Source organism: Flavobacterium oncorhynchi, assembly GCF_002217355.1.
GTDB classification, from domain to species: Bacteria; Bacteroidota; Bacteroidia; order Flavobacteriales; family Flavobacteriaceae; genus Flavobacterium; species Flavobacterium oncorhynchi.
Genome location: NZ_MUHA01000007.1, coordinates 461,373 through 519,043, shown reverse-complemented (window position 1 = coordinate 519,043; position 57,671 = coordinate 461,373). Strand labels below are relative to the sequence as shown.

Below are 57,671 nucleotides of genomic sequence, written 5' to 3'. Positions count from 1 at the left end.
ATAATAAGGTCATTGGAATTAAGGTAAAATAAAAAGCTTTTTCAGGGCCTTCATTTTTAAACAGCCAGCCTGTTATTCTGGAACCCAAAGTCCCGCCAAGAGCAGAAAAAATTACAATTAATCCAGTCATAGAACTTTGCAGATTTTTTGGCAGGGCACTCAACACTATAGAATTTAATAACGGATAAATGGGCGCAATAAACAATCCTATTAAAGGAAATGCAAAACCAATTAACGGAATATCTGAAAGTGTATTGATGCTTTTTACTTCTAATCTTACTGTTTTTGGCAATACAAATGTCACGAGAAGCATGGCAGAAATAATACAGAAACTCAACACCCAAATCCAGTTTACTTTTTTGGTTACAATACCAGCAATCATTCTTCCAATAGCTAATGAAATAGCCAAAATACTAGCCATCATAATGCTGATGTTTTCCGGAAGATGAAGCACTTTTGTGTTGAATGTGGGTAACCAGGAAAGAATTCCCTGTTCAATCATTACAAATAAAAAAACGCTGATTACAAAAATAACTGTCAGCAATTTTGCCATTAATTTAAACATCTGCAAGAAATCATCTTTGAGGTTTGCTCCTGCTGCAACTTCGGTCTCTTCAAATTTTACAAAGCGTAAAAACAGAAAAGACACAAACGATAATCCTGCCAATAACCAATAAACATTTAACCATGAATTGGGATCATTTTCGTTATTAAAAGCTGGAAATAAAAAATAAGCCAGTGCAATTCCTACCATAAAAAAACCTTCAATACTGCTCATTAAAGCGTTGTGTTCTTTTTTGGTTTCGGTTACGGTTCCTATTAATGAATAAACGGAAACTTTTATCAAGGCAAACGAAACTCCAACGGTAGCAAAAAGAATTTTTGCATTGTCGAATGAGTTTCCAAAATACATAGAAATACAGGCTAAAGTAACCAAACCTAATCCTATTAACATCGCTTTTCTATAGCCTATTCTTGGTAAAAAAGAGGCTATAAAAAAGGATACAATTGCAATTGGCATGTCTTTAAAAGCTTCTAAAATACTCGCCTGAACTTCATCGACTCCGTAATTTTTCTGCGATTTTAAAATCACAATTCCTACACTGTTTAATAAAATAGCGAAGACAAAATAATTAAGATAGAGCGAGATTTTAATTCCTATGTTTTTCATTTTTTATTTGTTTGTCTGTGCTTTACTGTTACTGTGCAGAGACGCACTACTCTGCGCGCCTCTACAGTAACTCTATGTTGACTTATAAATTTAGAAATTAATCGCTACCGAAAATCTAAAAGCACGTCCTAAAATAGGTCTTGCCATAAACACATCGCTTGCTGCAGATGTTGTTTGTCTTGGATCTCCTTCTGTTAAACCAATTTCATTGAATAAATTCGAAGCATCGACTGCAAAACGAAGATTGTTATACTTGTAACTTAATCCTGCTCCCACTTCTTTGTAAGCCGGTAAAACTTGTTTGTTATCCTGATTCGTGAATTTTTTATCGAAATAAGAAAACTGAACATACGCTGTAAAATCTTTTGTAATATCGACTTCTGGTCTTAGGTTACAGAAAAACTTAGGGATTCTTCTTGCTGTATTTCCGTTAAAATCAAAAGTAGAACCATCTGCATTTGTTCCTGTAAAATTGTCGTATTCTGGTTTTTGAACGGTAAATGTAAAGTTCAGTTTCACCATTTCGTATCTTGCATTGGCTTCTACCTCAAGACCAATATTGTTTACATCGGCAAATTTATTTTCTGAAGATCCGTCAGATAAAATATCCGTGAAGGCAACATTTTTCAGATTCATGTGAAACAAATTCGCGTTTACAGAGAAGAAAGAACTTGCATATTTATATCCTAATTCAAACTGATTAACTTCTGTGTTTTCTAATTTGCTTAAATCGGCTGCGTTATCATAAAATGATTCTTCGATTGGAGATCTAAATCCGTGGCTGTAACGAACATACGAAGCCATGTTATCGTTGAATTTGTAGTTTCCTGCGGCAGTATACGACCATTCGCTTACATCATATCTCCAATATGTATAAGGATTTCCTTTTACAGTTGTAACCTTATCGTCAGCCGTATTATTATCTAAAATTCCTAAATCTTCGGCAAAAAATCTGGCATTATCTCTGTATCCTGAATATTTGTCTTTATTATATCTTAAACCTGCATTAAAAGTTAATTTGTCTGTAGCTTTAATTTCGGCATCAGCATAAACATCATTCAAAAGTCCTTTTGTCTGTGCATCTCTTTCTAACCATGTAATTCTTTCTATACCATTCCATGTATGATTAATTCCGGTTGTATTGTCTTTTACATTTAACAATCTCGGATTATCTGAAACACCTACTAAATAAGAATTCCAGTTCCAGTATTGGTTAGATTTCCAGTTAGAATAGTAGTAACCTGCTGTTAACTGCACCGGATCTAAATCAAAAGAAAAAGAGAAATTATTAGCAAAGTTGTTCATCTTTTTCTCAATGTGCCAAAGATCTGCTCTCATAATTAAAGCGTTTGGATCAAGCGTCGCACCATTGTCTACGTAAGTATAAGCTAAGTTCCCTGCTGTTGTATTTTGAACGCTTGTTGCATAGGCATCTTGAGTCCAAGGTCCGCCATTTGGAAAAATCGCATTGTAATTTAAATCGATATTGGTGTTTTTAAACGAATTTTTAAACGTTACTTTTTCCGATATTTTCTTTTTGAATTCAGCACCAATTGAGTTAATAATTGGATGTGAACCATCTTCTAAGTCTGCGCTAAAAGTTCCTCCTCCGTATTGAGGAACATTTAAATGACTTAAATTTACCGAAGTCAATGTTCCGTAATTCGGATTAAATCCCGGAATGCCTTCTACTTTTCCGTTATTGCTTTTTAGCGGAATTGGCAAATAGAATGTATTTCTGTCGTCAAGATGCTTAAAATTCACTCTTAAATAATCGTTGTCGTCAAATTTATAGGTAATGTTTCCTTTTATTTGTCCGCCTTTATTGGCTGTAAAACCAGTATTTCTTACACCATTATCAGATCTGTAAAATCCGCCGACATTAAAAAATAATTTATCCTGAATTAAAGCGCCTGATAAATTAAGATCGGTTCTGAACATTCCGTAATCTGAAGTCGTGAATTTTGCTCTTCCCTGAAAATCATTCTGACCTGTTTTAGAAATAAAGTTGATGATTCCACCCGGAGCATTGTTGGCAAAAATTGAGGCAGAACCTCCACGAACAGCTTCCATTTTGCTTACAGTTTCGTCTAATCTGTAAAATGTATCTGCATTGGCAAATTGCAAAGCTCCATCTTCAAAAACCGGTAATCCGTCTTCTTGAATTTGTACATATTCATAAGCTCCCGCAGAAGGGATTCCTCTCGCAAAAAGGTTGTTTCCAATTTCTCCTCCAGATGCTTCAACTACAAATCCCGGAATGGTCTGTAATAAAGCAGCAGTACTCGATGGCGCTCTGTCTTCGATTGCTTTTGCGCCTAATGTGGTAATGGCAACGCTGGATTCTAATTTAGATCTTGGAGCAGACGAACCTGTTACTACAACTTCTTTTAAACTTTGCGATTCTCCTTCAAGAAGTAAATTCGCTTCGACTGATTCTCCTTCTTTTACAGCTATTTTTTTCTCGAAAGTTTTATACCCTACGCTCGTTGCAATAATAGTATATGTTCCTGCTTCGATGTTTGAGAATGAATATCCTCCGTTTTCATCTGTAACGGTACTTTTTCCTGTTTCCTTAAGCGTTACATTTGCTCCTGGAACTGTCACGCCGCTATCGTCGAGTACTTTTCCAGAAACTTTGGCTGTATTTTGGGCAAACAGATTATTGGGTAAAAAAAATAGGCAAAACATTAAAAATAATGTACCTAAATAATGGTGCAGCTTTTTCATTTTTTTGTTCGGTTAGTTAGTAATTATGGTTATCACTGTCAAACTTAAAAACAAATAATAAGGAATATAAGAATTAAAAATCGAAAACGTTTTCGAAATCACCTAAAACGTTTTCGAAAATTATTTTTTCCTCAATGCAGTTTATTTTTTAGTACATTTATTTCATGAATGACACAAAATTAATAGACATAGCCTCAGCATTAGGAATATCTGTTACAACGGTTTCAAAAGCGTTAAAAGGATATACGGACATTAGTAAATCGACCCGCGCCAAAGTTATCGAAATGGCCGAAACGATGAACTATATGCCTAATTCTGTTGCGGTTAATTTAAGAACCAACGAAACCAAAACTATTGGTGTCATTATTCCTGCAACTGTTCACCACTTTTTTTCGAGTGTATTAAACGGAATTTTAGAAGAAGCCGAAAAGAGAGGTTATCTGGTTATCATATTACAATCGAACGAAAAATATGAGATGGAGAAAAAACAGCTTGCTTTATTGATTCAAAAGCGGGTTGACGGTGTTTTAATGTCACTTTCGAACGAGACCGATGATTTCTCTCATATTAATGAAGCCATTCGTAAAAACACGCCTGTTGTTTTGTTTGATAAAATTGCCAAAAGAGTGGATTGCTCTAAAGTGGTGATTAATGATGCCAAAGCGGCTTTTGATGCAGTTTCCTATCTTATTAGTAAAGGCTACAAAAGAATTGCGCATTTTAGAGGTTCGTATGTGCCGCAAAATTCGATTGATCGTTTTCTTGGCTATAAAAGAGCCCTTGAAGCGCACGGAATAGAATATGATTCGAAACTAGTTTATGTTTGCGACAACAATACTGATTTTGAAGACGGCTACGAAAATGCCCAAAAAATAATGACCGAGAATCCAGATATAGACGCCATTTTTGCGATTACCGATTTGGTTGCCATTGGCATTATAAAATATTTTAATGAGGCGGGAATCAAAACACCGGATCAGGTGGCTGTTTTTGGTTTTAGCAACTGGTTTATGAGTACCGTTATTTCGCCTAAATTAACAACAATCGATCAGCCTGGATTTGAAATGGGACATACTGCAGTTTCTATTTTAATTGATGAAATTGCCGATATGAAAGAACATCGGCCAATAACGCATCAAATTATAGAACTTCCAACGAGAATCATAGAACGAGAATCGACTGTAAAATGATTTTTTAGTTTTAACTTTGCCTCAATTCTTAAAAAGCATCAATGTTTCCGATTCCTGAAAATACCGATTTTTTATTGGCTGATGCCGAGAGAGAAAACTTATATTTAAGTCTGATTGAGCAAATCAACAAAGATTTTAATTTGGCCAATGAAGGAATCGATTTTCCGTTAAGCGTTTCTCCCGAAGAACTAAAAATTCAGCTTCACGAAAAAATCTACAGAATGATTCAGTACAAATTTGCTGAATACTTAAATCTGCTTTATATCATTGATGTTTCTGAAAACGAAATCAAAAAACTCGACGGTTCTGATTTAGTAATCTTGGCTGAACAGGTTGCTTTTCTGATTTTAAAAAGAGAATGGCAGAAGGTTTGGTTTAGGAATTATTATAAGTAAAGGTTCTGAGGGGCTAAGGTCCTGAGGTTCTAAGTTTTTTATCATTGGAACGAACGATATTATGTAATTTATCTAATTCCTCAAAAAGTCCAAAATACTGGGTATCAATTTCACTTCCGATAATTTGGAAACGACCACATTTAAAACAGATTTTTGCTATCCCAATTGTCTTTTCTTTCTTTTTGAAGATAAAAATATCCCGATACTCCGGAACACAGGCATAAGCACTCATTTGTAGAGAATCTTTTTGACTGAATACATTTTCAATTTCCTTTTGCTGTTTAATAGTAAGATTCGATTTCTTATAATTATGACTTATCAAAATTTCTTCAAAATCTCTTTTAGGAATACTATCAGGAAAATATCCTATAAATAAATCTTCAAACTCCTGATGTTTTTTTGATTTTTTACTTTTTTCCTCAAAATCAATTATGCTTTCAAGAGTATAATCCACAAAATAATGATTGATTTCATCCGAATCAAAAAAAGGTCGCAACTCTTTTTTTGCAACCACTTCCTCTTTATTATCAACATCTGACTTCTTAGAATTGTTACAGCTCAAAGCCACAATTACTGTAATTATAAAAATAATCTTCTTCAAATTTCTGCATTTAAAAACTTAGAATCTCAGCATCTTAGAACCTTAGCCCCTTAGAAATAAACTCTCACAAAAGGCATAAATCCAGATCCATACAAACTTCTGTCTGGATCATACAAAACGTCATATCGTGCACCAATGGTAACACTTCCTGTTCTGTAACCAGCGCCAAGATACAAAGCAGTATTCCAATAATTATCAGAATAACTTGGTCTGTATGGAGTCGAGTCATAATCTGTATTTACCCTTACCTGCTCTAACTCTGCTGACAATTGAATTTCTGGAATTGGGTTTACAAGCGTAACTAAACTTCCTCCATAGACAAACGAATCGTAGTAATTTTTTGAAGACAAATAACCAAATTGCAATCCTAAACCAACAGATACAATTTCATTAACATTGTAAATTGCGCTTGGCATTACAGAAATATCGGTATAACCTGAACCAATTCCAACACCAAGTCCGCCTCCAAATTGAACCCTGTCCCAAAAATGATTACTGTTGTCTATAACATACTTCTGCTGTGCAAATGTAAAACTGGAAAACAAGACTGCTATAATCACAAAAAAAGATCTGCAATCGATTGAAAATTGAATTTTATTCATAGTTAAGTCTATTTTTAACAAATTTTTACGTAAAAGTACGTAAAAAAAAGATTTAAATAAAGGCGATTGTTGTACTTTTGCCATTCTATTTAACAAAAAGTATATTCACTAATATTATGGATAGGTTTTCATTTTTAAATGCAGCGCATACAGAGTTTTTCGCACAATTATACGATCAATATTTAGTAAACCCAGACAGCGTAGAGCCAAGCTGGAGAAGTTTTTTTCAAGGTTTTGACTTTGGACAGACGGTTTATAATGACGAAAATCCAGTTCAACAGATTGTTGAATATGTGACTAGCGGCAACGCAGACTGCAGTTTGGTTTCAGAAAAACTGCAAAAAGAATTCAACGTACTAAAATTAATCGACGGATACCGTACTCGCGGACATTTGTTTACAAAAACAAACCCTGTTCGTGACCGTAGAACTTCATCTCCAACTTTAGACATCGAAAATTTCGGATTATCAACTGCTGATCTTTCTACTGTTTTTGATGCTGCACAAACAATTGGAATGACGCCTTCTTCATTGCAGGATATCGTAAATCGTCTTCAAGCTATTTACTGCCAGCATATTGGAATTGAGTATATGTATATCAGAAATCCTGGCGTTGTAAAATGGATTCAAGATAAATTAGCTGTAAATGTTAATCAGCCTAATTTCTCTACAGAAGAAAAGAAAACAATCTTAAATAAATTAAATCAAGCTGTTTCTTTCGAGAACTTCCTTCATACTAAATATGTTGGACAAAAACGTTTCTCATTAGAAGGTGGTGAATCTATTATCCCGGCTCTTGATGCTTTGATCGAGCAAGCTGCTGAAAAAGGTGTTGAACAATTCGTAATGGGAATGGCTCACCGTGGTCGTTTGAACGTTTTGGCAAACATCTTCGGAAAATCGACTCAGGATATTTTTGGTGAGTTTGACGGTAAAGATTACGATCAAGAATATTTTGACGGTGACGTAAAATACCACTTAGGTCTTACGGCTGACAAAAAAACAAGATCTGGAAAAAGCATCAACATCAATTTAGCACCAAACCCTTCTCACTTAGAGACTGTTGGAGCTGTAATTGAAGGTATTACAAGAGCAAAACAAGATAAATATTATGCTGATGATTTCTCTAAAGTACTGCCTATCGCCGTTCACGGAGATGCTGCAATTGCAGGACAAGGTATTTTGTATGAAATCATTCAAATGGCACAGCTTGACGGTTACAAAACCGGAGGAACAATCCATATTGTAATCAACAACCAAGTTGGTTTTACAACAAACTACTTAGACGCTCGTTCATCAACTTACTGTACAGACGTTGCTAAAGTAACTTTATCTCCAGTATTGCACGTAAATGCTGATGATGCTGAAGCTGTTGTACATGCTGTATCTTTTGCATTAGACTACAGAATGCAATTTGGACGTGACGTATTTATCGATTTATTAGGATACAGAAAATATGGTCATAACGAAGGTGACGAACCTCGTTTTACACAACCAGTATTATATAAAATCATTGCTAAACATAAAAACCCAAGAGACATTTACGCAGAGAAATTATTGTCTGACGGCGTAATCGATGCCTCTTATGTTAATGGTTTAGAAAAAGAATACAAATCTGCTTTAGAGGAAAATTTAGAAGCTTCTCGTAAAAAAGATCTAACAATTATTACTCCATTCATGAAAAACGAATGGGAAGGATTTGTTCAGGTGACTGACACACAAATGCTTCAAAAAGTAGATACTACTTTTGATAAAAAAGGATTGGATTCGATCATTAATACAATCTCAACATTACCATCAGACAAAAAATTCATTAACAAAATAAGCAAAATTGTTACTGACAGAAAAACAGGATACGAAAACAATACTCTTGATTGGGGAACTGCAGAAGCACTTGCTTACGGATCGCTTTTAACAGAAGGTTTTGATGTTCGTATTTCAGGTCAGGATGTTGAAAGAGGAACTTTCTCTCACCGTCATGCCGTAGTTAAAGTTGAAGATTCTGAAGAAGAAGTAATTCTATTGAATTCTATTGAAAACAAAAAAGGAAAATTTGGTGTATTCAATTCGCTTTTATCTGAATATGGTGTTCTAGGTTTTGATTACGGATATGCATTAGCAAATCCGAAAGCCTTAACAATATGGGAAGCACAATTTGGAGATTTCTCAAATGGAGCTCAAATTATGATTGACCAGTATATTTCTTGTGGAGAAGATAAATGGAACAACCAAAACGGTATTGTTTTATTATTGCCTCACGGGTATGAAGGACAAGGTGCAGAACACTCTTCTGCAAGAATGGAGCGCTACTTACAGCTTTGTGCAAGACAAAATATGTATGTTGCTGACTGTACAACGCCAGCCAACTTCTTCCACTTGCTGAGAAGACAAATGAAAACAAATTTCCGTAAACCTTTGGTGGTTTTCTCTCCAAAAAGTTTATTGCGTGATCCAAGATGTGTATCAACAGTTGACGAATTAGCAAACGGAAGTTTCCAGGAAACTATCGATGACAATACAGTAGATAAAAAAGGAGTAAAAACTTTAGTTTTTGTTACTGGTAAGTTCTACTATGACATCGTTGCTGAAAGAGAAAACAATGGAAGAAATGATGTTGCAGTTGTTCGTATCGAGCAATTATTCCCTTTCCCAGCAGAACAGCTTAAAGAAATCATTACAAAATATCCAAATGCTGATGATTACGTTTGGGCTCAGGAAGAACCTAAAAACATGGGAGCTTACAGCTTTATGTTAATGAACTTTGATCTTGTAAAATGGAGATTAGCTTCATTAAAAGCTTATGCTGCTCCAGCATCTGGAAGTTACACACGTGCTAAACGCCGTCATGCAGATGCAATTAGAATGGTATTCGATAAAAATTTATTCAGATAAAAAGAATGTTTCAAGTTTCAATTCCGATAACTATCGGAATTGAAACCATAAAAACCTTAAACAAAAACAAAGATGATTTTAGAAATGAAAGTCCCATCACCAGGGGAATCAATAAAAGAAGTTGAAATTGCAACTTGGTTAGTAAAAGACGGAGATTATGTAGAAAAAGATCAAGCTATTGCTGAAGTTGATTCAGATAAAGCTACTCTTGAATTACCTGCTGAAATGAGCGGTGTAATTACACTAAAAGCTGAAGAAGGTGATACTGTAGCTGTTGGTGCTGTAGTTTGTTTAATTGATACTGATGCAGCAAAACCTGCAGGTGGTGCAGCAGCTCCAGCAGCTGAGGCTCCAAAAGCGGAAGCTCCAAAGGCTGAAGTAAAAGCTGAAGCTCCAAAAGCAGCTCCGGCTCCAGCAGCAGCAAGTTATGCAGCTGGAACTCCATCTCCTGCGGCAAGAAAAATATTAGACGAAAAAAACATTGCTCCTGCAACAGTTTCTGGAACTGGAAAAGGCGGAAGAATTACTAAAGATGACGCTGTAAATGCAGTACCTTCAATGGGAACTCCAACTGGTGGAAGCCGTGGATCTGAGCGTACAAAATTATCTATGTTACGTCGTAAAGTTGCAGAAAGATTAGTTTCGGCTAAAAACGAAACAGCTATGCTTACTACTTTCAACGAAGTAAACATGACACCAATTAACCAAATTCGTAATGAATACAAAGATGCTTTCAAAGCAAAACATGGTGGTTTAGGTTTAGGTTTCATGTCATTCTTTACAAAAGCAGTTACTAGAGCTTTACAATTATACCCAGATGTTAACTCAATGATGGATGGTGACTACAAAATCGCTTATGATTTTGCTGACATCTCAATTGCAGTTTCTGGACCAAAAGGATTAATGGTTCCTGTTGTTCGTAATGCTGAACTATTAACTTTCCGTGGAATTGAAGCTGAAATTAAAAGATTAGCTTTAAGAGCTCGTGATGGTCAAATTACTGTTGACGATATGACTGGAGGAACTTTTACAATCACAAATGGTGGTGTTTTTGGAAGTATGTTATCTACTCCAATCATCAACCCTCCTCAATCAGGAATTTTAGGAATGCACAACATTATTGAGCGTCCGATTGCTGTAAACGGAAAAGTGGAGATTCACCCAATGATGTATGTTGCTCTTTCTTATGACCACAGAATTATCGATGGACGTGAGTCTGTTGGTTTCTTAGTTGCTGTAAAAGAAGCATTAGAAAATCCATTAGAATTATTAATGAATGGCGATGCTAAACGTGCTTTAGAATTGTAATTTCATTATTTTTAAATAAAATCAAAAAGCCTGTTCATTTATTTGAACAGGCTTTTTTTCTTACTATTAGCTTAAATCTTGCTTAAGGTGTTAATTTTTTACAGAAATGGAAATTTTGATCTTCAAAAAAGAATTAATTTAGAATAAATAAAAATAACTTGTATAGTTGCTCATCAGTGTTTAAATTTGCGCTATTAAAATCAATTCTAAATAGTAATGAAATATAAATTCACAATTTCTCTTTTGAGCTTTTGTTTTTTTCTTCTAGCAAGTGTAACTATCTCAGCCCAAGAAAAAGCAACTATAAAGGGAAAAATCACAGTAAGCAGCGACGATTCTGCAGAAGCAATTTCAATTGCTTTAAAAGGAACTAGATTTGGGACAATTACTGATGAAAATGGTAATTATAAAATTAAAAATGTAAAACCAGGAACATACACTTTAAAAGTTTCGGCTGTTGGATATTCATCAACAGAGAAAAAAATAACAGTTAATGCGGGTGAAGAGCTGACAGCAAACTTTAACATCACCTCAAACTCTGAAGAATTAACTGAAGTTGTGGTAAATGGCAGAAAAAATCGTTTTGTTCGTAAAGATAACCAACAGGTATCAAGATTACCTCTTAAAAATCTTGAAAACCCACAAGTATATACTACGATTACAGGAGAATTATTAAAAGAACAAGTTGTAACTAATTTTGATGATGCTTTAAAAAATGCATCTGGTATTACACCGCTTTGGGCCGCAACAGGACGTGCCGGAGACGGAGCCGCTTATTACTCTTTAAGAGGATTCCCGGTTCAGCCAACAATGGTTAATGGTTTACCTGGTTTAACAAACGGAAGTTTAGATCCAGCCAATATTGACAGAATTGAAATTATCAGAGGACCATCAGGAACTTTGTTTGGAAGCAGTCTGATCTCTTACGGAGGCTTAATTAATACCACTACAAAAAGACCTTATAAAACATTTGGAGGAGAAGTAAATTACACAACCGGAAGCTATGGTTTACACCGTGCAGTTGTAGATTTAAACACACCTCTTAATGATAAAAAGACTTTAAACTTCAGAGTAAATTCAGCTTACAGCAAACAAGAAAGTTTTCAGGATGCAGGTTTCAAAGAATCTTATTTTATAGCACCTTCGTTATCTTATGAAGTAAATGATAGATTATCATTCTTAGTGAACACTGAATTTATGAGCAGCGAAGCTACAAACCCAACTATGTTGTTTTTAGATAGAGGGAATCCATTAAGAGTTCATAATATTAAAGAGTTAAATTACGACAACAAACGTTCTTACACGAGTAATGAACTAACAATGAAAACTCCTTCATACAATATTCAGGCTCAAATGAATTATAAACTTTCTGAGCAATGGAGTTCTCAAACTGTGTTTTCTACGAGTTCAGCAAAATCACAAGGAAATTATACTTATTTATACGAAGGTACAAGTAACCCTCTTTTCAAATCACTTAAAGATGGAATTGTATTAGGCAGACAATTTACAGATCAGGACAATCAAAATATAACAACAGATATCCAGCAGAACTTTAATGGTGATTTCAAAATTGGAAATTTCAGAAACAGAATCGTTGTAGGCTTTGATTATTTCAAAAGAACATCTTCTGATCGCAGTTCAGGATATGTTGCAAATGGTCTTGTGTACATTGGAAATGACTTACAAACGTTTAATAACATTATTGGAAAACAAACAAACGGAGATTCTGGAGATTTAACAAAAGCAGGATCAGACGCTCTTATTGCAAACAGCCCAAGAAATAACAATAACACAAAACAAGAAGTTTATAGCGCTTACGTTTCTGACGTCATCAACTTTACACCTGCATTTTCTGCAATGTTAAGTTTACGTGCTGACCGTTTCATGAATGCCAAAAATGAAGGATACAACCAAACTGCTTTTTCTCCAAAATTAGGATTAGTGTATCAGCCAATTTTAGACAAAGTTTCCATTTTTGCTAATTACATGAATGGATTCGTAAACGTTGCTCCGGGACAAAACCGTATTTCGAATGTAACAACACCGGTTATATTTAATCCTGAGCGTGCCAACCAATTTGAAGTTGGAACTAAATTGAATCTGTTTAAAGACAAACTATACGCTACTTTCAGCTATTATGACATCCAAGTTTCTGATAAAGTTTATGTAATAGAAACTCCTTATATAGATCCTGCAGATCCAACAGCTGAATTGCCAAACGATCAGACTTCATATCAAAATGGAGCTCAGAGAAATAAAGGTTTTGAAGCAGAGTTTGTTGCAAACCCAATTAATGGTTTAAATATTGTTTTAGGATACAGTTATAATGATGCTGTTTTAACAAAAGGAGATCCGGATTTTGTAGGTCACAGATCTGAAGATTCAGGACCAAGAAACCTGGCAAACCTTTGGGCTAGTTACAAATTTACAAACGGGTTACTTAGAGGTTTTGGTTTAGGCTTTGGAGGAAATTATGTTGGTGATAACATGATCATGAACAGAAATCTTGCAGGAACATTTACAATACCAGCCTATACAGCTTTAAATTCATCGCTGTTTTACAATGTTGAAAAATTTACAATCACACTTAAATTAAACAACATTACAAACAAAGAAATATATGATGGATGGTCAACAGTACATCCAAAAGATGCCAGAGCTTTGATCGCAAGTTTCTCTTATAGATTCTAATAAACAAATAACAAAACACCTTGCAGTTAAAGCGAAAGGTGTTTTTTAAATTCTATGAAATTATGATAACAATAGCCAGTCTTATCGTTTTTTTAGCTTTTTATACACTTTATTACACCTCAAAAAGAGCCGTTTTATCTTATGATTTAGGTTTTGAAAAATGGATGAAAAAAAATCCAAAGCAAACTAAAATTACTGGATTGCTTCTTCTAACAACGGCTTATGCAATGTGGCTATTTACACAATCACTTTGCTGTGGAACTTTGATGTTTTTTATTCAATTAATGACAATTGGAAGTCTGATTATCATTCTTGCTCCATTAAAAAAAGTAAACAGCAAAGCACTAATAGCTGTACTAATTATTATTGCTCTATTAGAATTTTATTATTATTAAACCATAACTAACCAATGCCAGCAAACTCAAAATATTTAACCCCTGCATTTTGGCCGCGTTTTGCCAAAATAACTGCCGCAATACTTGGCGGTTATCTTGTTTCTACAACATTTCATTTAGCATTAGCATCATGGTTTAGTCGCCCTGAAGTATTAATGACAATGGCTTTTAGCGGATTCATACTTTGGGTTGTTTTAATGATTGTTGCATTTTTAGCAAAAAGCGGATGGAAAATCTGGGGCATTTACATTTTACTTTCCTTAGTTTTTTCTCTACTTATTTATCTTGGTCAAACCTATAATCCAGCAGTGTAATTACCTATGAACAATCGTCATTATAATATCTATTTTCATACACATACTGTCAGCGGTATTGTCATCAGCGTTGTACTTTTTGTGATCTTTTTCGCGGGGTCCTTTTCTTTTTTTAGAGATGAAATCATCAATTGGGAAAGAAGTGAATCTACCGCTGTTACAAGCGAAATCAAACTAGACTACAATAGCGCTTTAGAAAATCTTGACAAAAAACACGTTTTACACGGAAGAAATATTACCATATCTAAACCATCTGTTCAAAATAGAGTTGCGGTTTATATGGAAGGCACCAAAGATACTTTGGCTCCAGCCAAACAAAAAGAAGGATCATTCTTTTATCTGGATAATAAAAACTTTAAATCATTCACTTACGAAGAGTCTTATTCTCTAGGAGAATTTTTATATCGTCTTCATTTCCTTGCGCAGATTCCTTATCCAGTTGGATACTATCTTTCAGGATTTACAGCTTTGTTTTTCTTATTTGCAATCATAACAGGGCTTTTACTGCATTGGAACAAAATTGTTTCTAATTTTTACATTTTCCGTCCAAAGGAAAAATTAAAAACATTATGGACAGATGCTCATACAGCATTAGGAATGATCGGACTTCCGTTTCAATTTGTTTATGCTGTAACAGGTGCTTTTTTTATGATTAAGCTTTTAATTGTGGCACCTGCTGTAATGGCATTGTACAAAGGCGATCAGGATAAATTATACAAAGAATTAGAGTATAACGATCCTGATTATAAATTCGACAATAAAAAATTAGCCACACCTTTTGACATCAATAAATTAGTTGCTAAAGCAAAAAGCAACTGGTCCGATTTTGAGATTACACGAGTGTTTATTCAAAACTACGGCGATGCAAACATGCATGTTTTAGTAGAAGGCGAATTACCAAATCATAAAAAATTTACTGGAATTGGAAAAGTGGTTTACCGTATTTCTGACGGAAAGGAAATCGCCAGAAAAAATCCAGTTACACAAACCACTTACATTGATGTTGTAAAAAATGTTTTATATCGAGTTCATTATGGCGACTATGGAGGATATGCCTTAAAAATAGTAAGCTTCGTTTTAGGAATCATAACTTGTTTTGTAATCATTTCAGGAGTTATGATTTGGCTGGTAGCCAGACAAAAAAATAATTTACCTGAAAAGAAAAGACGTTTTAATGCAGCAGTTGTTCGCATTTATCTGGCCATTTGCTTAAGCATGTATCCAATCACTGCGCTTGCTTTTATCGTGGTAAAAGTTTTTTACCCATTAACTAAGGACAATCTTTTTCTTGTTTATTTTGGAGGATGGTTATTGCTTACAATATTCTTTATCATTAAAAAGAATGATGCTTTCACTAATAAATTCTGCCTCATCTCAGGAAGTATTTTAGGTTTTTTAATTCCAATTACAAACGGAATTGTTTCTGGAAATTGGTTTTGGAATTCGTTTATGGAAAACAAAATCCAAATCTTTTTCATTGATATTTTCTGGATTGTTCTAGCTTCTATAACTCTTTATACAGCTTATCATTTAAAACCTAAAAAGGTGACAGTTTAAAAATTAGCTTAAATAATTTGTCCTCTATTGATTTTGCGTATACTTTTACGTTTTTAATCAAAAATGGGATTTACAAAACAAATACGTTTTTTACATAAATGGCTCGGATTAATTTCCGGGCTTATTGTTTTTATAGTTTGTATTACTGGATGTATTTTTTGTTTCCATGATGAAATAAAAGACATTACTCGTAAAGAATGGCGTTTTGTTGAACCGCAGAATAAACCTTTTTTGATGCCGTCGGTTTTGCAGCAAAAAGCGGCAGAAATTGTTCCAAAAAACAAATCGAGTATGGTTTCTTACTACGGAAAAAATCGCTCTGCTATTGTTTATACGTATTCTGATACTGAAAATTTATACCTCTATTTTAATCCCTACACTGGTAAATATCTAAAAACTGAAAACCCAAAAACAGATTTTTTTATTATTGTCGAATACATTCACTTGTATTTATTACTGCCTGAATATATTGGAAAACATATTATAGGCGGTTCGACAATTATTTTTATTCTGTTATTAATTTCTGGAATAATTCAGTGGTGGCCGAAAAGAAGAAGCGATATTAAAAGAAGTTTTACCGTAAAATGGTCTGCAAAATGGCGTCGTGTTAATTATGACTGGCACAATACATCCGGTTTTTATATTGCAATAATCGCTTTTGTGCTTGCTGTAACTGGTTTAACATTTACATACGAATGGGTTGGTGACGGAATATACAAAACCTTTAATTTTGGAGGTGACAAAGCAATTGAGACAAAAACACCAATAATCGATACAACAAAATTCACCTCTAATTCAATTACAGCAATAGATCGTGCTTTTATTCAAACCATGAAAATGCAGCCAAAAGCCGAAATGCTCTTCGTAACATTTCCGCAGCAAAAAGGAGACATTATTAATACAGGAGCATATCCGCATACGTTAAGATACGATCATCAAAGCAATTACTATTTTCATCCATATGATGGAAAATTAATTCAAAGCGATCCCTATCATTCAAAAAGTTTAGGTTTAAAAGTTGTCGAAATGAATTATGGCATACACACAGGACAAGTCCTAGATTTGCCTGGAAAAATACTCGCCTTTACGGTAAGCTTAATTGCATCTGCACTTCCTGTAACAGGATTTGTTATTTGGTTTGGAAGACGAAAAAAATCTACGAAATAAAAAAACCGCTCATTAGAAGCGGTTTTTTTATAAATTGTTAGAAACTAAATTAGTTTCTATTTGCTAAAGCATTTTTCTGCAAGTTTTTAACTGAGCTTACTTTATTGTCAACATAAGCAACTTCGCTTAAATTGTTTTCATTAAAGATAATCCATTTTCCAGTTTTCACTCCGTCTGTGTATTCTCCAACGGCTTTTTTATGTCCTTTTTCGTCATAAGATACCCAGACACCGTCTAATTTACCATCCTTAAAGAAGCCTTCTTGCTGAACATTGCCATTATCATAATAATAAATAGCTTTTACCTTGTTCCCAACAGCTTCTAATTCTGGTTTTGCTTCTTGTGCCACTACTATTCCAGTGAACAATAGCGCCGCTAAAATTATACTCTTTTTCATATCTTTAGGTATTAATGTTTTCAAATCTTTATCAAATATACTTATTTGTTTACATTAAAAAAACTTTTACTTAACAATTTGGTAACATTGAGTAAAAACTTAACATTGGAGTTTTACCTAAAACAATAAAACCAGCGCTCAAGCACTGGTTTCACTGGTATTTTGATCAAAAACTAAAATTACGATAACGATGTAAATTTAATCCTTAAATTAGTTTAATAACGAATCTAATTGCTTTTGAAGCTCTGGAGATGAAGGCCTTTCAGCATCAGAACTTACAATGTTTCCTTTTGGATCAATCAAGATAAATCTCGGAATTCCCATTACACCATAATTTACAACAAATTCAGATTCCCAATCCTTATCAGCAAAAAGCTGTACACCTCCAAGATTTTTATCAGCTACAAACTTTTTCCATTTTTCATTGTCTTTTGCTTTGTCGATAGAAATACTCACAAACTCAATATTTTTTCCATGGTATTTCTCTTCAATTTTTTGCAGGTAAGGAATTTCGGCTCTGCAAGGTGCACACCAAGTTGCCCAAAGATCAATATAAACATACTTGCCTTTTAAATCAGACAATTTTGTTTTTCCTCCCTTATAATTGTCATAATCAAACTCAGGCGAAGGCTTTCCGTTCATTTTATTTGCTTTTGCCGCTCTTTCATAATTCTCAACTGCGAATTGATTAAAACGCTCAAGATTACTTTTCATAGCAGTAACAAATTCTGGATCAAAATTTCCCTTCTCTAAACTTTCAAAATCAGTCTTTTTCTTAGCTTCTAGTATTGTTGTAAATTCAGCCGGTTCTTTAGAAAAAGCTCCCTCAAGTTTTTCGTTTCTTAAGGCTTGCTGTGCTAAAAAATTACTCTCCTCAACCCCTTTACCGCTGAAAACAATAGTTTCATCAAATTCTTTAGCATTCATTGTTAAGTTTACCTCAGAATTTGGTTTCAAATATAACCTAGACGATTCGGTTCCGTCTGAAAACACATAAAATCCTTTTGGCGCATCAAAAGAAGCGGCAAAAGTTTCCTTTTTGTTAATCGGAATAACTTGTTTAAAATTATCTTTTCCTCTAATGACAAGAGTGTCACTATTTCTATTCGCAATTTTGGCTGTAAATTTTATTTGATTTTTGGATTGTCCAACAACACTTAAAGTGCCAAATATCAACAAACCAGTAACAAAGAGTTTTTTCATAGACATTTATATTTGTTTTTACTGATTCAAATCTAAAGAAATTACGCATCAAAATTTTAGAATTAACAAAATATTTAAATTTTATAAGCATCAAGTTATCACTTTACTATATTATTTTGTTTTTTGTGTTTACTTTTGCAATCTAAAATTGAGATCATGTATAGAAGTCATAATTGCGGCGAATTAAACGCTTCAAATATTAATACCGAAGTTACACTTGCGGGCTGGGTTCAAAAATCACGCGATAAAGGATTTATGAATTGGGTCGATCTACGCGACCGTTATGGAATTACACAACTTATTTTCGACGAAAGTCGTACTGATAAAACCGTTTTTGAATTAGCTAAAACTCTTGGCCGTGAATTTGTAATTCAGGTAAAAGGAACTGTTATTGAGCGTGAAGCCAAAAACAAAAACATCCCAACTGGTGAAATCGAAATTTTAGTTTCTGAATTAACTATTTTAAATTCGGCATTAACTCCTCCATTTACAATTGAAGATGAAACGGACGGTGGAGAAGATATCAGAATGAAATACCGTTATTTAGATATCCGTAGAAATCCTGTAAAAAACAGCTTATTATTTCGTCATAAAGTAGCAATGGAAGTTCGTAAATATCTATCTGATTTAGATTTCTGCGAAGTTGAAACACCTTACTTAATTAAATCAACTCCAGAAGGAGCAAGAGATTTTGTGGTACCAAGCCGTATGAACGAAGGTCAATTTTATGCATTACCGCAATCTCCGCAAACTTTCAAGCAATTATTGATGGTGGGCGGAATGGATAAATATTTCCAAATCGTGAAATGTTTCCGTGATGAAGATTTACGCGCAGACCGTCAGCCAGAGTTTACTCAAATTGACTGCGAAATGGCATTTGTTGAGCAAGAAGACATTTTGAATGTTTTTGAAGGTTTGACAAGACATTTATTAAAAGAAATTAAAGGCATCGAAGTAGAAAAATTCCCAAGAATTACCTACGATTATGCTATGAAAACATATGGAAATGACAAACCAGACATTCGTTTTGGGATGAAGTTTGGTGAGTTAAATGAATTTGCACAACACAAAGAGTTCCCTGTATTTAATGCAGCTGAATTAGTTGTGGGAATTGCTGTACCTGGAGCAGGAAATTATACCCGTAAAGAAATTGACGGATTAATTGACTGGGTAAAACGTCCGCAAGTTGGAGCGTCTGGAATGGTATATGTAAAATGCAACGAAGACGGAACATACAAATCATCTGTAGATAAATTCTACGATCAAGATGATTTAGCAAACTGGGCAAAAACAACGGAAGCAAATCCTGGAGATATGATTTTTGTACTTTCTGGTCCAGCTAACAAAACTCGCGCACAGCTTTCAGCACTTCGTATGGAATTAGCAACTCGTTTAGGTTTACGTAAACCTGAAGAATTTGCTCCATTATGGGTTGTAGATTTTCCATTATTAGAACTTGACGAAGAAAGCGGTCGTTACCACGCCATGCACCACCCGTTTACATCGCCAAAACCAGAAGATATGACTTTGCTGGAAACAGAACCAGGAAAAGTTCGTGCAAATGCATACGATATGGTTTTAAACGGAAACGAAATTGGCGGTGGATCTATTCGTATTCACGATAAAGCTACACAACAGTTAATGTTTAAATATTTAGGATTTACTGAAGAAGAAGCAAAAGCTCAATTTGGTTTCTTAATGGATGCTTTCCAGTTTGGAGCACCGCCGCACGGAGGTTTAGCTTTTGGATTAGATAGATTAGTAGCTATTTTAGGTGGCCAAGAAACTATTAGAGATTTTATTGCTTTCCCTAAAAATAATTCAGGACGTGATGTTATGATCGATGCCCCTGCAGCAATTGACGACGCACAATTAAAAGAGCTTTCAATTAAATTAGACCTCTAAAAAAATAATGATAAAAAAAATCTTTTTACTGCTTTTTGTTGTAAACTGTTTTGCACAAAGCCCAAAACAAGTCTTATACTCATTTTACGATTGGAAATATCCTAAAGTAAAAATAGAAAGTAATAAAATAGGTGTTATCGTAGAAGATCCTGTAGAACGCAGCGTAATAGACAATCAAGTCTCTGCCTATGCGATTCGCAATCTTAGCTTAAGAAATTTAGAAATAGTCGCTCCAACACAGAGCGACTATTTGTTATTTATACAACCTATCAGCACGTATCTTGATACTAAAGTAGAAAAAATAACCAACGGTAACGACATCAGTTATATTGGTCAAATCGTCTTTACTTCAAAGCTGAATTTTACAATAAAACGAAAAAACGAAGTTGTTTATACTAAAGATTTTAACTCCTCTCAAGTTATCTCAGAGGTAAGTGCTTATAACAACTTCAGTATTAAAACAGAAGAAATTGCAAACAACCAAATACAATTACTTCTTAAAAATTCAAGCGGAACGATTAACCAAAATTGTTATGACCTTTACAATAAGGATGTTTTGTATAATTTTTTCAAAGAGATTAAAGAAACGATTGATTTTACCAGAATTGAAGAAACCCTTCCTTTATACAAATTTAAAGACGATGATCTTGACCAAATAAACCAATCTGTGGATGCTTTTGAGTTTACCAGAAATTTAGAAGACACAGATGAGAACTATCTTAAAATAAAAAATCTCCTTGAGGAAAAAATAAAATTTTGGGAAAGTGAAGTTTCTAAATATGATGTAAACAATAAAAAAACCAAAAAAATTTATTGGGCTTTAATGGCAAATATCTCAACCAGCTACTATGCTTTGGGAGATAATGCAAAAGCACTAGAATTTAAAGACAAAGCACTACTTGTTGATTACAACAAAAGCTATCGCTATTTAACCGAAATGCCTGAGAAAAAAATCAAGAATATGGCTTTCTTATTGAATGCTGAAGGCAAACCTTTTATTGATTTTGAAAAAAATGATTTTTCGAAAAAACAAAATTTTGATGCTGTTTACTTCACCAATAAAAAAGGCAAACTTCTTATTAACAGCAACGTTTCAGAACAAGAATTGGCTATCAAAAAAAATCGTATTGAAGTTATTTATAACGTTTTGGCTTGTTCCAAATTCTATGACTTTTTAGTAAGTGTAACTAACGATTTTAACGAAAAAGAACAAGATAAAAGCCTATTTTTTAAAAACACAGACGCTTATTTTTTCAAATTAACAAAACGCTACGATGACTTAAGCAAAGAATTACTTGTTGCCGATTTGAAAAATTTTAATGTAGATGAAAAAAAAACTATCCTGAAAATATCTAATAGTATCCACGATTTAACAGATGTATTATATAACAGATTAAAAGTATCTACTATTGATAACAAAGAATCTGAGTTAGCACAACTTGTACGTGAATTAAATAAGCTTTTTATACAACAAGCAGGAATTCTTACTGATTATGGGAGAAGCAGTAAAAAGCAAGATCTTCAAGACTTGACTAATATGGTCTTAATTAGCCAAAATAGAGTACTTTTAGACCTTCCTTATTTAGGTTTTCTGGCAGACGAACTTACTACAGAAGACCACAGTCAATACAAAGAACATCCAAAAATTTACCAATCTCTTTTTAAACAGTATAAAAAGACCTTCAACAATTTGATGGGAAGTACTATTTTAAAAAATCTTCATGAAAAAGAGACCATCAAATTCGATGAAATTATAAATTCATTTTACATGCCGCTTTCTAGAGAAAAAATAGAGAATATCAATGTGAAATTTAAAAATCAATATAACAATCAATCTATACTGAGAATATTAATGTTATTCTCTAAATAATGAAAAAAATAGTCCCTTTTCTAATCTGTTTTACTTTTTGTAGTTGCATTTCTATACCAAATCAACCTACAAGAGACATTTCATTAGAAAAGCAACAAGCTGACGATCAGGAAAAAGACTTTGACTTACAGGTTAAAATTATTTGTTTCTCTGACAAAAACACTAACAAAGAGATTGAAATTGAATACGAACTAAAAAACAACTCTAAATCGACGGTTTTTGATCATAAATTAAAAACGTATAAATTGTTTTTTATCCTCAAAATGACAGACGGGCGAGAAATTGCAAAAGAAAAAACAATTTGGTCTATAATCCCGCCAAATACAGCAATAATCGAAAAGGAAAAAATATACGTCTCTGATTACGTTGTTCAATCTTGTTCAGCTACTCTTTATACAAAATATAAATAACTTAAGATTATTAAAATAAGGCATAAATTTTTATTAAATCCACTAAATATTTCTCTTTTTTACTTTTCAAAAAAGAGAAAAAACATACTTAAAAATAAAATTTCTTAAAATTTCAAATTCCTACAATCGACTCGTTTTTATATTCTTACAATTAACGATTCTCAAATTATGGCATTTCATATAAAATTTGATGCAATAAACCACGTAAAAACACTGGAAATCAATAATTTTTACAAAAATTTAACACCCTAATGTCTTTTGTATGAATTTATATATTACATTTGCTTTATTATAAATTATTATTACAATTACAATGCGTACAGGTACAGTAAAATTTTTCAATGAATCTAAAGGTTATGGGTTCATTACAGACGAAGAAACAGGAAAGGACATCTTCGTTCACGCTTCAGGAATTAACGCGGAAGAATTACGCGAAGGTGACCGTGTAAGCTATGAAGAAGAAGAAGGAAGAAAAGGGAAAGTTGCTGCTAAAGTAGCAGTAATCTAAGAAAAATATAGCAATTTATTTTTTTTGCCTCTGAATGGTTTTAAAAACGTCTCGATACACATCGAGACGTTTTTTTTTGCTCATTTCTTAAAAAAATATTAAAATTTTAAGACCTTATTTATAATCAATAAAAATTACACCCAAACGTTGTTGCATTGCGTACTTATGTCCCCCTTTAGTTTGTGATTTACGTCATTGAAAGTTATCTTTGTGGCTTATTCTTTAAGTAAAAAAGTTAAGCTTATGCAATCTGATCAATACAGTTACATTCCTATTTTAATGCAGTTCATTCTAGCTGTTGGTTTTGTTGTAGGAACAATCATTATTTCTGGAAAATTAGGCCCAAAAAGAACCTCTGAAGTTAAAGATAAAAACTTCGAGTGCGGGATCGAATCTGTTGGTAATGCACGTATTCCTTTTTCAGTAAAATATTTCCTAGTTGCCATCCTGTTTGTATTGTTTGACGTAGAGGTGATTTTTCTTTATCCTTGGGCAGTAAATTTTAAAGAACTTGGTATTGAAGGAATGCTGAAAATGATTGTTTTTATGTCATTGCTTTTAGTTGGTTTTTTCTACATCATCAAAAAGAAAGCTTTAGACTGGGAATAAATGCGATTTTAGATTTCAGTCCCAATAGCTATCGGGATAGATTTGAAAGCTAATTTCTTCAAAATACAATATTGATTTTTTAAAATATTGATTTCGATTTCAAGATTAAAAATCTAAAATCAGAAATCTACAATCTAAAATAAAAATGAGCGATTCAAATGTAAATATGGTTGCGCCACCTGAAGGTGTTGTTGGTGAAGGTTTCTTCGCAACAAAACTAAATGATGTTGTAGGTCTGGCACGCGCGAATTCTCTTTGGCCTTTACCATTTGCAACATCTTGCTGCGGAATTGAGTTTATGGCAACAATGGCTTCACATTACGATTTAGCACGATTTGGATCTGAGCGTGTGAGTTTCTCTCCTCGTCAAGCAGATATGTTATTAGTAATGGGAACAATTTCAAAAAAAATGGCCCCGATTTTAAGACAAGTTTACGAACAAATGTCTGAACCTCGCTGGGTAATCGCCGTTGGAGCTTGTGCTTCATCGGGAGGTGTTTTCGACACGTACTCAGTTCTGCAAGGAATTGATAAAGTAATCCCGGTTGACGTTTACGTTCCAGGATGTCCTCCAAGACCAGAACAAATCGTTGACGGAGTAATGAGATTACAAGAATTGGTAAAAAGTGAATCTGTTAGACGCAGAAGCTCTCCAGAATACCAAGAATTATTAGCTTCCTATAACATTTCATAAGATGGCTTTAGAAAATACCCTGATTCAAGATAAACTTACAGAAACATTTGATACAAGTGTTTTTAACTTTCAACAAGAAAGAGATATTTTTTCATTAGAAACAACTCCTGAAAAAATCACAGCATTGATCCTTTTCCTGAAAAATGATTCTGATTTACGTTTTCACTTTTTAACAGACTTATGCGGCATTCATTATCCAGACAACGACACAGATCGTCAATTTGCGATAGTTTATCACTTGCACAACTGGTACGAAAACAAACGTATTAAAATCAAAGTTTACTTGAATGGTGAAAAACCAGAGATCAAAACCGTTTCAAATATTTTCTTGAGTTCAAACTGGATGGAAAGAGAAACATACGATTTCTTCGGAATCAATTTTATTGGTCACCCGCAATTGAAACGTATTTTGAATATGGACGAAATGGTGTCTTTCCCAATGAGAAAAGAATTCCCAATGGAAGACAGCGGAAGAACTGATAAAGACGACAGATTCTTTGGAAGAACAACAACAAATTGCTAAAAAATAATTCAACATTATAAAATGTCAGAACTATTATTACCACCAGAGCATCGTTATGCTAAAATAATTAAGGACAAACTAAACGAAGACGGAAGCGAGCTTTCGGTTCTGAATTTAGGACCAACGCATCCTGCGACTCACGGTATTTTTCAAAACATCCTATTAATGGATGGTGAAAGAATTCTAGAGGCTGAACCAACTATTGGTTACATCCATAGAGCTTTTGAGAAAATTGCTGAAAATCGTCCTTTCTATCAAATCACACCTCTTACAGATCGTATGAACTATTGCTCCTCTCCTATTAACAATATGGGATGGTGGATGACCTTAGAGAAATTACTAAATATTGAAGTTCCTAAAAGAGCACAATACTTAAGAGTTATTGTAATGGAGCTTGCTCGTATTACCGATCACTTAATTTGTAACTCGATTCTAGGAGTAGATACTGGTGCTTATACTGGTTTCTTGTACGTTTTTCAATTCAGAGAAAAGGTTTATGAGATTTACGAAGAAATTTGTGGCGCTCGTTTAACAACAAACATGGGAAGAATTGGTGGTTTCGAAAGAGACTGGTCACCAGAAGCTTTTCGCAAATTAGATGTTTTCTTAAAAGATTTTCCTGTTGCTTGGCAAGAGTTCGTAAACTTATTCGAAAGAAACAGAATTTTCCTTGATAGAACTGTAAACGTAGGTGCTATTTCTGCTGAACAAGCAATGGCTTACGGATTTACAGGTCCAAACTTACGTGCTGCCGGAATTGATTATGATGTTCGCGTTGCGCAGCCTTACTCTTCTTACGAAGACTTCGAATTTAATGTTCCTGTTGGAAAATCAGGTGACACTTACGATCGTTTCTGCGTTCGTAATGCCGAAGTTTGGGAAAGTTTAAGCATTATTCGTCAAGCTTTGGATAAAATGCCGGCTGGAAACGAATACCACGCAGAAGTTCCTGATTACTACCTTCCTCCAAAAGAAGATGTTTACACTTCAATGGAATCTTTAATTTATCACTTTAAGATTGTAATGGGAGAAGTTCCTGTACCAGTTGCAGAAATTTACCACCCTGTTGAAGGAGGAAACGGAGAAATTGGATTCTATTTAGTTACAGACGGAAGCAGAACTCCATATAGATTACATTTCAGAAGACCTTGTTTTATTTATTACCAAGCCTATCCTGAAATGATTAAAGGTTCATTACTTTCTGATGCGATTGTTATCCTTTCGAGTTTAAACGTAATTGCAGGAGAGTTAGACGCCTAACAAATTGTAGATTTTAGATTATAGATTTTAGATTACTGATTGAAATGCAGATTTTAGAATTTAGATTTAAAAATTACAGTTAGGAATTGAAAATTCAGATTGAAGAATCTAAAACTTAAACAAAGATTGCAGAATATGGATTTAAAGACATCAGATTAAAAAATCTTAAGCCTTAAATCTAAAATCTAAAATAAAATGGAACGTAAACATTACAAACAAGAAATAAATATGACTGAGGCATTGATCACTCGTATCAATGAATTGATTAGTCATTATCCAGAAGGCAAACAAAAATCGGCTTTACTGCCTGTTTTGCACGAAGTGCAGGATGCGCATAACAACTGGCTTAGCATTGAATTGCAAGACAAAGTTGCCGAGATTCTTCAGATAAAACCAATCGAGGTTTATGAAGTGGTTACTTTTTATACCATGTTCAACCAAAAACCAATTGGAAAATACATGTTTGAGTTTTGCCAGACTTCTTGTTGTTGTTTAAATGGTGCCGAAAATTTAATGGATTATACTTCTGAAAAATTAGGCATTAAAATGGGTGAAACTACTCCAGACGGAATGTTTACCATTGCTGGTGTAGAATGCTTAGGTGCTTGCGGATACGCTCCGATGATGCAGTTAGGCGATTTCTACAAAGAGAAATTGACAGAAGACAAAATCGATCAGTTAATCGCTGATTGTAGAGATGATAAAATAATATTACACGATAAATAAGATGTCACAAAAAATATTATTAGATAAAATCAATATTCCTGGAATTAAAACCTACGAAGTATATCGTCAAAATGGCGGATACGCTTCTGTAGAAAAAGCTTTAAAAACACTTACACCAGATGAAGTTACTGAAGAAGTAAAAAAATCAGGTCTTCGTGGTCGTGGCGGCGCGGGTTTCCCTGCCGGAATGAAATGGAGTTTTATTGACAAAAAATCAGGAAAACCAAGACACTTAGTTTGCAACGCCGACGAATCTGAACCGGGAACTTTCAAAGATCGTTATTTGATGGAATTTATTCCTCACTTGTTGATCGAAGGAATGATTACTTCTAGTTACGCTTTAGGTGCAAACCTTTCATATATCTACATTCGTGGAGAATATATGTGGGTTTTCAAAATTTTAGAAAGAGCAATTGCCGAGGCCAAAGCTGCAGGCTGGTTAGGAAAAAATATATTAGGTTCAGGTTACGATCTTGAACTTCACGTTCACTGTGGAGCTGGAGCTTATATCTGTGGAGAAGAAACTGCACTTATTGAGTCTCTAGAAGGTAAAAGAGGAAATCCTCGTATTAAACCGCCTTTCCCAGCAGTTTCAGGACTTTGGGCAAATCCAACAGTGGTAAACAATGTTGAAACTATTGCAACGGTGCCTTGGATTGTAAACAATTCTGGTGACGATTATGCTAAAATTGGTATTGGACGTTCTACTGGAACTAAATTAATCTCTGCTTCAGGGCATATCAAAAATCCTGGGGTTTATGAAATTGAATTAGGTTTAAGTGTTGACGAATTCATGAATTCTGATGAATATTTAGGAGGAATGTCTTCAAGCCGTCCATTAAAAGCATTTGTACCGGGAGGTTCTTCTGTGCCAATCTTACCAGCAGAATTGATTTTCAAAACAGCAAACGGAGAAGATCGTTTAATGACTTACGAATCTTTAAGTGATGGTGGTTTTGCTACCGGATCTATGTTAGGCTCTGGAGGATTTATTGTTTACAATGATACTGCTTGTGTCGTAAGAAACACTTGGAATTTTGCTCGTTTCTATCACCACGAATCTTGCGGACAATGTACACCTTGTCGTGAAGGAACAGGATGGTTAGAAAAAATCTTATGGAGAATCGAAAACGGTCAAGGCCGTGAAGAAGATATTGAATTATTGTGGAGCATTCAAAGTAAAATTGAAGGAAACACAATTTGTCCACTTGGTGACGCCGCTTCTTGGCCAGTAGCAGCAGCGATTCGTCACTTTAGAGATGAATTTGAATATCACGTTCGTTTCCCAGAAAAAATTAAAAATAGAGATCACTTTGTTGCTGAACCTTTTTCGCAAGTGAAGCATTTAGTAGGCGGTAAAGTAATCGTATAAAAATAAAAAGCAGAAAGTTATAAAGTTCATAATGTTAAAAAGGACAGCAATTCTTTTCAATATTCCGACTTTCAACATTCAAATCATAAAGAGATGAAAGTAACCATAGACGGTCAAAGTATAGACGTAGAACCAGGAACAACGATCCTGCAGGCTGCACGTATGATTGGTGGAGATTTGGTACCGCCAGCCATGTGCTATTACTCAAAATTAAAAGGGAGCGGTGGAAAATGTCGTTGCTGTTTAGTTGAAGTTTCTAAAGGTAGTGAAGCTGACCCAAGACCAATGCCAAAATTAATGGCATCTTGTGTAACAGGATGTATGGACGGAATGGAAGTAAACAGTAAATCTTCTGCCAGAGTTACCGAAGCGCGTAAATCTGTAACAGAATTTTTATTGATCAACCACCCATTAGACTGCCCTATTTGTGATCAAGCTGGTGAATGTGATCTTCAAAATTTAAGTTTTGAGCACGGAAACCCAAAATCACGTTATATTGAAGAAAAAAGAACATTTGAACCAGAAGATATTGGTCCGAATATTCAACTGCATATGAACCGTTGTATTTTATGCCAAAGATGTGTACAAGTTGCAGATCAATTGACAGACAACAGAGTTCACGGAGTATTAGATCGTGGTGATCACGCTAATATTTCAACTGGAATCTCAAAAGCAATCGACAATGAGTTTTCTGGAAACATGATTGACGTTTGTCCAGTTGGAGCTTTAACTGACAAAACTTTCCGTTTTAAATCAAGAGTTTGGTTTAACAAGCCTTATAACGCACACAGAGAATGTACTACTCCTGGATGCTGCGGTAAAACTACAGTTTGGATGTTTGGTGGAGAAATTCAACGTGTAACTGGTCGCAAAGACGAGTATCATGAAGTTGAAGAATTCATTTGCAACAGCTGTCGTTTTGATCACAAAAACGTTAATGACTGGGTTATTGAAGGACCAAGAGAATTTGAAAAAGATTCTGTTATTAACCAAAATAACTACACTCAAAAATTAGAGAAAGTTGAAATCGATACAGAGAAGAATATTCTTTTAGGTAGAGATATTGACCGTAAAAAAATTAGTATGGCAGCAATTCCATTAACTACTAATGATAAAAAAGTTTAAGAAATGGAAAGTGCATTTATTATAGAAAAAAGTGTTGTTATTGTTGTCGTTTTTGCGGTAACAATGATTATGGCAATGTACTCTACTTGGGCTGAACGTAAAGTTGCTGCTTTTCTTCAAGACCGTGTTGGTCCAAACCGTGCAGGTTGGGGAGGTTTATTACAGCCGCTTGCCGATGGTATGAAATTATTCTCAAAAGAAGAATTTTTTCCAAACACGCCAAACAAATTTTTATTCGTTGTAGGTCCTGCAATTGCCATGAGTACAGCCTTAATGACAAGTGCTGTAATTCCGTGGGGAGATAAACTGCATCTTTTTGGAAGAGATATTTATCTTCAAGCAACTGATGTAAATATTGCTTTACTATACATTTTTGGAGTTCTTTCTGTTGGAGTTTACGGTATCATGATTGGTGGATGGGCTTCAAACAATAAATTCTCTTTAATGGGAGCTGTTCGTGCAGCTTCACAAATGGTTTCTTATGAAGTTGCAATGGGATTATCAATGATCGCTTTATTGATGATGACAGGAACAATGAGTTTAAGAGAAATTTCATTACAACAGCAAGGAATGAACTGGAATGTTTTTTATCAGCCTTTATCATTCTTAATCTTCTTAATTTGTTCATTTGCTGAAACTAACAGAACACCGTTTGACTTAGCAGAATGTGAAAACGAATTAATCGGTGGTTACCATACTGAATATTCATCAATGAAAATGGGATTCTATTTATTTGCTGAATATGCAAGTATGTTTATCTCTGCTACTATTATTTCTGTTTTATTCTTTGGAGGTTACAATTACCCAGGAATGCAATGGATGGTAGAAAATGTTGGAATAAACACAGCTAATCTTTTAGGAATTGCGGTATTATTTGTAAAAATATGTTTCTTCATATTCTTTTACATGTGGGTGCGTTGGACGATTCCAAGATTTAGATATGACCAATTAATGAACTTAGGCTGGAGAATTTTAATTCCGCTTTCGATTATTAATATTATGATTACGGGTGCTGTTATTTTAAGACACGATATCGCAGCAGCTTTAGGATTCTAAGAACCGTAACTGGCTTCAAATAAAAATAAAATAGATTTAAAATTTGATTGATCTCAAATTGAAAATCATAAATCATAGATTAAGAAATGTCAATAGAAACTATATCATTATCGGGTAGAAAAAAAGTGGTCTCTAATAAAGAGATGTCTTTTTTGGAACGATTGTATCTTGTGGCGATTGTAAAAGGTCTTGCTATTACGCTTAAGCACCTTTTTAGAAAAAAAATTACGATTCACTATCCAGAAGAAGTTCGTGAAATGAGTCCAGTTTATCGTGGTCAGCACATGCTGAAACGTGACGAGCAAGGCCGCGAAAATTGTACTGCTTGCGGATTATGTGCTTTATCATGCCCTGCAGAAGCCATTACAATGAAAGCTGCTGAACGTAAACCAGATGAAAAACATTTATACAGAGAAGAAAAATACGCTTCGATTTATGAAATAAACATGCTTCGTTGTATTTTTTGTGGATTGTGTGAAGAGGCTTGCCCGAAAGATGCTATCTATTTGACAACTTCTAAAGTATTAGTTCCTGCTAATTATGAAAGAGAAGATTTCATTTTTGGAAAAGACAAATTAGTGATGCCTTTAGAAATGGCTATTAAAAACTCACAATTAAATAACGCTAACTAATGATACATATTCCTGATTTTGCACACGCAACAACTGTACAAATTATATTTTGTTTCTTAGCGTTTATCACCGTAATAACTGCTTTTTTAACCATTTTTAGCAGAAATCCAATTCACTCAGCAATTTACTTAGTGATTTGTTTCTTCTCTATTGCTGGTCATTATTTATTATTAAACTCTCAATTTTTAGCAATTGTACATATAATAGTCTATTCTGGAGCAATTATGATTCTGTTCCTGTTTACCATCATGTTGATGAACCTGAACGAGCAGCGAGAAGTTCACCGACCAAGAATCACACGTTTGGGAGCTATTGTTTCTTTCTGTTTGATTTGCGTAGTTTTAATTGCAATATTCATTAACTCTAAACCTATTGTTGGTGAATATGATTCAACTGGAGAAGATTTCCAATCTATTAAAGTATTGGGTAAAATATTGTTGAACGAATATATGGTGCCATTTGAATTTGCTTCGATTTTACTTTTGGTTGCAATGATTGGAACTGTATTATTGTCTAAAAAAGAAAAATTAAATAAATAATGGGTAATATATTAAATCAAATAGGTATTGAAAATTACATCTTTTTAAGTGTTGTACTTTTTTGTATTGGTGTTTTTGGTGTATTGTACAGACGAAACTCTATTATCGTTTTCATGTCTATCGAAATCATGTTGAATGCAGTAAACCTTTTATTTGTGGCTTTTTCAACTTATCATCAAGATGCACAAGGACAAGTTTTTGTATTCTTTTCGATGGCAGTTGCTGCGGCTGAAGTTGCAGTAGGATTGGCTATTCTTGTTTCGATTTTTAGAAACATTGGCTCAATTAGTATCGATAATTTAAAAAATTTAAAAGGATAAAATAGAAATGGATACCAATTTAGCTTTAGTTTTAGTTTTAGCTCCTTTTTTAGGATTTTTAATTAATGTTTTCTTTGGGAAAAGCTTAGGAAAAACAGTTTCCGGATTTATCGGGACTGCTGCCGTGGCTGTTTCTTTTATAGTTACTCTTGTTCTTTTTAATCAAATAACTGCAACTGGAAAAGCAATTGAAGTTACTTTATTTGATTGGATTCAAATTAGTAACATAAAAATCAATCTTGGATTTTTATTAGATCAATTATCTGTTCTTTGGTTGTTATTTGTAACCGGAATTGGATCTTTGATTCACTTATACTCTATCAGTTACATGCATGACGATGAGAATATGCACAAATTCTTTGCGTATTTAAATCTGTTCGTATTCTTTATGATTACTCTTGTAATTGGAAGCAACTTATTAGTTTTATTCATCGGTTGGGAAGGTGTTGGACTTTGCTCTTATTTATTAATTGGATTTTGGCATAAAAACCAAGATTACAATGATGCCGCAAAGAAAGCTTTCATTATGAACAGAATTGGAGATTTAGGTCTTTTAATTGGTATGTTCATCATTGGTTCAATGTTCTCTACTTTAGATTATACAACTTTAAAAACTGCAATTGCTGGAACAACAGATTTAAACTTACCATTACTTTCTTTAGCAGCTTTATGTTTGTTTATTGGAGCTTGCGGTAAATCTGCACAGATTCCATTGTACACTTGGTTACCAGATGCGATGGCTGGACCAACTCCGGTTTCTGCTTTAATTCACGCTGCTACGATGGTAACAGCTGGTATTTTCATGGTAACAAGATTAAACTTTGTTTTTGATCTTGCAACAGATGTACAAAACGTAATTGCCATTATTGGAGCAATAACATCATTAGTTGCAGCTACAATTGGTTTAGTTCAAACAGATATTAAAAAAGTATTAGCTTACTCTACCGTTTCACAATTAGGATTAATGTTTTTAGCATTAGGATTTGGAGCTTACGAAGTAGCTGTTTTTCACGTAATCACACATGCTTTCTTTAAAGCTTGTTTGTTCTTAGGATCTGGTTCTGTTATTCACGGTTTACATGGTGAGCAGGATATGCGTAAAATGGGTGGTTTGCGTAAAGCAATGCCAATCACATTTTGGACAATGTTGATTTCTTCATTAGCCATTTCAGGAGTTCCGTTTTTCTCAGGTTTCTTCTCAAAAGACGAAATCTTAATGACAGCTTTCCACCACAGTATTCCTTTATACGTTGTTGGATCTATTGCTTCAATCATGACAGCTTTCTATATGTTCCGTTTAATGTTCTTAACTTTCTTTAAAGAATTTAGAGGAACTGAAGAGCAAAAACATCACTTACACGAAAGTGGTGCTTTAATTACAATTCCATTAATCATTTTAGCGATTTTAGCAACTTTTGGCGGACTAATCAGTTTACCTGGAAACAGCTGGTTAAATGAATATTTAGCTCCTCTTTTCACAAAAGCAGCTGGCGAAGAACACCATTTAGGCACAACAGAATACACTTTAATGGGTGTTGCTGTGTTAGGCGGTTTATTAGGAATTATAATTGCTTACGTAAAATACTTTAAACAAGATAATGTTCCTGAAACTGATGAAAACATTACAGGTTTAACAAAAGTGTTATACAACAAATATTATGTTGATGAAGCTTACGATGCGATATTTGTTCGCTCTATAAACGGATTATCAAGATTCTTTAGAGATTATATCGAAACTGGTTTATCGGCACTTGTTTTCGGATTAGGAAAAATAGCAAATGAATTAGCTTTTCAGGGTAAAAAACTGCAGACTGGAAGTATCGGATTATATCTTTTTGCTTTCGTTTTAGGTCTTTGCGCAATTGTTTCTTATTTATTTTTAGCTCAATAATTTTATAACTATGAACGTTTCTCTTATATTAATTATTCTTTTAGTTGGTGCATTTATCACCTATTTTGCAGGTGACAAACTCGCTTCAAAAGTAGCTTTGTTCTTTAGTTTGGCAGCTTTAGGCTGTTCGGTTGTATTGTTAAACCATTTTAATGCTGGTGAAAATATCAGCCTTATCAATGCTTGGATCACACAGCCTAAAATTTCATTCGCTTTAAATGCTGATGGATTAGCAATTGCAATGCTTTTATTGACAACTGCTTTGACTCCAATTATTATATTTTCTTCTTTTGGGAATGAATATAAAAATTCAAAAGCCTTTTATTCTTTGATCTTATTTATGGCGTTTGCAATGACAGGAACTTTCTTGGCTGCAGATGGTCTTTTATATTATATTTTCTGGGAGCTAGCTCTTATTCCTATTTACTTTATTGCTCTTATTTGGGGTAATGGCGATGCTGAAGAAAGAAGAAAAGCGGTTGTAAAATTCTTTATTTACACACTTGCAGGTTCTTTATTCATGCTGACTGCTTTTATCTATTTATATCAAAAAGCAGGCAGCTTCTTAATCGAAGATTTATACAAAGTAGAATTATCAGCTTGCGAACAATTCTGGATTTTCTTGGCATTCTTCTTAGCTTATGCAATCAAAATTCCAATTATTCCTTTCCACACATGGCAGGCAAATGTGTACCAAAAAGCGCCAACAGTTGGAACAATGCTTTTATCTGGTATCATGTTAAAAATGGGATTGTACAGTGTAATTCGTTGGCAATTACCACTTGCGCCTCTTGCTTCAAAAGAATATATGAATATTTTTATTGCTTTAGGAATTGCTGGAGTTATCTACGGTTCAATAGTTGCATTAAGACAAAAAGATTTAAAGAAATTATTAGCGTATTCATCTCTAGCTCACGTTGGATTAATTGCTGCAGGAACTTACACTTTAACTATTGATGGTTTTAGAGGTGCTGTTATGCAAATGATCGCTCACGGTTTTGTCGTAGTTGGATTATTTTATGCTGCAGAAATTATCTACAGAAGATTTGAAACTAGAGAAATCAGCGAATTAGGAGGAATCCGTACGCAATCTCCAAAATTCACTTCTATGTTTTTAATTTTGGTTTTAGCTTCTGTTGCTTTGCCAACTACTTTTAACTTTGTTGGAGAATTTACAGTATTATACAGTTTATCTCAAATTAATATTTGGTTTGCTGTTTTAGGCGGAACAACGATTATTCTAGGAGCTTACTATATGCTTAAAATGTTTCAAAATGTAATGTTGGGTGAAACCAATTCAAGAACTTTTGCAGATGTTTCTGTAAACGAAGGAATTTCGATGGTAGCAATTATCGCTGTACTAATTTTCTTTGGATTTTATCCAAAACCTATTACAGATTTGATTACACCAAGTTTAGAAACGATTTTAAACGTTATCAATAAAAACTAAGATTTTAGAAGGCAGATCAACGATTTTTGATTTCAGATTTATCCGAAACGAAAAGAATTAAAAAGCTAAAAAATTAAATATATATTTTAAATAAAATAAATTAGGGCGTTTTAGATTTCCTAAATCAAAAAAACAAAAATGAATACATTAATAGCTATAACAGGATTGGGTATTTTTTGCCTATTGTTTGAAATTCTAAATTTTAGAAAAGGCATCGTTCCATTTACCATTTTAGGTTTATTGGGTGTTTTGGCACTTAACTATTATGAATTTGGATCAACAGCAAGTTATTACAATAATATGATTGCAGTAGATAAATTCTCGACTGCCTTTTCATCATTATTTATTATTCTGACTATTTTCCTTGTAGCATTAAGTCATAATTTTTACGAAAATCATCAATCGAAAATTTCAGATTTCATTGCTATAAAAATCTTTTTATTAGCTGGAGCCGTTGCGATGGTTTCTTTTGGAAACTTAGCTATGTTTTTCCTTGGAATCGAAATTTTATCTATCGCATTATATGTTCTTGCAGCAAGCGATCGTTTGAACATTAAAAGTAATGAAGCAGGTATGAAATATTTCCTTATGGGATCTTTTGCATCTGGAATTATTTTATTTGGAATTTGTTTGATTTACGGAGCAATGGGAACTTTTGATGTTACAGAAATTCACGAAAGTTCTTTATCTGCCGAACTTCCAATCTGGTTTCCAATCGGAATGGTTTTAATGATAATTGGAATGTTTTTCAAAATTGCTGCTGTTCCATTTCATTTCTGGGCACCAGACGTTTACGAAGGTTCTCCAGCTTTAACAACGGCTTTAATGAGTACTTTGGCAAAAGTTGTAGCGATTGCAACTCTTTTTAAATTAGTAGCAGGACTAAATTTAATTCCATCTCTTGAAAATCAAGAACTTTTAGGAACATTTGAAAATATCATTGTAATTATTTCAATTGCGTCAATGACAGTTGGAAACATAATGGCATTACGTCAAGTAAATGTAAAACGTATGTTAGCATTTTCAGGAATCTCACACGCAGGTTTCATGTTAATGACGTTCTTATCTATTGCAACATCTGCAGGTACTTTATTGTATTATACATCAGCTTATGCTTTAGCAGGAATTGCCGCTTTTAGTGTTATTCTATATGTTTGCAAAAATCAGGATAACGAAGATATTACGAACTTCCACGGACTTGGAAAAACAAATCCATTATTGGCTGCTATCTTAACTGGTTCATTGTTATCTATGGCTGGTATTCCAATTTTCTCTGGATTCTTTGCAAAATTATTCTTATTCAATCAAACGATTCAAGCGGGATATATCGCTTTAGTTATTGTGGCAGTAATTAACTCAATTATAAGTGTTGGATATTATTTCAAACTTATTTTGGCAATGTATTCTAAAGAACCTAACGAAAAACGCACAGGAAAACCATTTCTTATTTATGCAGTTGCAGTTGTTTCAATTGTTTTAAATATTGTTTTAGGGTTATTTCCATCATTAGTTTTAGATTTATTGAATTAAAATTTACTTCAAAATAAACACGAGTCCATCAAGATTTTTTTGATGGACTTTTTTTTTACCTGCTTTTTATAGAAGAGAAAATCATGTTAAAAATTTAGCTCAAGCCGCCACACCTCGAAAAAACTCCATATATTTGGGTTCAATTAAATGTATTAAAACTATGGCCTTCAATTCAAAAAATCCATTTTTAAGCAACAAGCGTTTTTCATCAAATGCAGTTTCAAGAGCTGAAGAAGTACACGAAGCAAAAATTATTGATTACAATCAGGAAATGACTTTGTCTGGTACTATTAATAAAACAGCAATTTTATTTTTAATATTATGCGCATCATCTATGATTACATGGTGGATGGCATTTAACGGAATGAATCCAATGCTGCCTGCAATTGGCGGTGCAATTGTTGGATTAATTTTAGTTGTTATTTCTGCTTTTAAACCGCAAGCTTCTCCATACTTAGCTCCTGGATATGCTCTTTTTGAAGGTTTATTTATTGGAGGAATATCTGCAATTTTTGAATTACAATATCCGGGAATCGTTGTTAATGCGGTTGGCGCAACTCTTGTAACCTTTCTAGTTTGTTTAGGATTGTATAAATTCAGAATTGTTAAAGTTACAGAGCAATTCAAGTCTGTTGTTGTTGCATCGACATTAGCAATCGCAACTTATTATTTAATTTCGTGGGTAGTTTCAATGTTTACAAGCTGGACTCCTGTACATCATGGAAATTCTATGATGAGTATTGGAATTAGTGTTTTTGTAATTGTTATTGCTGCTTTAAACTTATTTTTAGATTTTGATCAAATCGAAAAAGGGGTACAACAAAGAATGCCAAAATATATGGAATGGTTTGGCGCAATGGGACTAATGATTACTTTAGTTTGGTTGTATGTTGAATTTTTAAGATTATTATCGAAACTATCTAGTAAAGACTAAATACTAGTTTTACCATATTCTAAAAGCCTTTTTGATAATCAAAAAGGCTTTTTTTATGCCTATACATTTCAAAAACTAGAAGAATATAATAACACAATTTTATTTTATACGATACTCTATTTAATTTTAAGAGCAAAACAAATATCCCATGTAGCTATTTTCCGCGTTCATCAATCCTTTTAATTTTTATTTTTCTTCATAAAAGTAATCCTTTTCTCTCTTTAACAAATTTGCCAAAAAATTTTGTCTTGTCCTAAACAATCGCTACAGATTATTCAGGACAAGACAAAATTATAATCTATCTTTTTCTATCTCTAAATTCTTCTTGTTCGCTTACTTTATTAAACTCTCTAAAAAAGCTTTTAATTGTTTCTAAATTAAACATAACAAACAGAAACATTCCTATAAAAATGGTGATCCAACAGTACAAAATTTTTACCGGTAAAATATCATTTGCTACAACATAAAATACTATTGTAGGCAAAATAGAAAGCAATATTGTAAGTCCCAAAGACAACATAAGCGGACTTATAAAATAGCTGTTAACAACACCAAAACCAAGCTTTCTAATTATGAAAGATGCAAATGTTAAAGTCACTAAACCAAACATAATACCGCCAAAACCATAAAGAAGCACTGTGTCATTCAAGCTGTTAATTTCGTTCTCGTAACCAAAAAAAGTATTAAAGTTGAACTCCATCATATTTCTTGTCTTCTGGTGTAACATCAAATAAAGTCTGTGTTTTATACCCAATTAGTTTAGCTAAAATAAAATTAGGGAACTCTTGGATTCCCACATTATACAAGTTTACACTATCGTTAAAAAACTCTCGTCGGTCAGCGATTTTATCCTCCATTTGAGAAACTCTTTTCTGCAATTCTAAAAAGTTACTGTTGGATAACAATGTTGGATAATTCTCAGAAACTGAAAAAATACTTTTTAATGATTTCGAAAATTCATTTGCATTATCAATCTTTTCTTCGACTGTTTTCGCATTTAAAAAATCAGTTCTTAATTTAGTCAAATTAGTAAGCATGGCTGTTTCATGTTCTGTAAATTTAGACACAATTTTCACCAATTCCGGCACTTCTTCTGCACGCTGCATCAAGATAACATCAATATTTCTAAATGCTTTTTCATTATTATTTTTCAGCATAACCAACTTATTGTAAATTCTTATAAAAAAATTAAAAAACACAATAATTAGAATTATTCCGATAAGTAAGGCAATGTTTTGAACAGTCATATTTTCTTTAATTTAAAATAATATAGATGAGTATAAGTGAGATGAAAAACAAAACGGTTAAAAAAGAATCGAGCAGCGGTTTGTATTTATTTCTAAATGAAATACTCCTTGGAACTGCAATTCCAAAAATAGTATCAGCACTGTCTTTTTTTATTAATACACTACCATTATCTGAAGCCGCGTAACCTATAAGAAGCATATAATCGTCACTTTTCAAGTACGTTTCAGTATATCTAGTTTTTCCTCCAGACTGATTGTCAATTCTATCAAAATAATATTCTAATCCCTCGCCATCTACCGTAACAGAACCCGTTTCGTCTTTAATTTTAAATTTTCCTGTTTTTACTTCGCTGAAAATAGTTGAATATGTTGTTCTGCCGTCGTCATCTCTCGGACTTTCTTTTTCTATTTTATACGAATAACCAATGCATGGTTTTTTGAAGTAAGGAGAAATTATAGGTTCGATTTCTTCCAAATCGCCTTCAATTTCAACCAAACCCATAGCAATTGCATCTATTTTTGATGTTGGTAAAATAGACTGCATTTTATAAAATTTGCTTTTACTGCTTGGAAAAAATATTGAACTAACAAGTATAAATCCAGGAATAATTAAAAACAGAAGCTTCAAATTCTCAGTTACAGCCAGCCCATAAAAAGCTCCAACAATACAAACTAAAACAAAGAATCCAAGAAGTTTATCTTGAAGTTTCGTTTTTGGAATATTGTGAATCCTATTAAATTTTTCTCTATCTATCTTTTCTTGTTTACTGCTTTTAATCCCAGAATAAATCATTCCGACAATTGCGAATAGAAAAACAGAAGCAAACAAAAATAATATAACCGCAAATGGATATCCGGGATCTATTAAAAAACTCACACCAACTGTAAACGGGCATAAAACAAAAAACAACCAGTTAGGAAATTTCAAGTTATAAAGTCCCGAAAAAATTACGGTTTGAAATAAAGCAACACCCATGCTGAAAAGCATTAAAAAAACAACCAATCCAGCATCGGCTTTGTTTTGAGTAAGAAATTCAAAAAATTCGTTCATATTTACAAATGCTTTTATTTGGATATTCTTTTACAGAATTCCTTAAAATACAATTTCAACTTCTTTAGAAAGCAGTTTTCTTAAGCGATTTCTTTCTAAATCTGAAATAGGATTATGACTTAAATCCAGACCTATTAATTTGTGTAATTTATTGATATCGTTTGGAATTTCACTAATTTCATTATGACTTAAAACTAAGAATTTCAAATTCTTAAATTGTAAAATCTCATCTGGAAATTTACTTAATTTATTTTTTGACAAATCGAGTTCAACAACTAATTGCGGCTTTAACTTTGCCTCTGCCAAATCATAAAAAGTCGATTTTTCCTTTTTCTTATCCTCTTTATCTCTCACCAAGAGACCAAAACCAATTACACTGAGTACGGCAACAAAAAAAATACATAAAAGAGCCGGCCACACAGGATCTTCGTTTTTTTCTGCTGTAAAAAGTCTCAAATAAATATAATAAGTCATTCCAAAAAACAAGACCAAAAACAGTCCTAAAAGTATTAAATAAAGAATGTACTTAAAGATAGTGAAAATAACTTTTTTAACACCCTCTGTGTTTTTTGCAGTTACAAAGTAAATAACCAAAGCCAACACAAAAGCCCAAAAAATGACCAGTCCAACTTTCGTTGCAGCATTTCCGTTTTCAATAATTGAAAAAGTAAAAAAAGTTGGAAACATAAGAACAAACCAAATAATCAACCCTGCAAATCCAATTGAGAGACAACCTGGTTTATTCTTTTTATCATACGATTTAAGCCAAAAATAAGCCAGTAAAAAAGATAAAAAGAGCACTCCAATAAATCCGTATCCAAAAGGTGTAAGTCCTGCAAAAAAAAATAAAGGCATTTTATCGAATTATATATTACTCGTTTATATCAAATACAAATCTAAATAAATTACTACAAATTCAACACAAAAAAACCGCTTCTTCCAAATATTGAAAAAAGCGGTTTATTAATTCATCCTCTATTTTTACAAGTCAAATTTAATTCCTTGCGCCAATGGCAGACTAGTTGTATAATTTATTGTATTGGTTTGACGACGCATATAAATTTTCCAGGCATCGGAACCAGATTCACGACCACCGCCTGTTTCCTTTTCACCTCCAAAAGCACCGCCAATTTCAGCACCCGAAGTTCCGATATTTACATTTGCAATTCCACAGTCAGAACCTACAACAGATAAAAATCTTTCTGCTTCACGCAAATTATTAGTCATAATTGCCGATGATAATCCTTGTGCAACGCCATTTTGAATTTCGATTGCAGCATCAACATCTCCAGAATATTTAATCAAATATAAAACCGGAGCAAAAGTTTCGTGCTGTACAATTTCAAATGAATTTTTAGCTTCGGCAATTGCAGGCTTAACATAACAACCGCTTTCGTAACCTTCGCCTGAAAGTACTCCGCCTTCAACAAGAATTTTTCCACCTTCGGCAACTACTTTATTTAAAGCAAGCGCATACATTTCGACAGCATGCAAATCGATAAGCGGTCCAACATGATTATTTTCGTCAAGCGGATTTCCAATTCGCAATTGTTTGTAAGCCGTTACCAATGCATCTTTTACTTTATCATAAATACTTTCGTGAATAATTAAACGACGTGTAGATGTACAACGTTGCCCCGCAGTTCCAACAGCGCCAAAAACAGCACCAATAACTGTCATTTTAATATCGGCATCTGGAGTTACGATAATAGCGTTGTTTCCTCCTAGTTCTAACAATGATTTTCCTAAACGACCTGCAACAGTCTGCGCTACAATTTTACCCATTCTAGTAGAACCAGTTGCTGATACTAACGGAATACGAGTATCTTTTGTCACCAACTCTCCTATTTTGTAATCTCCATTTATTAAACAAGAAATTCCTTCTGGAAGATTATTCTCTTTTATAACCTGAGCAATTATATTTTGGCAGGCAATACCGCAAAGTGGCGTTTTCTCTGAAGGTTTCCAAACGCAAACATCACCAGAAATCCAAGCCAAAGCCGTATTCCAAGACCAAACTGCAACTGGAAAATTAAATGCAGAAATAATTCCCACAACTCCCAATGAGTGATATTGTTCATACATACGATGTCCTGGTCTTTCAGAATGCATCGTTAATCCGTGTAACTGGCGTGATAATCCAACTGCAAAATCACAGATGTCGATCATTTCCTGAACTTCTCCATAACCTTCCTGCAAAGATTTCCCCATTTCGTATGAAACCAATTTACCAAGAGCCTCTTTATTTTCACGCAATTTTTGCCCAAACTGACGTACAATTTCTCCACGCTGCGGTGCAGGAATTAAACGAAATGTTTTGAAAGCTTCTGTTGCAGATTTCATTACTTTTTCATAATCTTCAAGAGTAGAAGTCTTTACAGATGCAATTAATTTTCCATCAACAGGAGAAAAACTATCCAAAATCTCACCCGATGAGAAATTTTCTATTCCTGTAGAAGTTCCTTCATTTACTTGTTTTATTCCCAGCTTTTCAAGTGCTTCATTTATGCCAAATTGTGATGCTATTGTTGTCATTGTAACTTTTTTAGTTAAAATTGTTATATTAATACGTAAAGATATTGTTTTAAAATTACTTTCTAATAAATCAGAATAGTTAAAATCAGAGTAAACTTAAGGCTATTTAATAGTAATAACAGAATCAAAGCCTGCTTTATTCCGTAAATTTGATGAAATTTGCTTTTCTAAAATAAAAAACATGACTCTTTTTAAACGTCTTTTACTCTGCCTTATATTAGTTACACTAAATGCCTTTTCTCAAAAAGATCAAAAAACTTCATTTCAAGTCGTTCCACTGGGTGTAAAAGGCGGAATTGATGAAAAAAATCTTTCTGCTTATTTACTCGCTCCTGTACATACAAACGACTATATCTGTTTAGACGCAGGAACTATAAATGCAGGAATTGAAGTTGCCATAAAAAACAAAGTTTTTAAAGTTTCAACGAGCGAAGTTTTGCGAAAATACATAAAAGGATATTTTATTTCACATGCTCATTTAGATCACGTTTCTGGCTTAATCATAAATTCGCCTGCAGATTCTTCTAAGACAGTTTATGCAACTGAAAAATGTATGGAAATGATGGAAAATCATTATTTCAATGATCAAACTTGGGCAAATTTTGGTGATAAAGGCCCTGGAACTCCTTTGAAAAAATATCATTTTGAGACTTTAAAAACCAACCTTGAAACGCCGATTACAAACACTCAAATGACGGTAAAAGTATTCCCGTTAAGTCACGTAAATCCGTTTGAAAGCACTGCATTTTTAATAAAAAATGGAGATTCGTACGTTTTATATTTAGGTGATACAGGACCTGATGTCGTTGAAAAAAGTGATAATCTTAAAAATTTATGGACGGCAGTTGCTCCTCTTGTCCAAAACAAACAATTGAAAGGAATTTTTATTGAAGTTTCTTTTCCAAACGAACAGCCTGATCAATTTTTGTTTGGACATTTAACGCCCAATTATCTAATGAAAGAGCTTCATGTTTTAGAAGAATTATCAGGAAAAGGAACTCTAAAAGATTTCAACATTATCATTACACATTTGAAACCGCCGACTAAGAATATTGTGAAACTAAAAGAGCAAATTAAAAATCAAAATGATTTAGGAGTGAAAATTATTTATCCTGAACAAGGGGAAAGATTTGAGCTATAATTTTTTGCCACAGATTATATGGATTTTAAAATCTAATCTTGTCAGATATTCCAAACCCGACTCGTTTTTAAAACTTGTCGGGTTTGATATTTTAACTCAACTAATAAATTACTTTTTTGCCGTAAATCTCGGATCAGTTTCCATTACAGTGCCGCATTTATCACAAGTTCTTAATTCTTCAGAATTGTAAAAATGCTCGAAGTGCGGAAGAAAGTCTTTCTCAATATTATGAAGTTCAAAAAACACTTCATATAATTTATGATTACACTTATCACAATGCCATAACAATCCATCAGTGTATCCTTTTCCTGCACGTTTGCGCTCAATTACTAAACCTATTGAACCTTCAGAACGAACTGGAGAATGCGGAATTTTAGCGGGATGAAGATACATATCGCCTGCGTTCAGCTCCATTTCCTTGCGCTTGCCATCTTCTTGAATTACCACTTTTATACTGCCTTCTAACTGATAAAAAAGCTCTTCGGTTTCATTATAATGATAGTCTTTTCTTGCATTTGGCCCTGCAACTATCATTACGATATAGTCGCCTGAATCTACATAAAGGTTTTTATTTCCAACTGGCGGCTTTAATAATTGTCTGTTTTCTTCAATCCATTTAGTAAGATTGAACGGTTTTGCTATGGCCATTTTATAAATTTTTATGAGAAGCTAAGATAATGAAATTGTAGAGATGCTCTGCAAAGTTTGCCTTTACAATTTTTCTTTAATCAAATAAATATAAACTGGAAAATGATCACTAAAACCTGCTTGTTCTAGTGTATTTCGTAACGGATATCCTTTATACTTTCCAGAGGTTTGAATTAAATACGGTTTATTAAAAATTCCTGCTTTCCAAAATTTGAATGTAGAAAAACCTGAATTTATTAATGAACCAGTCATCATAATTTGATCAAAAATATCCCATGAATCTCTAAAAGCCAAAGTTCCCATTCCTTTCTCAGCCATTTCTTCAAATGGATTAAAAACACCAAATTCTGGGACTTCTGTCTTTTTTGCCTTTGCTCCTAAAGCTGTCTTGATACTTTTATTAAAAGGGCCATCGTTTAAATCTCCCATTGTAATTACTTTCGCATTTGGATTTATTTGCTGCAATGAATCAATAATCTTACGGTTTAATCTTCCCGCTGCTTCACGAAATATACTGCTTGCTTTTTCTCCTCCTGATCTCGAAGGCCAATGATTAACAATAATATGAATCTCTTCCTCTTCAAGAAAGCCAGTTACTAAAAGCTGATCTCTTGTAAAAATTCTATTTTTTATTTCAGTTTTAGCTTCTATATCTCCTAAATCTTCATTTTTATCTTCCTGAATAGCTGCTTTCTTTTTATATATCAATAACGGAATATTAGCAAATGATGTTGGTCTAAAATATTTCTTTTGATATAAAAGTGCGACGTCAATACCACGTTGATCAGGCGAATCAAAATGAATGATTCCATAATCAAATCCAGCTATTTTTTCCTGTTTTACCAAATCTTCAAGTACACCTCTATTTTCAACTTCAGAGCATCCTAATAAAATAGGTGCATTAGAATTCTCTGGTGTTCCAATTTCAGAAATGACCTTTGATAAGTTTTTTAGTTTTTGATCGTACTTTTCTTTTGTCCAATGCTGAGCCCCAGTTGGTGTCCACTCATCATCATTTGTACTTGCATCATCATAAATATCAAAGAGATTTTCGAAATTGTAAAAAGCCAATGTATGTATATTATATTTTTTTGATTGAGCTTTTGAAATAAAAATTACAAAAAAAGCGAGTAAAAAAAAGTGAAGTTTAATAATTTGCATAACTTTAAAAATTAAAGAGCCAATTTAAATAAAATGTAGGAAATTTCAATATTTTGATTTTGGATAATTATTATATTTGTTAATTCTATAACTAAAAAACCGCAGAAGAATTATGAAAAGCCAGTCCGCAATCTTAAAATATTTTAACTTCACTAAACTGGCATTTCTTATTTTTGCTTTACAATCGTTTACCTGTCAATCTCAACAAAACATGATAACACCGCCTTATTTACAAAAAGGAGATACTGTCGCACTTTTGGCAACAGCTCGAAAAAACATCGATGATAATTTAAAACCAACAATAGATTTATTGCACAGCTGGGGTTTAGAAGCTGTAATAGGCTCAACAATCGGGCTTGATTTTAATCAGCTTGCGGGTACAGACGAACAGCGTGCTGCCGATTTTCAAAAACAATTAGACAATCCAAACATTAAAGCAATTTGGTGTGTTCGCGGTGGTTATGGAACCGTTCGAATGCTTGATTTGTTAGATTTTACAAAATTCAAACAACATCCAAAATGGGTTATTGGATTTAGTGATGTTACTGTTTTGCATAACCATTTAAATACAATGGGTTATAAATCGATACATGGTATTATGCCTGTTACGGTAGCTCGAGCAACTCCGGCGGCAGTGAGTTCGATGAAAGCCAGTTTGTTTGGTGAGCCGGTTTCTTATACAATTGGTCCAGATAAGATGAATCGTTTTGGTAAAGCTACAGGCGAATTGGTTGGTGGTAATTTATCTATTCTTTACAGCTTATTAGGTTCGCAATCGGCAATTGATTGTAAGGATAAAATTTTATTTATTGAAGATCTAGATGAATACCTATATCATATTGACCGAATGATGATGAATTTGCGACGTAATGGCTGCATCGAAAATCTAAAAGGGATTATGATTGGCGGAATGACCAAAATGAAAGACAATGAAGTGCCATGGGGTAAAAATGCTCTAGAAATTATTGATGATGTAACTAAAAAATACAATATCCCAGTAATCTTCAATTTCCCAGCAGGGCACATTCAGGACAATAGAGCTTTGATTATGGGAAGTACAATTTCTATTGATGTCAATGCAGCTGGAAGTACTGTTACTTTTCTGAAATAGCAGTATTTCATACTCAATAAATACCACATTAAAATCTCGCAAAGACGCGAAGTCGCAAAGGATAATTAAAACTTTGCAACTTCGCGTCTTTGCGTGCAAAAAACTTGAAACCTGAAACTTCGAACTTGAAACTAAAAACTAAACTATGGCAGAACACAATGAACTTGGCAAAATAGGAGAAGATCTTGCTGTGGCATATCTTGAAGAAAATGGTTATAAAATATTAGAACGAAATTGGACTTTTCAAAAAGCTGAAATAGATATTATTGCCCAAAAAGAAAATATTTTAGCAGTTGTAGAAGTGAAGACAAGATCAAGCTTAGATTTTGGATCTCCGCAAGATTTTGTTAAGCCAAAAAAAATCCAACTCCTGGTAAAAGCAGTAAATGCCTACATAAACGATAGGGAAAAGGATTTTAAAAATGATTTAAACATTCGTTTTGACATCGCCGCAATCCATAAAACGCAGGAAACATTTGCAATTGAACATTTTACGGATGCTTTTTATCACTTTTAACATATTTTTTTATTGTTATAATTCTAACAAATTGTTTTTTTATTTATCTTTGTGGAGATTTATAACATAAATTAACTAAACCAACCCAATTAAGTTACAAAAAAAAAGAAAAAAAATTATGAAAACCGTTTCTTCAATCGTCGAAAATTACATTAAAACAAAACCCTTTTTATTGAATGCGTTATCGCTTGGAATTATCAATTTAACATCTCTTTCTCGGAACATCATGACGGAATTGGAAAGTGAATTTGGTAAGGAAGTAAAACAAGGTGCTGTTGTAATGTCGCTGAAACGACTGACTGAAGAATTGGATTTTAAATTAAATCATAAGATCAATAAGGTCATTAAAAACATAGGCGAAATTACGGTAAGATCTGAATTGACAGATTACACTTTTGCTGCTTCAGAAACTGTTTTAAACAAACAGGCTGATTTAATTTCTGATATTAATGCTTTATCTGATATTTTTTATACTTCGTCTCGTGGTGTAAATGAAACTAATATTGTGGTGAGCAGCAGTGTAAATCATTTAGTTGAAAAACACTTTATGCGCGAAAAATTAATTCAGAAATTAGACAATCTGGCTTCTATTACGGTAAAATTACCAAAAGAGAACATTGTAGTTCCTGGTATTTATTATTTCATCTTTCAACGTTTGGCTTGGGAAGGAATAATCATAAACGAGGTAATTTCAACTTCAAATGAATTTACTATTTTAGTTGGTGAAGATCAAGTTGATGTTGCTTTTAAAGTTATTAAAGACTTAAAAAACTAATTAAAAACTATACAAACACAAAAGGGGCGCATGATGATGCGCCCTTTTTTATTAGGAAAAAATCTGAGTGACATCCTGAGTTTTGATATTGCTTGAGAATTTCATTTATTTACATCAGAAAATTAATCCTAAAAAAACCATGAAAAAAAAACTACTTCTATTATCAACCCTATTAACCACAGTGATTTTTGTTTCCTGCTCAAGTGATAATTCCGGAGATACCCCGCCTCCAGTTGTAGCGCAACCATTACCTATTACAATTTCAGCTGCTTCTTCTGAATTTCTTATTCCAGGGGAAAATTTAGAAATTACAGGAACCAATTTTATTAATAAAGACTATCCAACCAAAATCTTTATTAATAATACCGAAATAACTCCAAAAGAAATTTCAAATACTAAAATCATTTTAACAGTCCCAACTGACTTAACAACAGGAACAAACACTTTAAAACTGCAAATTAACTCTTTAAACAGTAGTCCTATCAGCTTTTTTACTATGGCGAAAGGCTGGAATAAATTAACTATTCTTGGGAATGTAGATATCCAATCCTCCAGTGCTCTTGAAAATAGTAACACTATATTTTCGTATATAAATAGTATTACATCTAATGATGGGAGTTTTTCTGGAGCAGCAGCAAAATTAGCTATAACACCTAGAGGCTATGAACTAGCTAGAATCAATCAGTCAGGAAATTACGGTGATTTTAAAATGGTTGACGAAAAAACAGGTGTTTTAACAAATACTGGTGCCGCATTTTTTACTGATAATGTTTTTGAAACACAAAAAAAAGTCAATGTTGATCTCTCCTTTAGTCCAGCTATTAACGGTTTAAAAGTAGGTTATCTAGACAACAAAATCTGTATTCTTACTACTTCGATAAGCGGTCAAATCTACACGACAGACAAAGGATCAACAATTATTAAAAACGACCCTCCTATTTGGGCAGCAAAAGTTGGTAGTGGCGGCACTAGTGTCAGTGCTAGATTAGGAATTTCTGTTTATGGAAAATCTGTATCTGACAACAAATTTTATCAGGCGGGTGTCCTTTACGATCCAAAAAAATATGGTTCAAATAATCTAAAAAATGTAATCCTACAGTCTGAAACGGGTTACAACAACTGGATTGTAAAAGACACGGTTTCCAAACAAGCCGACTCAAAAATATATCCAAACACTTATAAGTTTGTAAACATCAATAGAATATTTGGAATAAATAAAACGGACAATACTTTAATGGTATCTACTGATATGCTGCAAACATGGAACGTTGTAAAAACGAATGTCGCCGCTTTCTTTCTTAGAACTGATGCACAATGGTATATTCAATCGGGAGATAAATTATTTGTTACAAAAGATTCTGGTGCAACATGGCAAGTTGAACTGGAGTTACCTGCTGGTTCAGTTGTTAATGACATTGCTTTTTCTAAAACTAAGATAATAGTTTCTGGAAACAAAGGTTTGCATTATGTAAAATTTGAATAATAATTAGACTTTTATTTCATTAAAAAAATGGCGTATAAGATTTTTATACGCCATTTTAAGTTTTTAATTCTCAGCATCTACTCGCCCAGCATCTCCATCAATTCCAAAGCTCTTTTAGTCGATTTTACATTGTCAAAAGTCAATAAAAGTCGTAAGCCATTAGGTGTTTGTTTCTCTTTCATTTGGCAAAGGTTGCTATGCATTTGCACAAATTTTATCACTTTATGAAAACGCTTTGATTGATAATAATCTGATTGTTGATCAGAAACAAAGTAGCCAATCATTTTGCCTTTTTTCATTACCAATTTTTCAATTCCTACTGCAGTAGCAATCCATTTGATGCGAATACTATTCATCAATGCATTCGCACGCGGCGGCAACGGACCAAAACGGTCAATTAATTTGTTTTGGAAAACAATTAATTCTTCTTCATTCTTCACAGAACCCAATTCGTTATACAAACTCAAACGTTCGGTAACATTATTGATATATTCATCAGAAAACAACAACTCAAAATCGGTATCAATTTGTAGATCTTTTACGTATTCTTTCGTTTCAATATCGTTCTCTTCAGGATATAAATCTTTGAATTCGTTTTCTTTCAATTCCTCAATAGCTTCGTTCATAATTTTTTGGTACGTATCAAAACCAATTTCATTAATGAAACCGCTTTGTTCACCACCCAATAAATCCCCTGCTCCACGAATTTCAAGATCTTTCATTGCAATATTGAAACCGCTTCCAAGTTCGCTAAATTGTTCCAAAGCCTGAATACGTTTTCTAGCATCTTCGGTCATGGATGAATACGGCGGACAGATGAAATAACAGAATGCTTTTTTATTGCTTCGACCAACACGGCCGCGCATTTGATGCAAATCTGATAAACCAAAATTATTGGCATTATTGATGAAAATTGTATTGGCATTTGGAACGTCTAATCCACTTTCGATAATTGTGGTTGCCACCAAAACATCAAAATCACCGTTCATGAAACCTAACATCAATTCCTCAAGTTTAGCACCGTCCATTTGTCCGTGACCAATCCCGACTCTCGCATTTGGAACCAAACGCTGAATCATTCCTGCAACTTCTTTTATATTTTCGATTCGATTATTGATGAAGAAAACCTGTCCGTTTCGCTGAATTTCATACGAAATTGCATCACGAATAATTTCTTCATTAAAACCAACTACATTCGTTTCAATAGGATATCTATTAGGCGGAGGCGTTGTAATTACTGATAAATCTCTGGCCGCCATTAATGAAAACTGAAGCGTTCTCGGAATTGGCGTTGCTGTTAATGTCAACGTATCAACATTTGCAGCAATGGTTTTTAATTTATCTTTTACGTTAACTCCAAATTTTTGTTCCTCATCGACAATCAATAATCCTAAATCTTTAAAAACTACATTTTTATTGACTAATTGATGTGTTCCGATAACGATATCCAGTTTTCCTTCGGCTAAATCTTTTAAAGTCTGTGTTTTTTGTTTTGCCGTTCTAAATCTATTCAAATAGCCAATTGTAACCGGCATATCTTTTAATCGTTCCGTAAAAGTTCTATAATGCTGATAAGCTAAAATAGTGGTAGGAACTAAAACTGCAACTTGTTTACTATTATCAACCGCTTTAAAGGCAGCACGAATGGCAACTTCCGTTTTTCCGAAACCAACGTCGCCGCAAACCAAACGATCCATTGGGCGATCGCTTTCCATATCGGCTTTTACTTCTGCCGTCGATTTGGTTTGATCCGGCGTATCTTCATAAATAAACGAACTTTCTAATTCGTTTTGTAAATAACTATCCGGCGCAAACTGAAAACCTTTTTCTAATCTTCGTTTTGCATACAACTGAATTAAATTGAATGCAATATGCTTAACTCGCGCTTTGGTTTTTTGTTTTAAAACTTTCCAAGCATTCGATCCAAGTTTATAGATTTTTGGAGGCGTTCCGTCTTTTCCGTTGTATTTAGAAATTTTATGAAGCGAGTGAATGCTTACGTAAACAATATCATTGTCGGCATAAACCAATTTTATAGCTTCCTGCGTTTTACCTTCGACTTGAATTTTCTGCAATCCCCCAAACTTTCCAATTCCGTGATCGATGTGTGTAACATAATCACCAACAGAAAGTGCCGTTAATTCTTTTAGCGTAATATTCTGCTTTTTCGAATAGCCGTTTTTGATGTTGAATTTATGATAACGCTCAAAAATCTGATGATCTGTGTATGCCGTTATTTGATTCTCTTCATCGATAAAACCTTGGTATAAAGGCAGTACAATTGTATTATATTGCTTTCGGATATTCTCTGAATTGGCTTCATCTAACGATTCAAAAATATCGTGAAAACGTTTTGCCTGTGTTTCGTTTGAACAGAATAAATAATTTTTATATCCGTTAAAATGATTGTCGCTCAGATTGTTCAGCAATAAATCAAATTGCTTGTTGAAAGATGGCTGCGGCTGAAAATGAAATTCGAACTTTTTAGTTGTCTTGAAAATTGGTTTTGAAGCCAATTCGACAATCGAAAAATCTAAAGCCCGCTTGATAAACGAAGCTTGATTTAAAAATAGTTTTTCTGGTTCGGCGTGTTTTATTTCCTTCGACAATTTCTCAAAAGCTTCTTCTGCCCTTGCAAATTGTTTGTCTAACTGACTAAAAAGTCCATCAGTATTTTGGATGAAAAGAACAGTCTTTTCGGCAATATAATCTAAAAAGCTTTCGCGGTTTTCCTGAAATATCTTGTTTTCGACATTCGGAATAATGGTGATTTTTTTATGTGTTTCGACAGATAACTGAGTTTCTACATCAAAACTTCTAATACTGTCTACTTCGTTTCCAAAAAACTCTATTCTATACGGATGATCGTTTGAGAAAGAAAAGACATCGACAATTCCTCCACGAACCGAAAATTCTCCAGGTTCTGTAATAAAATCAACTCTTTTAAATTCGTATTCAAACAAAACTTCATTGATAAAATCAATCGAAATTTTATCGTTTAAAGCTACTTTTAAAGTGTTTTTATCAAGTTCTCTTCTCGTAACTACTTTTTCAAAAAGTGCTTCTGGATACGTAACAATTATAGCTGGTTTTTTTCGAGAATTGATTCGGTTTAAAACCTCAGCGCGAAGTAAAACATTCGCATTATCTGTTTCCTCAATATGGTACGGACGACGGAATGAAGCGGGATAAAATAAAACATCCTGCTCGCCGATCATCTGCTCTAAATCATTCAAATAATAAGCGGCTTCTTCTTTGTTGTCTAAAACAAGCAAAAAAGGCAATTCTGTTTTTTTAAAGACAGAGCGAATTATAAACGAAACCGCAGACCCTAACAATCCGCTAAGGTTCATTTTTACCTGATTTCCCTCTAGTAAACTTGTGGCAATCTGCTGTGCTTTTGGCAAATTGTCATAGGTAGTATATAAAGCGTTTTTACTCAACTTTTGGTGCGTTTTGATCAATGTTTTGTATTGGTGACAGAGGTGCGCTTGAACTTGGAATGGCACGCGTCGTATCTAACATTTTTAGAAAATCCTCTTCTCCTTCTTCTTTTGGAATTTTATTTTTCTCAACAATTTTATCCATTTGTCTTTCTAAAGAAACTAATTCTTTATTAATCTCTCCGATTAAAAAAGCGACTTTATCATCTGGTATTTTACTCAAATGAATAAACAAATCCAACATTCTAACTTTTGTAATTAAAATTGAGATTCGGCTTCTTATTTGAGGCAGATTAAATTCAGCAGGAATATTATTGTTTAAAGCCATTGCTTTTTTTGAAATGGCAGTAGATTTTTTCTGAAATGCGCCAATAGTTTTTCTTGGCTTATCTCCAATCTCTTTCATAAAATCACGCCATTCTGTCCACGCTCTTACATTTTGTTCCGAAATTTCATTGATTGGTTCATCAATAAAAATCCATGCTTTATTGATGTTATTAAAAATTTTTTCATTCTTTTTAGCTTCTTTTGCATTTTCAGCTTGACGCTTTTCGTCTTGGTTTTGACAAGATTGAAGCACTAAAATCAAAAGCAGAAATACTGCTATTTTATATTTCATTTCATAAAATGTTAGATCGCAAAGTTACAAAGTAAATTTACAATTACGAATTCTGATTTTTGCTAAAGATTCTATAAATCAAGGTTATTTTTTTATCATCGATTTTAAGTGATAAACTCATTTTTTACAGGATTTATTATCCAAAAAAAGCCTTTAAAAAACACTCAAAAAGCACAAAGACACATTTCTTAAACAGAGAATTATCCAACAAACAAACTTTTTTGTTATTGAATTTATAAATTATGATTCTAAAAAACGTACGTAATTACGAAAACGTTATATTTGTGTCTCTAAAAAAATCATCTAAAAATGAATCCAAAAATATTAATCATTGGCGCTTGCGGTCAAATTGGGACTGAGCTGACTCAAAAATTGCGCAAACTTTACGGAACCGAAAATGTAATCGCTTCTGATATTCGAAAATTAAATACGGATGTTGTTAATTCAGGTCCTTTTGAAGTAGTCAATGCTTTAGATTTTAACCAAATTGAACATCTTGTTGAAGTTCATAAAATCACTGATGTGTATTTGATGGCCGCGCTTTTATCAGCAACTGCTGAAAAAAATCCAGCATTTGCATGGGATTTGAATATGAATTCTCTTTTTCATGTTCTGAATTTAGCAAAAGCAAAAAAGATTCAGAAGATTTTCTGGCCTTCAAGTATCGCTGTTTTTGGTCCTACAACTCCAAAAGAAAATACTCCTCAATATACCGTAATGGAACCTTCGACAGTTTACGGAATTAGTAAACAGGCTGGTGAAAGATGGTGTGAATATTACCATAATATTTACGGCGTTGATGTTCGAAGCATACGTTATCCTGGTTTAATCAGCTGGTCTACTCCTCCGGGCGGCGGAACTACTGATTATGCTGTTGATATTTTCTATAAGGCTATTGCCGATAAAAAATACGAATGCTTTTTATCATCAGAAACTAAAATGCCAATGATGTATATGGATGACGCTATCGATGCTACTATCAACATTATGAAAGCGCCTGTTGAAGAAATCAAAATACACTCATCATACAATTTAGCAGCAATGAGTTTTACTCCAACTGAAATTGCGGCTGAAATTAAAAAGCATATTCCTGATTTTGAAATCACTTACAATCCTGACTTCCGTCAAAAAATTGCGGACAGCTGGCCAGCAAGTATTGATGACAGTTCTGCAAGAGAAGATTGGAACTGGAAACATACTTTTGATCTTGAATCAATGACAAAAGATATGATCGAGCATTTGAGTTAAATTAATAAGAAGATTGAATAGCGTCCAACTTTAGTTGGATGGAAAAATAAATCACAATAAAGGGCTTTAGCCAAAACTGTAACAGTTTGGCTATAGCCCTTTTCTCTTTAAATCTAATTCCTCCAGCTAAAGCTGGAGGCGATTCAAAAAAACTTTATGCCTTAAAACGAAAAAAGTCCCGCTTATTAAACGGGACTTCTTTTTATTCTTTTTTGAAGATTATTTTACTTCAAAAACATTATTCGTCTGCTTTACATCAGCCATTAATCCGCTTGGATCGATAGTGATTTTTTTGATTGCAGTTTTGTTTTTGTCAATCGTAAAATTATAGTTTTGCTGTGCCCAAGCCCAATCTTCTAAAACTGTTCTTTTTTCGTTTGGATTTGGATTTGGTTTAATAAAATTCATCATTCTCAACGGAATGTAGAAATTCTCAGAAGTTCCATCAGTATATTCTACTTTCAAATCAATTGGCATTGGCATTCTTCCAATTCTTTCTAACGAAACTGTTGTTTTTCCAGCGTTATCAGCAACAGCTGCAATTCCGTAATCAATTGTATTGGTTGTTTGTGCCCAATCTATTAAATACCAATCTAACTCAGCTCCAGAAACTCTTTCGGCTGTTCTTTTGATATCATTTGGCGTTGGATGTTTGAATTTGAAATCGTTGAAATATCTTTTTAGAGTTTCATCAACATTATCTTTCCCTATTACATATTCTAACTGTGATAAAAAGATACTTCCTTTTACATAAGATGAAATACTGTAAGGTCTGTTTTCGTCATAACGATCTCCGTGAGTGGTCTGCGGTTGTTCTTTTCCAGAATTTACTAAACTGTAATACGCTTTATAATTTCCTACGAAAGGGTTTACCTCTTTTTTATCTCCTTTTAATTCGTTCAAAGCACTGTCTTCGATATAGGTTGTAAAACCTTCATCCATCCAAGGATGTTTTGATTCATTTGAAGCTAAAATATGTTGAAACCATGAATGTCCCAATTCGTGTGTAGCAGTTCCTAAAATTCCTTCAAGAGTTCCGTTTCCTAACATTAAAGTACACATTGCGTACTCCATTCCGCCGTCGCCGCCTTGAATAAATGAATATTGTTTGTACGGATATTGTCCAACTCTATGATTGTAATAATCCATAACTTTTACCATTAATGGCTCTAACTGTTTCCAGTTTGCTGTTGTTTTTGGATTGTTTTTGTAAAAGAAATGCAAATCGACATCGTTTGGTCCTTTTACAATATCATGAGTATATTCTTTATCAGCAGCCCATGTAAAATCGTGAACATTTGGTGCGATAAAATGCCATGTTAGTGTTTTTGTTTTTTTAGGATAAACAACTGTTACGCCAGCATCTTCATAACCGTGACCAATTGTATTTTTGTCTTGCAAATATCCTGAAGCACCAAGAGTATACTCTTTGTCGATTGTAATTTTAACATCAAAATTACCCCAAACTCCGTGAAATTCTCTTGCGATATATGGATCTGCGTGCCATCCTTCGAAATCAAATTCGGCTAATTTTGGGTACCATTGCGACATTGAAAGTTCAACTCCTTCAGTATTATTTCTTCCTGCACGACGAACTTGAACCGGAACTTGTCCGTCAAAATCTAACGTAAAGGTAGTTTTTGAATTTGGTAAAATTGGTTTAGGCAAAGTCACCTCCATAATAGTTCCTGAAACTCTTGTTTGTGCAGAAACACCATCTTGTTTGAAATTAGCGATTTTTAAATACCCTATTTCATTTGGTTTTAAAGTTTCAATACGGCTTTGTTTTACTTCTTTTCCATCAGCGCCTTTTACTTTATTTACCATTCTTCCGTCTGGATCTTTAATAAAATGTAGACGAGCGTCCATCTCACTTCCTGGTTGAAAGGCGTTTAAAAATAAATGATAAAATACCTTTTTTAAGGTATCTGATGAATTATTGGTATAAACCAATTCTTGTTTTCCTTTGTACTGATAGTTTTTAACATCCATCGAAACCTCCATTTTATAATCGGCGTGTTGCTGCCAATATGAAGTGTTTTGTGCAAAAGCTGGACTTAAACCTAAGCTCAGAAAGGAAAGTAAAATAATTTTTCGCATGATAATTACAATAAAAATGGAAGAGCTGCCGCTCTTCCATTGGATTAGGTTTTTATTTATTTTTTATTTCTTCGACATTTTTTCGGCCATCAATAAAGCGTTGTAAGCATTTACCATTTTGGCTGTTTTTGATGATTCAACAGAAGAAACTGCTTCAGGTTTTTCATCTGGATTTGGATTTTCGCCCAAAATAACTTTTGAAGGAAGTGCAACTCCAGAATCCATTAAAATATGTTTTACCTGAGATGCTTTTAGTTTTGGATAATACGAACGAATTAATGCTGCAACTCCTGCTGCATTTGGAGCCGCCATCGAAGTTCCTTGTAAATATTTGTATTTATTATTTGGAACTGTTGCGTAAATTTCTTCACCCGGCGCAAAAACGTCAACATTTATTTTTCCGAAATTTGAAAATGGTGCTACAACAGTTTCTCCGTATTGTTTATTAATTGCTCCAATTGTTATTACGTTATCTGCAAATTCTTTGATGTTGTCTTGAGAATCGTTTGGATAATTGATGTTTTTGTTTTCATCGATATTGTAACCGTCGTTACCTGCCGCATGAACAATTAAAACATCTTTTTTGGCTGCATACTTAATAGCATCGTAAACCCAATTTTTGTGTG

51 protein-coding genes (2 of these 51 cut by a window edge) are annotated in these 57,671 nt (G+C 33.5%); 34 read left to right on the top strand and 17 right to left on the bottom strand.

Annotation, left to right across the window (positions count from 1 at the left end; genetic code table 11):
• A protein-coding gene (locus B0A75_RS07740; protein ID WP_089053709.1) for an MFS transporter crosses the window boundary here: on the bottom strand, positions 1-1,171 show its 5' portion. It extends 50 nt beyond the left edge of the window; the window shows 1,171 of its 1,221 coding nt (coding positions 1-1,171); it begins with the start codon at positions 1,169-1,171; its stop codon lies beyond the left edge, outside the window.
• A gap of 90 nt (positions 1,172-1,261) precedes the next feature.
• Positions 1,262-3,901: a TonB-dependent receptor gene (locus tag B0A75_RS07735; protein WP_089053708.1), complete on the bottom strand. Its 2,640-nt coding sequence runs from the start codon at positions 3,899-3,901 to the stop codon at positions 1,262-1,264.
• A 164-nt stretch (positions 3,902-4,065) separates the two neighbouring features.
• Between B0A75_RS07735 and B0A75_RS07730 the strand changes: the two genes are divergently transcribed.
• Positions 4,066-5,091, top strand: coding sequence for a LacI family DNA-binding transcriptional regulator (locus B0A75_RS07730; RefSeq protein WP_089053707.1), 1,026 nt, complete (start codon positions 4,066-4,068; stop codon positions 5,089-5,091).
• 41 nt (positions 5,092-5,132) lie between these two features.
• Positions 5,133-5,486, top strand: a complete 354-nt coding sequence (locus tag B0A75_RS07725; RefSeq protein ID WP_089053706.1) for a hypothetical protein — start codon at positions 5,133-5,135, stop codon at positions 5,484-5,486.
• 13 nt (positions 5,487-5,499) lie between these two features.
• Here B0A75_RS07725 and B0A75_RS07720 read toward each other — a convergent pair whose 3' ends face one another.
• Together B0A75_RS07720 and B0A75_RS07715 are read right to left on the bottom strand one after the other, a co-directional pair.
• Positions 5,500-6,087 (bottom strand): hypothetical protein, encoded by a 588-nt coding sequence (locus B0A75_RS07720; RefSeq protein WP_089053705.1) that lies wholly within the window; start codon positions 6,085-6,087, stop codon positions 5,500-5,502.
• 50 nt (positions 6,088-6,137) lie between these two features.
• On the bottom strand, positions 6,138-6,689 hold the full coding sequence (locus B0A75_RS07715) for a hypothetical protein (RefSeq protein ID WP_089053802.1): 552 nt from the start codon (positions 6,687-6,689) through the stop codon (positions 6,138-6,140).
• A 116-nt stretch (positions 6,690-6,805) separates the two neighbouring features.
• Here B0A75_RS07715 and B0A75_RS07710 point away from each other — a divergent pair, with 116 nt between their 5' ends.
• The 7 genes from B0A75_RS07710 (at position 6,806) to B0A75_RS07680 (ending at position 17,012) form a co-directional block, all read left to right on the top strand.
• Positions 6,806-9,580 (top strand): 2-oxoglutarate dehydrogenase E1 component, encoded by a 2,775-nt coding sequence (locus tag B0A75_RS07710; RefSeq protein WP_089053704.1) that lies wholly within the window; start codon positions 6,806-6,808, stop codon positions 9,578-9,580.
• Between the two features lie 72 nt (positions 9,581-9,652).
• Positions 9,653-10,888 (top strand): 2-oxoglutarate dehydrogenase complex dihydrolipoyllysine-residue succinyltransferase, encoded by a 1,236-nt coding sequence (odhB, locus tag B0A75_RS07705; RefSeq protein WP_089053703.1) that lies wholly within the window; start codon positions 9,653-9,655, stop codon positions 10,886-10,888.
• A gap of 216 nt (positions 10,889-11,104) precedes the next feature.
• On the top strand, positions 11,105-13,579 hold the full coding sequence (locus B0A75_RS07700; RefSeq protein ID WP_089053702.1) for a TonB-dependent receptor: 2,475 nt from the start codon (positions 11,105-11,107) through the stop codon (positions 13,577-13,579).
• Positions 13,580-13,641: 62 nt separating this feature from the next.
• Complete coding sequence (locus B0A75_RS07695; protein WP_089053701.1) at positions 13,642-13,974, top strand: hypothetical protein; 333 nt, start codon at positions 13,642-13,644, stop codon at positions 13,972-13,974.
• Between the two features lie 14 nt (positions 13,975-13,988).
• A complete protein-coding gene (locus B0A75_RS07690) occupies positions 13,989-14,288 on the top strand; it encodes a hypothetical protein (RefSeq protein ID WP_089053700.1) in 300 nt (99 codons plus the stop codon).
• A gap of 6 nt (positions 14,289-14,294) precedes the next feature.
• Positions 14,295-15,845, top strand: a complete 1,551-nt coding sequence (locus B0A75_RS07685; RefSeq protein ID WP_089053699.1) for a PepSY-associated TM helix domain-containing protein — start codon at positions 14,295-14,297, stop codon at positions 15,843-15,845.
• Between the two features lie 63 nt (positions 15,846-15,908).
• Entirely contained in the window at positions 15,909-17,012 is a 1,104-nt protein-coding gene (locus B0A75_RS07680; RefSeq protein ID WP_089053698.1) for a PepSY-associated TM helix domain-containing protein, read from the top strand.
• 49 nt (positions 17,013-17,061) lie between these two features.
• Here B0A75_RS07680 and B0A75_RS07675 read toward each other — a convergent pair whose 3' ends face one another.
• Together B0A75_RS07675 and B0A75_RS07670 are read right to left on the bottom strand one after the other, a co-directional pair.
• Positions 17,062-17,409: a toxin-antitoxin system YwqK family antitoxin gene (locus tag B0A75_RS07675; protein WP_089053697.1), complete on the bottom strand. Its 348-nt coding sequence runs from the start codon at positions 17,407-17,409 to the stop codon at positions 17,062-17,064.
• A 210-nt stretch (positions 17,410-17,619) separates the two neighbouring features.
• Positions 17,620-18,612 (bottom strand): TlpA family protein disulfide reductase, encoded by a 993-nt coding sequence (locus tag B0A75_RS07670; RefSeq protein ID WP_089053696.1) that lies wholly within the window; start codon positions 18,610-18,612, stop codon positions 17,620-17,622.
• Between the two features lie 156 nt (positions 18,613-18,768).
• Between B0A75_RS07670 and aspS the strand changes: the two genes are divergently transcribed.
• From aspS to B0A75_RS07575, 19 genes are all read left to right on the top strand, one after another.
• Positions 18,769-20,517, top strand: a complete 1,749-nt coding sequence (aspS, locus tag B0A75_RS07665; protein WP_089053695.1) for an aspartate--tRNA ligase — start codon at positions 18,769-18,771, stop codon at positions 20,515-20,517.
• Positions 20,518-20,524: 7 nt separating this feature from the next.
• On the top strand, positions 20,525-22,387 hold the full coding sequence (locus B0A75_RS07660) for a hypothetical protein (protein ID WP_089053694.1): 1,863 nt from the start codon (positions 20,525-20,527) through the stop codon (positions 22,385-22,387).
• Positions 22,387-22,797, top strand: a complete 411-nt coding sequence (locus B0A75_RS07655) for a hypothetical protein (protein ID WP_089053693.1) — start codon at positions 22,387-22,389, stop codon at positions 22,795-22,797. The genes B0A75_RS07660 and B0A75_RS07655 overlap by 1 nt, the downstream gene beginning before the upstream one ends.
• A gap of 313 nt (positions 22,798-23,110) precedes the next feature.
• Positions 23,111-23,305: a cold-shock protein gene (locus tag B0A75_RS07650; RefSeq protein WP_007137066.1), complete on the top strand. Its 195-nt coding sequence runs from the start codon at positions 23,111-23,113 to the stop codon at positions 23,303-23,305.
• Positions 23,306-23,548: 243 nt separating this feature from the next.
• Positions 23,549-23,914 (top strand): NADH-quinone oxidoreductase subunit A, encoded by a 366-nt coding sequence (locus B0A75_RS07645; RefSeq protein ID WP_089053801.1) that lies wholly within the window; start codon positions 23,549-23,551, stop codon positions 23,912-23,914.
• 145 nt (positions 23,915-24,059) lie between these two features.
• Positions 24,060-24,608 (top strand): NADH-quinone oxidoreductase subunit B, encoded by a 549-nt coding sequence (locus B0A75_RS07640; protein WP_057121621.1) that lies wholly within the window; start codon positions 24,060-24,062, stop codon positions 24,606-24,608.
• 1 nt (position 24,609) lies between these two features.
• On the top strand, positions 24,610-25,131 hold the full coding sequence (locus B0A75_RS07635) for an NADH-quinone oxidoreductase subunit C (RefSeq protein ID WP_089053692.1): 522 nt from the start codon (positions 24,610-24,612) through the stop codon (positions 25,129-25,131).
• A 21-nt stretch (positions 25,132-25,152) separates the two neighbouring features.
• Positions 25,153-26,391: an NADH-quinone oxidoreductase subunit D gene (locus tag B0A75_RS07630; protein WP_089053691.1), complete on the top strand. Its 1,239-nt coding sequence runs from the start codon at positions 25,153-25,155 to the stop codon at positions 26,389-26,391.
• Positions 26,392-26,586: 195 nt separating this feature from the next.
• The gene (locus B0A75_RS07625; RefSeq protein ID WP_089053690.1) at positions 26,587-27,117 is read left to right on the top strand and encodes a complex I 24 kDa subunit family protein; all 531 of its coding nucleotides are present in this window, start codon (positions 26,587-26,589) and stop codon (positions 27,115-27,117) included.
• Position 27,118: 1 nt separating this feature from the next.
• Positions 27,119-28,489: an NADH-quinone oxidoreductase subunit NuoF gene (gene nuoF / locus B0A75_RS07620; protein WP_035646227.1), complete on the top strand. Its 1,371-nt coding sequence runs from the start codon at positions 27,119-27,121 to the stop codon at positions 28,487-28,489.
• A 93-nt stretch (positions 28,490-28,582) separates the two neighbouring features.
• Entirely contained in the window at positions 28,583-29,614 is a 1,032-nt protein-coding gene (locus tag B0A75_RS07615) for a 2Fe-2S iron-sulfur cluster-binding protein (protein WP_089053689.1), read from the top strand.
• A gap of 3 nt (positions 29,615-29,617) precedes the next feature.
• Positions 29,618-30,670, top strand: coding sequence for an NADH-quinone oxidoreductase subunit NuoH (gene nuoH / locus B0A75_RS07610; RefSeq protein ID WP_089053688.1), 1,053 nt, complete (start codon positions 29,618-29,620; stop codon positions 30,668-30,670).
• Positions 30,671-30,756: 86 nt separating this feature from the next.
• Positions 30,757-31,302: a NuoI/complex I 23 kDa subunit family protein gene (locus B0A75_RS07605; protein ID WP_089053687.1), complete on the top strand. Its 546-nt coding sequence runs from the start codon at positions 30,757-30,759 to the stop codon at positions 31,300-31,302.
• On the top strand, positions 31,302-31,841 hold the full coding sequence (locus tag B0A75_RS07600; RefSeq protein WP_089053686.1) for an NADH-quinone oxidoreductase subunit J family protein: 540 nt from the start codon (positions 31,302-31,304) through the stop codon (positions 31,839-31,841). Before B0A75_RS07605 ends, B0A75_RS07600 begins: the two co-directional genes overlap by 1 nt.
• Positions 31,841-32,161: an NADH-quinone oxidoreductase subunit NuoK gene (gene nuoK / locus B0A75_RS07595; protein ID WP_012023318.1), complete on the top strand. Its 321-nt coding sequence runs from the start codon at positions 31,841-31,843 to the stop codon at positions 32,159-32,161. Before B0A75_RS07600 ends, nuoK begins: the two co-directional genes overlap by 1 nt.
• A gap of 7 nt (positions 32,162-32,168) precedes the next feature.
• Positions 32,169-34,052 carry an NADH-quinone oxidoreductase subunit L gene (gene nuoL, locus B0A75_RS07590; RefSeq protein ID WP_089053685.1) on the top strand — a complete coding sequence of 628 codons (1,884 nt, stop codon included), beginning with the start codon at positions 32,169-32,171 and terminating at the stop codon, positions 34,050-34,052.
• Between the two features lie 10 nt (positions 34,053-34,062).
• Positions 34,063-35,502 (top strand): complex I subunit 4 family protein, encoded by a 1,440-nt coding sequence (locus B0A75_RS07585; protein ID WP_089053684.1) that lies wholly within the window; start codon positions 34,063-34,065, stop codon positions 35,500-35,502.
• Positions 35,503-35,640: 138 nt separating this feature from the next.
• Complete coding sequence (locus B0A75_RS07580; protein ID WP_089053683.1) at positions 35,641-37,032, top strand: NADH-quinone oxidoreductase subunit N; 1,392 nt, start codon at positions 35,641-35,643, stop codon at positions 37,030-37,032.
• A 160-nt stretch (positions 37,033-37,192) separates the two neighbouring features.
• Entirely contained in the window at positions 37,193-37,966 is a 774-nt protein-coding gene (locus B0A75_RS07575; protein ID WP_089053682.1) for a Bax inhibitor-1/YccA family protein, read from the top strand.
• A gap of 298 nt (positions 37,967-38,264) precedes the next feature.
• Here the strand turns inward: B0A75_RS07575 and B0A75_RS07570 are convergent, their stop codons facing one another.
• The 5 genes from B0A75_RS07570 to amaB all read right to left on the bottom strand — a co-directional run bounded on the left by B0A75_RS07570 (position 38,265) and on the right by amaB (position 42,799).
• The gene (locus tag B0A75_RS07570; RefSeq protein WP_123872339.1) at positions 38,265-38,669 is read right to left on the bottom strand and encodes a hypothetical protein; all 405 of its coding nucleotides are present in this window, start codon (positions 38,667-38,669) and stop codon (positions 38,265-38,267) included.
• Positions 38,650-39,123, bottom strand: a complete 474-nt coding sequence (locus B0A75_RS07565; protein WP_233206943.1) for a LemA family protein — start codon at positions 39,121-39,123, stop codon at positions 38,650-38,652. The genes B0A75_RS07570 and B0A75_RS07565 overlap by 20 nt, the downstream gene beginning before the upstream one ends.
• A 97-nt stretch (positions 39,124-39,220) precedes the next feature.
• The gene (locus tag B0A75_RS07560) at positions 39,221-40,264 is read right to left on the bottom strand and encodes a hypothetical protein (protein ID WP_089053679.1); all 1,044 of its coding nucleotides are present in this window, start codon (positions 40,262-40,264) and stop codon (positions 39,221-39,223) included.
• Positions 40,265-40,306: 42 nt separating this feature from the next.
• On the bottom strand, positions 40,307-41,119 hold the full coding sequence (locus B0A75_RS07555) for a leucine-rich repeat domain-containing protein (protein WP_089053678.1): 813 nt from the start codon (positions 41,117-41,119) through the stop codon (positions 40,307-40,309).
• 126 nt (positions 41,120-41,245) lie between these two features.
• The gene (gene amaB, locus B0A75_RS07550; protein ID WP_089053677.1) at positions 41,246-42,799 is read right to left on the bottom strand and encodes an L-piperidine-6-carboxylate dehydrogenase; all 1,554 of its coding nucleotides are present in this window, start codon (positions 42,797-42,799) and stop codon (positions 41,246-41,248) included.
• A 181-nt stretch (positions 42,800-42,980) separates the two neighbouring features.
• Between amaB and B0A75_RS07545 the strand changes: the two genes are divergently transcribed.
• Positions 42,981-43,940: an MBL fold metallo-hydrolase gene (locus tag B0A75_RS07545; RefSeq protein ID WP_089053676.1), complete on the top strand. Its 960-nt coding sequence runs from the start codon at positions 42,981-42,983 to the stop codon at positions 43,938-43,940.
• A 108-nt stretch (positions 43,941-44,048) separates the two neighbouring features.
• On the opposite strand, the gene B0A75_RS07540 is transcribed toward B0A75_RS07545, so the two are convergent.
• On the bottom strand, positions 44,049-44,588 hold the full coding sequence (locus B0A75_RS07540) for a 3-hydroxyanthranilate 3,4-dioxygenase (protein WP_089053675.1): 540 nt from the start codon (positions 44,586-44,588) through the stop codon (positions 44,049-44,051).
• A gap of 63 nt (positions 44,589-44,651) precedes the next feature.
• Positions 44,652-45,749 carry an endonuclease/exonuclease/phosphatase family protein gene (locus B0A75_RS07535; protein WP_089053674.1) on the bottom strand — a complete coding sequence of 366 codons (1,098 nt, stop codon included), beginning with the start codon at positions 45,747-45,749 and terminating at the stop codon, positions 44,652-44,654.
• Between the two features lie 211 nt (positions 45,750-45,960).
• Between B0A75_RS07535 and B0A75_RS07530 the strand changes: the two genes are divergently transcribed.
• The 4 genes from B0A75_RS07530 (at position 45,961) to B0A75_RS07515 (ending at position 49,635) form a co-directional block, all read left to right on the top strand.
• Positions 45,961-46,860: a S66 peptidase family protein gene (locus B0A75_RS07530; protein WP_089053800.1), complete on the top strand. Its 900-nt coding sequence runs from the start codon at positions 45,961-45,963 to the stop codon at positions 46,858-46,860.
• A gap of 145 nt (positions 46,861-47,005) precedes the next feature.
• A complete protein-coding gene (locus B0A75_RS07525; protein WP_089053673.1) occupies positions 47,006-47,377 on the top strand; it encodes a YraN family protein in 372 nt (123 codons plus the stop codon).
• A 118-nt stretch (positions 47,378-47,495) separates the two neighbouring features.
• Positions 47,496-48,152 (top strand): hypothetical protein, encoded by a 657-nt coding sequence (locus tag B0A75_RS07520; RefSeq protein ID WP_008466087.1) that lies wholly within the window; start codon positions 47,496-47,498, stop codon positions 48,150-48,152.
• 139 nt (positions 48,153-48,291) lie between these two features.
• A complete protein-coding gene (locus B0A75_RS07515; RefSeq protein WP_089053672.1) occupies positions 48,292-49,635 on the top strand; it encodes an IPT/TIG domain-containing protein in 1,344 nt (447 codons plus the stop codon).
• A 77-nt stretch (positions 49,636-49,712) separates the two neighbouring features.
• Here B0A75_RS07515 and mfd read toward each other — a convergent pair whose 3' ends face one another.
• Together mfd and B0A75_RS07505 are read right to left on the bottom strand one after the other, a co-directional pair.
• Complete coding sequence (gene mfd / locus B0A75_RS07510) at positions 49,713-53,078, bottom strand: transcription-repair coupling factor (RefSeq protein ID WP_089053671.1); 3,366 nt, start codon at positions 53,076-53,078, stop codon at positions 49,713-49,715.
• Positions 53,071-53,697, bottom strand: coding sequence for a hypothetical protein (locus B0A75_RS07505; protein WP_089053670.1), 627 nt, complete (start codon positions 53,695-53,697; stop codon positions 53,071-53,073). The genes mfd and B0A75_RS07505 overlap by 8 nt, the downstream gene beginning before the upstream one ends.
• Before the next feature lie 309 nt (positions 53,698-54,006).
• Between B0A75_RS07505 and B0A75_RS07500 the strand changes: the two genes are divergently transcribed.
• Positions 54,007-54,945, top strand: a complete 939-nt coding sequence (locus tag B0A75_RS07500) for an L-threonine 3-dehydrogenase (protein ID WP_089053669.1) — start codon at positions 54,007-54,009, stop codon at positions 54,943-54,945.
• A gap of 219 nt (positions 54,946-55,164) precedes the next feature.
• Here B0A75_RS07500 and B0A75_RS07495 read toward each other — a convergent pair whose 3' ends face one another.
• On the bottom strand, positions 55,165-57,045 hold the full coding sequence (locus B0A75_RS07495; protein ID WP_089053668.1) for a M1 family metallopeptidase: 1,881 nt from the start codon (positions 57,043-57,045) through the stop codon (positions 55,165-55,167).
• Between the two features lie 63 nt (positions 57,046-57,108).
• A protein-coding gene (locus B0A75_RS07490; RefSeq protein WP_089053667.1) for a S8 family peptidase crosses the window boundary here: on the bottom strand, positions 57,109-57,671 show its end. It continues 1,072 nt past the right edge of the window; 563 of the gene's 1,635 nt are visible here — the last part of the coding sequence; the start codon falls outside the window, past its right edge; the stop codon is at positions 57,109-57,111.

Excerpts from the sequence above, each read along its gene's own strand:
- B0A75_RS07700 (WP_089053702.1), top strand. The coding sequence starts at position 11,105 with ATGAAATATAAATTCACAATTTCTCTTTTGAGCTTTTGTTTTTTTCTT.
- B0A75_RS07585 (WP_089053684.1), top strand. The coding sequence starts at position 34,063 with ATGAACGTTTCTCTTATATTAATTATTCTTTTAGTTGGTGCATTTATC.
- B0A75_RS07650 (WP_007137066.1), top strand. The coding sequence starts at position 23,111 with ATGCGTACAGGTACAGTAAAATTTTTCAATGAATCTAAAGGTTATGGG.
- B0A75_RS07695 (WP_089053701.1), top strand. The coding sequence starts at position 13,642 with ATGATAACAATAGCCAGTCTTATCGTTTTTTTAGCTTTTTATACACTT.
- B0A75_RS07635 (WP_089053692.1), top strand. The coding sequence starts at position 24,610 with ATGGCTTTAGAAAATACCCTGATTCAAGATAAACTTACAGAAACATTT.
- B0A75_RS07535 (WP_089053674.1), bottom strand. The coding sequence starts at position 45,749 with ATGCAAATTATTAAACTTCACTTTTTTTTACTCGCTTTTTTTGTAATT.
- B0A75_RS07660 (WP_089053694.1), top strand. The coding sequence starts at position 20,525 with ATGATAAAAAAAATCTTTTTACTGCTTTTTGTTGTAAACTGTTTTGCA.
- B0A75_RS07560 (WP_089053679.1), bottom strand. The coding sequence starts at position 40,264 with ATGAACGAATTTTTTGAATTTCTTACTCAAAACAAAGCCGATGCTGGA.
- B0A75_RS07520 (WP_008466087.1), top strand. The coding sequence starts at position 47,496 with ATGAAAACCGTTTCTTCAATCGTCGAAAATTACATTAAAACAAAACCC.
- amaB (WP_089053677.1), bottom strand. The coding sequence starts at position 42,799 with ATGACAACAATAGCATCACAATTTGGCATAAATGAAGCACTTGAAAAG.
- B0A75_RS07545 (WP_089053676.1), top strand. The coding sequence starts at position 42,981 with ATGACTCTTTTTAAACGTCTTTTACTCTGCCTTATATTAGTTACACTA.
- B0A75_RS07530 (WP_089053800.1), top strand. The coding sequence starts at position 45,961 with ATGATAACACCGCCTTATTTACAAAAAGGAGATACTGTCGCACTTTTG.
- B0A75_RS07625 (WP_089053690.1), top strand. The coding sequence starts at position 26,587 with ATGGAACGTAAACATTACAAACAAGAAATAAATATGACTGAGGCATTG.
- B0A75_RS07715 (WP_089053802.1), bottom strand. The coding sequence starts at position 6,689 with ATGAATAAAATTCAATTTTCAATCGATTGCAGATCTTTTTTTGTGATT.
- nuoH (WP_089053688.1), top strand. The coding sequence starts at position 29,618 with ATGGAAAGTGCATTTATTATAGAAAAAAGTGTTGTTATTGTTGTCGTT.
- B0A75_RS07690 (WP_089053700.1), top strand. The coding sequence starts at position 13,989 with ATGCCAGCAAACTCAAAATATTTAACCCCTGCATTTTGGCCGCGTTTT.
- B0A75_RS07555 (WP_089053678.1), bottom strand. The coding sequence starts at position 41,119 with ATGCCTTTATTTTTTTTTGCAGGACTTACACCTTTTGGATACGGATTT.
- B0A75_RS07580 (WP_089053683.1), top strand. The coding sequence starts at position 35,641 with ATGAATACATTAATAGCTATAACAGGATTGGGTATTTTTTGCCTATTG.
- nuoK (WP_012023318.1), top strand. The coding sequence starts at position 31,841 with ATGGGTAATATATTAAATCAAATAGGTATTGAAAATTACATCTTTTTA.
- B0A75_RS07730 (WP_089053707.1), top strand. The coding sequence starts at position 4,066 with ATGAATGACACAAAATTAATAGACATAGCCTCAGCATTAGGAATATCT.
- B0A75_RS07670 (WP_089053696.1), bottom strand. The coding sequence starts at position 18,612 with ATGAAAAAACTCTTTGTTACTGGTTTGTTGATATTTGGCACTTTAAGT.
- aspS (WP_089053695.1), top strand. The coding sequence starts at position 18,769 with ATGTATAGAAGTCATAATTGCGGCGAATTAAACGCTTCAAATATTAAT.
- B0A75_RS07525 (WP_089053673.1), top strand. The coding sequence starts at position 47,006 with ATGGCAGAACACAATGAACTTGGCAAAATAGGAGAAGATCTTGCTGTG.
- B0A75_RS07685 (WP_089053699.1), top strand. The coding sequence starts at position 14,295 with ATGAACAATCGTCATTATAATATCTATTTTCATACACATACTGTCAGC.
- B0A75_RS07675 (WP_089053697.1), bottom strand. The coding sequence starts at position 17,409 with ATGAAAAAGAGTATAATTTTAGCGGCGCTATTGTTCACTGGAATAGTA.
- B0A75_RS07495 (WP_089053668.1), bottom strand. The coding sequence starts at position 57,045 with ATGCGAAAAATTATTTTACTTTCCTTTCTGAGCTTAGGTTTAAGTCCA.
- B0A75_RS07710 (WP_089053704.1), top strand. The coding sequence starts at position 6,806 with ATGGATAGGTTTTCATTTTTAAATGCAGCGCATACAGAGTTTTTCGCA.
- B0A75_RS07645 (WP_089053801.1), top strand. The coding sequence starts at position 23,549 with ATGCAATCTGATCAATACAGTTACATTCCTATTTTAATGCAGTTCATT.
- B0A75_RS07505 (WP_089053670.1), bottom strand. The coding sequence starts at position 53,697 with ATGAAATATAAAATAGCAGTATTTCTGCTTTTGATTTTAGTGCTTCAA.
- B0A75_RS07600 (WP_089053686.1), top strand. The coding sequence starts at position 31,302 with ATGATACATATTCCTGATTTTGCACACGCAACAACTGTACAAATTATA.
- nuoF (WP_035646227.1), top strand. The coding sequence starts at position 27,119 with ATGTCACAAAAAATATTATTAGATAAAATCAATATTCCTGGAATTAAA.
- B0A75_RS07735 (WP_089053708.1), bottom strand. The coding sequence starts at position 3,901 with ATGAAAAAGCTGCACCATTATTTAGGTACATTATTTTTAATGTTTTGC.
- odhB (WP_089053703.1), top strand. The coding sequence starts at position 9,653 with ATGATTTTAGAAATGAAAGTCCCATCACCAGGGGAATCAATAAAAGAA.
- B0A75_RS07605 (WP_089053687.1), top strand. The coding sequence starts at position 30,757 with ATGTCAATAGAAACTATATCATTATCGGGTAGAAAAAAAGTGGTCTCT.
- B0A75_RS07630 (WP_089053691.1), top strand. The coding sequence starts at position 25,153 with ATGTCAGAACTATTATTACCACCAGAGCATCGTTATGCTAAAATAATT.
- nuoL (WP_089053685.1), top strand. The coding sequence starts at position 32,169 with ATGGATACCAATTTAGCTTTAGTTTTAGTTTTAGCTCCTTTTTTAGGA.
- B0A75_RS07615 (WP_089053689.1), top strand. The coding sequence starts at position 28,583 with ATGAAAGTAACCATAGACGGTCAAAGTATAGACGTAGAACCAGGAACA.
- B0A75_RS07570 (WP_123872339.1), bottom strand. The coding sequence starts at position 38,669 with ATGATGGAGTTCAACTTTAATACTTTTTTTGGTTACGAGAACGAAATT.
- B0A75_RS07565 (WP_233206943.1), bottom strand. The coding sequence starts at position 39,123 with ATGCTGAAAAATAATAATGAAAAAGCATTTAGAAATATTGATGTTATC.
- B0A75_RS07540 (WP_089053675.1), bottom strand. The coding sequence starts at position 44,588 with ATGGCCATAGCAAAACCGTTCAATCTTACTAAATGGATTGAAGAAAAC.
- B0A75_RS07680 (WP_089053698.1), top strand. The coding sequence starts at position 15,909 with ATGGGATTTACAAAACAAATACGTTTTTTACATAAATGGCTCGGATTA.
- B0A75_RS07500 (WP_089053669.1), top strand. The coding sequence starts at position 54,007 with ATGAATCCAAAAATATTAATCATTGGCGCTTGCGGTCAAATTGGGACT.
- B0A75_RS07575 (WP_089053682.1), top strand. The coding sequence starts at position 37,193 with ATGGCCTTCAATTCAAAAAATCCATTTTTAAGCAACAAGCGTTTTTCA.
- B0A75_RS07655 (WP_089053693.1), top strand. The coding sequence starts at position 22,387 with ATGAAAAAAATAGTCCCTTTTCTAATCTGTTTTACTTTTTGTAGTTGC.
- B0A75_RS07640 (WP_057121621.1), top strand. The coding sequence starts at position 24,060 with ATGAGCGATTCAAATGTAAATATGGTTGCGCCACCTGAAGGTGTTGTT.
- B0A75_RS07515 (WP_089053672.1), top strand. The coding sequence starts at position 48,292 with ATGAAAAAAAAACTACTTCTATTATCAACCCTATTAACCACAGTGATT.
- B0A75_RS07725 (WP_089053706.1), top strand. The coding sequence starts at position 5,133 with ATGTTTCCGATTCCTGAAAATACCGATTTTTTATTGGCTGATGCCGAG.